This window comes from Streptomyces sp. NPDC048436 (assembly GCF_043200355.1).
In the GTDB taxonomy this organism is placed as follows: Bacteria; Actinomycetota; Actinomycetes; order Streptomycetales; family Streptomycetaceae; genus Streptomyces.
Map to the genome: position 1 here is coordinate 127659 of NZ_JBICXP010000014.1, position 56056 is coordinate 183714.

Consider the following 56056-nt stretch of genomic DNA (forward strand, 5'->3'; position numbering starts at 1 on the left):
CCGCGCGTCGTTCAGCGGACCGTCCGCGGCACGCACCGTGCCGAGCACCTGCGAACCGGCGTTCAGCTCGACCTCGACCCGGGTGACGCCGACCGCGCCGACCTCGACGGGCAGCGCCATCGGGCGGTGTCCCGCGGCGTTCACCGCGATGGTGACCTGTCCGGGGACCAGCTCGGCGAAGGTGAACTCGCCCTGCTCACCGGTGAGCCCGGTGGCCAGGACATCGCCGCGCACATCGGTCACGATGACCATCGCGCCCGCCACCGGCAGCTTGCCGTCGGAGGCCCGCACCACACCGCTGAGGCCGCTCGTGCCGCTCAGCAGGATGTCGTACGTGAGGGCCTCGTCGGAGACGACGATCGTGGAGGCCTGCGGCTGGAAGCCGTCGGCCGAGGCGATCAGTACGTACGAGCCGGCGCCGGGGGCGTCGACCGCGTAGGAGCCGTCGCCCTGCGCGACCGCGCGGCCCAGCTGGCGACCCCCGAGGGAGATCAGCGTGACCGCGGCCCGCGGGACCGGAGTGCTCTCCGCGCCGCGGACGAAGCCGCGGACCGGGGTGCCGCCGGTGGTCTGCAGCGGGGCGTCACCCGTGGCCGACGACGCCACCGCGGCGAGCTTCTGCGTGCCCTCGGGGCCCGTCTCGGTGTGAGCCGCGACGGAGGCGAGAACCGGCTGCTCGTCGGCGGCGGTCGCGGCGGCCGCGGCCGCCGGGGCGTCGGCGTTCGAGGACTCACTGGCCTGGGCCAGCGCACCCGACGTACGCAACGGGACCTCCTTGATGAAGATCGTGATCAGGAAAGCGAGGAAGGCCAGCGGGGCCGCGATCAGGAAGACGTCGGCGATGCCGTGTCCGTAGGCGCTCTCCATGACCGTGCGGAACGGGGCCGGGAGCTTGTCCAGGTCCGGGATGCCGCCGCCGCCCGTGCCGCCGTGACCCGCCTGCGCGGCCTTCGGGCCGAGGTCGGCCAGGCCGTCCTTCACATAGTCGGTGATGCGGGTCGCCATCACGGCGCCGAGCGCCGAGACGCCCATGGCGCCACCGAGGGAACGGAAGAAGGTGACGACCGAGCTCGCGGAGCCGAGGTCCTCGGGAGCGACCTGGTTCTGCGTGGCGAGCACGAGGTTCTGCATCATCATGCCGATGCCCAGACCCATCAGGGCCATGAAGATCGCGATGTGCCAGTACTCGGTGTCGTAGCGCATCGTGCCGAGCAGGCCGAGACCCGCGGTCAGGAGCGCACCGCCGGCGACCAGCCAGACCTTCCACTTGCCGGTCTTGGTGATGATCTGGCCCGACACCGTCGAGGAGATGAACAGGCCACCGATCATCGGGATCGTCATGACACCGGACATCGTCGGCGACTTGTCGCGCGCCAGCTGGAAGTACTGGCTGAAGAACACCGTGCCCGCGAACATGCCGACACCCACGAAGAGCGAGGCGAGGGAGGCGAGGGTGATGGTGCGGTTGCGGAAGAGCCGCAGCGGGATGATCGGCTCGCTCGCCTTGGACTCGACGAGCAGGAAGAGCAGGCCGAGGACGATCGAACCGCCGACCATGGCGCCGGTCTGCCAGGACATCCAGTCGTACTTGTCGCCCGCGAAGGTCACCCAGACCAGGAGCAGGCAGACGGCCGCCGTGATGAAGAAGGCGCCGCCCCAGTCGACCTTGACGTCCCGCTTCACGACGGGGAGCTTCAGGGTCTTCTGCAGGACGATCAGGGCGATGATCGCGAAGGGCACGCCGACGTAGAAGCACCAGCGCCAGCCGAGCCACGACGTGTCGGTGATGACACCGCCGAGCAGCGGGCCGCCGACGGTGGCGACGGCGAAGGTCGCGCCGAGGTAGCCGGAGTAACGGCCGCGCTCGCGCGGCGAGATCATCGCGGCCATCACGATCTGCGCGAGGGCGGAGAGACCGCCCACGCCGATGCCCTGCACGACACGGCAGGCGATCAGCATCTCGGGGCTCTGCGAGAGACCCGCGACGATCGAACCGCCCACGTAGATGATCAGGGCTATCTGGACCAGGGCCTTCTTGCTGAAGAGGTCCGAGAGCTTGCCCCACAGGGGCGTGGTCGCCGTCATCGCCAGAAGCGAGGCGGTGACGACCCAGGTGTAGGCGGACTGGCCGCCGCCCAGGTCGCCGATGATTTCAGGCAGGGCGTTGGAGACGATCGTCGACGAAAGGATCGCGACGAACATGCCGAGCAGCAGGCCGGAAAGGGCCTCCATGATCTGGCGGTGCGTCATCGGCGTCTTGTCGTCGTGCGCCGCCGCTCCGTGCTTGGCGTGGCTGCCCCGCACACCGGATGGTGTGGTTGTTGCCATGGGCTTCCTCTTCGTTACGCGGGTGTACGGGTGGTCTCTTCTGAGGGGAGGGGAAGCCGGGCCGAAGCCGCACGGCAGTCCCCGAAGCTGTCGCGCAGGCGCGCGAGCAGCGTGCTGAGCTGGACGACCTCGTCGTCTGACCAGTCATGCAAGTAGTGGGTGAGCGTCTGGATGGACAGGTCGTTGAGTTCTCCGACCTTGGCCTTGCCCTGGGGCGAGAGGCTCAGGATGCGGGAGCGCTTGTCCGCGGGATCGGGTTCCCTGAGGATCCACTCTTTATCCGCGACATGGGCGACATGGCGGCTGGTCACCGACATGTCGACGGCGAGCAGCTCGGCGAGCCTGCTCATCCGCATCGAACCGTGCCGGTCGAGCAGGACGAGTACGGCGGCCGATCCGCCAGGGCAGTCGTGCGGCAGGCCCCTTCCGAGGCCTCGCTTGACGGCGCCGATGGCGCTGAGCTGACGGGCCAGCTCCTCGTACTGACGCTGCGCGGCCACGGCACCTCCTATGTTGTTGCTTAGGGCAACCATAGAGACAGTTGGTTGCCGCAGGCAAACTAAAACCGGACCAACGCCCTAAAGAGTCGGCAAAGCTCTGGGGCTCTGCTCGTAAAGTCCATGGTCAGCGGGGGTTGGGCCGACCCCCCAGCGTTCGCTAGGGTCCTGCGCTATGGCACACAACCCCCAGGGCCCCCAGAACACCCCCGACCCGGCCGGCAGCACGCAGATGTTCCGCGCCTTCGTCGACGAGTCCCCCCAGTCCCGCACCCAACAACCGGCAGCGGCACCGTCGGGCCCGCGCATCGGCCTGATCATCGGCGTCGTACTGGCGCTCGTGGTGGTGGCGGGGGTGGCGTGGCTGGCCCTGAAGTAGACCTCCCGGGCGGGGCTGCGCCCGAAGGGGCGCGGGGAACTGCGCGACCAGCCACGGCGGACGCGCAGGTGACGGCGGCCCGGTGGCGGACCTCGCGCCGGAGCTACCGGCACCGAAGCTACCCGGCAGTGCTCAGGAGTCCCACTTCACCGAGACGTCCAGCGTCTCGACATGCATGCCCAGCGGCACCCGCCAAGCCTCCACGCACACAGTCCACCTCTTCTCGACCCGCTGCCCCCCGCCGATAGGCACAGGCAGCTTCTCGGTGGACGGAACAGTCGCCCAGTCAACGCCAAGGGCACCGATCACGTGCGTACCGAAGGTGACCGTGCCCGAACGCACCGGCGACCCCCCGGTGTTGCGGAAGGCGACGGTCACTTTCTCGCACCAGCGGTCACCCGCGGGCTCCCGCTCCGGCTCGCCGACGCTCAGCTTCGCGGGCCCGCTCGGCTGCGTACTGGCGCCCCCACCGGGCGCGGACGGAGTCCCGGACGCACCGCCCCCCGGGTCGCCCTCCGAGGGCTCTCCCGAACTCCCGCTCGTACGACCGGGCTTGGCGCTGTGAGTCGAGGAGTCACGGTCGTCCGGACCGGCCGGAGACCCTGAACCTGCCATCCCGCCGGGCGACTTACCCACGGAGTCACCACCGCCACGCTCCGGCGCCCCGGAGCCACCACCCTTACCGCCCGGTGAGGCCCCCTCGGCCCCGCCCCCGTCCAGCGGCACAAGCTCCACATCCCCGGTAGGCGCAACCGCCCGCGCCGGCGCCCGCTCAGAGTCGGCCGCACCGGTGGCCACATAGCCGTCGCCGTCCTCGGAGCCGCAGGCAGCCAGCAGCCCGCCCAGGCACAGGACGGCCGTGGAAGCACCCAATATGTTCCGCATGCCACGTCGCATCGCGCAAGTGTGGCTGACGGTCCGTCAATTAGGAACCCCGTCAGCAACACCGTGCAACACCACGCAACACCCTGCAACACAACGCGCCCTGAACCCAGTTGACCCCGCCAGGCCTCACTCGGCACCCGGCAGGGCCACCCCGCTCAGTCGGCGATAAGCCCTTCCCGCAGCTGCGAAAGCGTCCGCGTGAGAAGCCGTGAGACGTGCATCTGCGAGATGCCGACCTCCTCGCCGATCTGCGACTGCGTCATGTTGGCGAAGAAGCGCAGCATGATGATGCGGCGCTCGCGCGGCGGCAGCTTGGCGAGCAGCGGCTTGAGGGATTCGCGGTACTCGACGCCTTCGAGGGCAGTGTCCTCGTAGCCGAGGCGGTCCGCGAGGGAGCCCTCGCCGCCGTCGTCCTCGGGCGCGGGCGAGTCGAGCGACGAGGCCGTGTACGCGTTCCCGACGGCGAGACCGTCGACCACGTCCTCCTCGGACACCCCGAGCGCCTTGGCGAGTTCGGGCACGGTCGGCGAGCGGTCGAGCCGCTGCGCCAGCTCGTCGCTCGTCTTCGTCAGGGCGAGCCGCAACTCCTGGAGGCGGCGCGGAACACGCACCGACCAACTCGTGTCGCGGAAGAAGCGCTTGATCTCACCGACGACCGTCGGCATCGCGAACGTCGGGAATTCCACGCCGCGTTCGCAGTCGAAGCGGTCGATTGCCTTGATGAGGCCGATCGTGCCGACCTGGACGATGTCCTCCATCGGTTCGTTGCGGCTGCGGAAGCGTGCTGCCGCGTACCGGACGAGCGGGAGGTTGAGCTCGATCAGCGTGTCCCTTACGTAGACACGCTCCGGGCTGTCCTTGTCGAGTGCGGCGAGCCGCAGGAACAGGGAGCGGGACAGGGTGCGGGTGTCGATGGCTCCGGAAGACCCGGAAACTACTGGACTCACAAGCGCGTCGGGCGCTGATTCGCTCTTCGTGAGCGTGAGCACCTTCGAGCTGCCCTGTTCTGCGGACATGCCACCCCCTTGAGGTCGCGGACGGTTCCGGCGGACGCTCCCGTCGGAGGAACGCAGCCTCCACCTGAATACCGGACGCGGGGCTGCGGCAAACGCGGTTCCAGCAGAATGTCACATGTCGGCAACACGCTGTAGTTACATGTCGACAAAGAAGGGTGACATCAGTGCAGGAAAGAGGGGGTCTGGGGCTTTTTGTCGAATGGAACCGTCGGGAACCGCCGTCAGGACAGTCCACTCGATACGGTTACGCCTCGATACGATTTGCGGATCGAAGTCGCGCGAAGCTTCTGGCCAGCAGTCTTGACACATGCATCTGAGAAACGCCCAATTCGGCGCTGATCTGTGATTGCGTCAGATTGCTGTAGTAGCGCAGCAGCAGGATGCGCTGCTCGCGCTCGGGCAGTTGTACGAGGAGATGGCGGACGAGGTCGCGGTGCTCGACGCCGTCGAGTGCCGGGTCCTCATAGCCGAGCCGGTCGAGCAGCCCCGGCAGCCCGTCGCCCTCCTGAGCCGCTTCCAACGACGTCGCGTGGTAGGAGCGCCCGGCCTCGATACAGGCCAGGACCTCGTCCTCGGTGATCCGCAGCCGCTCCGCGATCTCCGAGGTCGTGGGCGAGCGCCCGAAGGCCGTGGTGAGGTCCTCGGTCGCGCCGGTCACCTGCACCCACAGCTCGTGAAGGCGGCGCGGCACGTGGACCGTTCGTACGTTGTCGCGGAAGTACCGCTTGATCTCGCCGACCACGGTGGGCATCGCGAAGGTCGGGAACTGCACACCGCGCTCGGGGTCGAAGCGGTCGATGGCGTTGATCAGGCCGATCGTGCCGACCTGGACGACGTCCTCCATCGGCTCGTTGCGGCTGCGGAAGCGGGCGGCGGCGTACCGCACGAGCGGCAGGTTGGCCTCGATGAGCGCGCCGCGCACGCGGCCGTGCTCGGGGCTGCCCGGCTCCAGGTCCTTGAGCTCGCCGAAGAGCACCTGCGTCAGGGCCCGGGTGTCGGCGCCCCTGCTGCTGGGGGTGCTGGGGGTGCTCGGGGTGTTCGAGGTGTTCGGGGTGCTCGCTCGCGGTGCCACGGGCGGTGCTTCAGGCGCAGTACTGGCCGGCACGGTCAACGCCACCCCTTCTCGGTCAAGCCCAGTCAAGTCCGGTCGAGCTCAGTCGAAGCTCCGTCAAGGTCAGCCGACCCTGGTCAACTCATCCGTCAAAAGCGGTCATAGCATCACAAGACATGTGCACTGTGTGCAAGCACCCAATAACTACGTGTTGGGCAACAAATTGGGGCATAAGACGCAATACAGCCCCTCACCGTTCCGGTGAGGGGCTGTTCCTGGGGTGCCGCTGCGCCAGGCGGCTCAGAACTCGTAGTCCGCGATCACCCACGTGGCGAACTCCCGCCACAGCGCGACGCCCGCCTGGTGGGCCGGGTGCTCGATGTACCGCTTCAGCGCATCGGTGTCCTCGACCGCCGAGTTGATGGCGAAGTCGTACGCGATGGGCCGGTCGGTGATGTTCCAGTCGCACTCCCAGAACGCGAGCTCCGGGATCTGCCCGCCGAGCGCGCGGAAGGCCTCGACGCCCTCGACCACACGCGGCTCGTCGCGCCGCACACCGTCGTTGAGCTTGAAAAGGACCAGATGGCGGATCATGCGCACTCCTGGGAAACCGGGGGAGAGGACGGCGTGGAACCGCTCAGTCCTTGCCTCCGTTGGCGACCCACGTCATGAAGTCACCGATGCTCTGAGCGGCGTCCGAAACCGCCTCGAAGCCTATCTGCACGTAGTCCGCGGCCTTCTCGGGGTCAGTGACGATCACGTAGAAGACGAAGACGACGACCGCGAAGAGTCCGACCTTTTTCCACTGCACCGCCACGCTCCGGCCTCCCCTTGTCTGCTGCGCCCCTGTGACTCCGGTGACGTGACCCCTGTGATCGGCGAGAGTCTAACCCGGCCCGTACTCACGGGGCTTTTAGGGACCAACGGCCCGGCAGCCGAGGCCCTTTGCCCGGCCGCCCCCGGTGGCGCGGCGGGCAGGATTGGAGATGTGCCACAGCGGATCTGGCAGGAATCCGCAGGCACGGGACGAACCCCACTGCGGGGTCGCGCGCCGTCGGCTTCCCCCCCCCCGGATGACGGCGCAGGCTTGCGGGTTCGGTCCTCATCGGGGGGAGCGGCTTGTCCCCCCGATGCCGCTCCCCCCGTCCCATCGGGAGAGCCCCGGCGTCAGCACGGCGCCGGGGCTCTCGCGTACGCGGTCGTGTACGGGGTCGCGTACGCGGTGCCGACCGGCCGGAGGAACGACGAAGGCCCCGTCCGCAGGGACGGGGCCTTCGTATCAAGAGCGGTAGCGGTGGGATTTGAACCCACGGTGAGTCTCCCCACACTCGCTTTCGAGGCGAGCTCCTTCGGCCGCTCGGACACGCTACCGAGAGGAACTCTAGCCCAAAGTGGGCCGTGGTCAGAAATCCGTTTGGCCCCGGCCGCTCAACGCCCCCGGAAGAAGCGTGTGAGCAGCACGGACGCCTCCTCCGCGAGGACGCCTTCGATCACCTCGGGGCGGTGGTTGAGCCTTCTGTCGCGTACGACGTCCCAGACCGAGCCCGCGGCTCCCGCCTTCTCGTCACGCGCTCCGTAGACGACCCGCTCGACGCGGGACTGGACGAGGGCGCCCGCGCACATCGTGCAGGGCTCCAGGGTCACGACGAGCGTGCAGCCACTCAGCCGCCACTCGCCGAGCGCTTGCGCCGCCCGGCGGACGGCGAGCACCTCCGCGTGCGCCGTCGGGTCGCCGGTCGCCTCGCGTTCGTTGTGGCCCGCCGCGAGCACCGTCGTGCCGTCCGGGGACAGCACGACGGCGCCGACGGGCACATCGCCGCCCCGGACGGCCAGTTCGGCCTCGGCCAGGGCGAGCCGCATGGGAGCCCGCCAGCGGTCGCGTACGGGATCGCCGACGGGGTCGGGCGCGGGATCGGGCGCGGGATCGGATTCGGTGAGGTGGTCGTTCCGGTCGGTCACACCGGGAACCTACCGGGGGATCCAGGGGATCTAACGGACGGCCTCGAGCACCTCCGCCGCCCCGAGGATCTCGGCGATGCCGCTGAGCGCGTCACCGGGTTCCAGACCGAGCAGCTCCTTGTCGGGTACGCCGAGGTCGGCGAGGAGCTCCGTGTCTCCGAGAGGCCCCGCGGGAGCCGTGTCGCCCGCGGCGTCCCCCGTGTCGTCGTCGGCTGCGGAATCGGGGGCGGCGTCGGGATCGGCGGGTTCGCCGTCCTCCGTGCCGTCCAGGTCGAGGGCGTCCAGGTCGACGACCGGATCATCGACGCCCGGCTCACGGCCGAGCATCTCGTCGGTGAGCAGGATCTCGCCGTACGAACTCCGAGCGGCCGCGGCCGCGTCCGAGACGTAGATACGAGGGTCCTCCTCACCGTCCACGCGGACGACGCCGAACCAGGCGCCCTCCTGTTCGATGAAGACGAGGACGGTGTCGTCCTCAGCGCTGCCGGCCGTGGCCTCACGGGCCAGGTCGGTCAGATCCGACAGGGTCTCCACATCGTCGAGCTCCGTGTCGCTCGCTTCCCACCCGTCTTCGGTGCGCGCGAGCAGTGCGGCGAAGTACACCGTGACTCTCCCACTGGTCATAGACAGTGCCGGTTGACGGTCTGGGTGTCCCCCCGGCGAGTTCGGGGAGCGGGGGAGTGCTGAACCAGCCCCGCCCACTCGGAATCGTGGCAGAAACGAGGGCCGTAGGAGAGGTCTTCCGCCTGCTGTGTTCCGCGTCGCGTCTCGCGGACGCCTTCCCGATGCCTGCGTGAGAGGTGGCCGCTACCAGCGGAACGTGCGCATACGCATCTGCTGACGCATCCGTGCCGCCCGGGCGCGGCGCGGCTTCACGCGGTCGCGGAGCTCGATGGCCTCGGCCCGTTCGTGGAGGAACTGGGCGCGTCGGCGCCGGCGCTCGGCTTCGGTCTCGCGGTCCGTCTTTCGGCCGCCCGGCTCTCTGTCAGGCATGCGCACCACCACCCCAGGTCGTACGTCCACTTTCCCCCGTACGGCGGGTTTGATGCCATCGCGGAGGAGTCCGGGGTGGAGCCCGGGTGCGTGACGGGAGGGTTCGGAGGTGCCACGGAGGTTCCGGAAGGGGACAGTCCGGACGGCCTCCGGGGGAAGCAGGGCGCTCCTGGGCGCGGTCGGCGGTGCGGGGCGCGGTTACTGTTGGGGACATGCGGATCCACGTCGTCGACCACCCGTTGGTGGCGCACAAACTCACCACGCTGCGCGACAAGCGCACCGACTCCCCGACCTTCCGGCGCCTCGCCGACGAGCTGGTCACCCTGCTCGCGTACGAGGCCACCAGGGACGTGCGCACCGAGCAGGTCGACATCCAGACCCCGGTCACCCCCACGACCGGCGTCAAGCTGTCCCACCCGCGCCCCCTGGTCGTGCCGATCCTGCGCGCCGGGCTCGGCATGCTGGACGGCATGGTGCGGCTGCTGCCGACCGCCGAGGTGGGCTTCCTCGGGATGATCCGCGACGAGGAGACGCTGCAGGCGTCCACGTACGCGACGCGCATGCCGGAGGACCTCTCCGGGCGCCAGGTGTACGTCCTGGACCCGATGCTGGCCACCGGCGGCACGCTCGTCGCGGCCATCCAGGAGCTGATCAAGCGTGGCGCGGACGATGTCACCGCCGTGGTGCTGCTCGCGGCTCCCGAGGGCGTCGAGGTCATGGAGCGCGAGCTCGCGGGCACGCCGGTGACGGTCGTGACGGCCTCGGTCGACGAGCGGCTCAACGAGCACGGCTACATCGTGCCGGGGCTCGGTGACGCGGGGGACCGGATGTACGGGACCGCGGAGTAGTTCCGGGGACCAGTTCCAGTGGCGCTCAGCAGTCTTTGTGACCGCGGGCGTCGGAGGGCGTCGGCTTGGGTTCGGCGAGTACCGCCAGAGCCTTGTCGGCGTCCTCTTTCTTTGCCAGATCCTTGAACTTCGTGCCCAGGATGAGGTCCACTTCGCCGCCCTTGCGGGCGTCCGTGCGACTCTCGGTGCCCGCCAGCTGCGTGCCGAGCACCGGCAGCGCGGTGTCCGTGGCGGTCTTGGAGCCGAGCAGCAGCCCGGTGCCCTTGACCTTTTTGTCGTACGCCTTGGGCGCGTTGTCGACCTTGCCGACGGTGAACCCGCGCTTCTTGAGCTCGGCGGCGACGTTCTTCGCGAGGCCGCCGCGGGGCGTGGCGTTGTAGACGTTGACGGTGACCTGGCCCGGTTCGGGCAGCGCCTTCGCCTTCGACGCCTTGGCCGAGGGGGAGGACTTGGTGGCGCAGTCGCCTCGCCCGCTTGCCGCCGTGGCCTTGTCGCCGCCCGTGAAGACGTCGATGAGCTGCAGGGTTCCCCAGCCGATCAGGCCGGCCGCGACGACGGATGCGACCGCCGCGAGCACGATCCTGCGGCGGCCCCGGTTTCGGCGCATTCGCGGGTATTTGGACCCCGTGATGCGGTACTTGCCGCCCATGCCGGGGGGAGTGAGCATGCTCATGGGCGCAGCGTAGTGCGGCTGAGCCGTGATGCCTACTAAATGATCATTGGCTTAGGTGAAGTGCAACCCGAAAGGGTCAACGGGCAGGGCGTGGCATGGCAGGGCTTGGCGGCCTGCGGGCGTGGCTGCCCGGCCGTGCGGGTGCTCGCTCTTCGCTCTTCGCTCTTCGCCGGGGGTCAGCCCAGTTCGAGTACGCGGGCGTGCAGCACCTGGCGCTGCTGGAGTGCGGCGCGGACCGCGCGGTGCAGTCCGTCTTCCAGGTAGAGGTCGCCCTGCCACTTCACCACGTGCGCGAAAAGGTCGCCGTAGAACGTCGAGTCCTCCGCGAGGAGCGTCTCTAGGTCCAGCTGGCCCTTGGTCGTCACGAGCTGATCGAGGCGGACCGGGCGCGGCGCGACGTCCGCCCACTGCCGGGTGCTTTCCCGGCCGTGGTCGGGGTACGGCCGGCCGTTTCCGATGCGCTTGAAGATCACACGGAAAGCCTACCGGGCAAGGCTCTCCGGGCGCAGCCATGGCGACGGAGTGCGGCGCGGGGAAATGACGCAGGAAAGCGGGGCAAACCGGGGCCGAAGTGAGTGACAGCCGGTCGATGCCGTCCACGACGGGGCGCGTGAATCCCTCGAACGGGTCTTTGGGGGCGCGGAGGTGACGGCTCGGCGCAGACGCTTGGGCGGGGGGCCGACGGAGGCCGACGGAGTGCTGAGGGGGTCGCCTTGAGCGTCTGCGCCGGGTCAGCTGTCAGCTGGTTTCGGGGCGCTGGTTCTCCTGGTGGGTGGGCTTGTTGTCCTCCTCGTCCGTTTGGGTCGGTGTGGGGTCGGAGTGGACCGGGGAGTTGCGTACGGCTTCGGCGCGGAGCATGGCGTGCAGGGCCGCGTAAGGGTCGATGGGCATGGGGGTGTCCGTCCTTGTTCGCTGCTGGTGGGGGCCGGGGCGGGGCCTGTCAGCAGCGAAGGACGACGGAGCGGGGGGTGGGGACGTGGGGGCGCGGGGGATGGGGCTGGGGTGTGGACGGCCGCGGGGCCCGGTGGAGGGTGGTCCGGAGGAGCGGAGCGGGGCGCCTGGTGGGTACGCGGAGTGCGCTGTCGGCGGTGTCCTGCTGGGCTTCGCCGGGGAGCTCGCTGGAGACGGCTGCGGGCGGGGCGGAGGCCGGGGCGGCTTCGGCGGGGGCTGCGAGGGCTGCGGGGACTGCGGGGGCGAGGACTGTGCCGAGGAGAGCGAGAAGGATGAGGGCAGCTCGGAGCCACGCGGGGTGGCGGCGGGGGGCTGCGCGGCTCATGAGGGGTGATGTCCCCCGGCGGGGGCCGTTTGCTGTGTCCTGGCGGCGAGATCCGCTCTCTTGGGCTACGGGCGGGGCGGCGGGGTGACGCGGGGTCCCCCGCCCAGGCGGGGCGGGTCCTCCACCCACCCCCGCCCCCTTCGCGGGGAATGTGCGCCTGCTCCCGTGGGTGCTGCGGGGCAATCGGGCGGGTGGGCGGGCGAGGTTGTTCGGTGCGGGGCGGGCTGCCGGGGGCTACTTCGGGGAGGACTTGGCCGCGGCCTTGAGCTGCTGCTTGTGGGCACGCACCCTCTGCAGGGATTCCGGTCCCGTGATGTCCGCCACCGAGCGGTACGCGTCCGGCTCGCCATAGGCCCCCGCCGCCTCCCGCCAGCCCTCAGGGCGGACGCCCAGCTGCTTGCCCAGCAGGGCCAGGAAGATCTGGGACTTCTGCTTGCCGAAGCCGGGGAGGTCGTTCAGGCGTTGCAGGAGCTCCTTGCCGGAGGCGGCGCCGGACCACAGGGCGGTGGGGTCACCCCCGTAGTGCTCCACCAGGTACGCGCACAGCTGCTGGATCCGCTTCGCCATCGACCCCGGATAGCGATGCACCGCGGGCTTGGCGGAAAGAAGTGCCGCGAACTCCTCGGGGGCGTACGCCGCGATCTCCCCCGCATCGAGATCGTCCGCGTTCAACCGCCGAGCGATCGTATGCGGGCCCGCGAAAGCCCACTCCATCGGAACCTGCTGATCGAGCAGCATCCCGACGAGCGCGGCCAGCGGACTGCGGCCGAGCAGCTCATCGGCTTCCGGCTCCTGGGCCAGGTGCAGGGTGACGTCCATGGATCCGATCATCCATCGGGGGGCAGGGCCTCGCATGGCAGGAGGCCCTGCCCCGCATGAAATCCGCGTGCGGCCCCTCCCCCGCCCCCGATACCCTCCCCCCATGTCGACGCCCCGCATCTCCTAGCCAGGACACCGGTCTCCACGTCACCCGTGTGTCCATTCGCTACTGCGGAGCGTTACCTCATGATCACCGCCCGACGCATCGACGTCCGCGTCGGCGCCCGGCTCCTGCTGGCCGGCGCCACCTTCCACATCGCCCCCGGCGACCGCATCGGCCTCGTGGGCCGCAACGGCGCCGGTAAGACCACCCTCCTCAAGACCCTCGCGGGCCAGGCCGCCCCGGCCGGAGGAACCCTCACCCGCACCGGCTCCCTGGGATACCTCGCCCAGGACCCCGCGGCCGCCGACCCCCACAGCACCGTCACCGCCCGCATCCTCTCCGCCCGCGGCCTAGACCGGGCGGCGCGGGACCTGCGTACCGCCGAGAGCGCGATGGCCACCGCCGAGAGCCTCGCTCAGCAGCAGCGGGCGATGGACGCCTACGCGCGCGCCGACGACGCGTTCCAGGCGCGGGGCGGGTACGCCGCCGAGGCCGAGGCCGCCCGTCTCGCCGCCGGACTCGGCCTCCCCGAGCGCGTCATGGACGGGCCCGTGGGCCACCTCTCCGGCGGTCAGCGGCGCCGTGTCGAGCTGGCCCGGATCCTCTTCTCGCGGCACGACACCCTGCTGCTCGACGAGCCGACCAACCACCTGGACGCCGACTCGGTCGGCTGGCTGCGGGGGTATCTGGGGTCCTATCCGGGTGGGCTCGTCCTCATCAGTCATGACACCGCGCTGCTCGCGGACACCGTCAACCGCGTCTTCGCGCTCGACCCGGGCCGCGCCGCCATCGACGTACACAACACCGGCTGGCACACCTACCTCGCCCAGCGCGCGGCGGACGAGCGCCGCCGTGGCCGTGAGCGCGCGAACGCGGAGCGGAAGGCCGCCTCGCTGCGCGGCCAGGCGGAGAAGATGCGCTCGCACGTGGCCACCGCGACCGCGGCGAAGAACATGACCCGCCGCGCCGACCGGATGCTCGCCGCCACCGAGCCCGCGCGGCGGGGCGAGCGCGTCGCGCGGATCCGGCTGCCCGAGCCCGTGCCGTGCGGGCGGGTGCCGCTCGGTGCGGTCGCCCTGGCCAAGGCGTACGACGGCCATCGCGTACTCGGCGGCGTAGATCTGGCCGTCGACCGCGGCAGCCGCCTCGTCGTCCTCGGACTCAACGGCGCCGGCAAGACCACCCTCCTGCGTCTCCTCGCCGGCGTCGAACTCCCGGACAGCGGGCGGGTGGTGCTCGGTCACGGGGCCCGGCTCGGTTACTTCGCGCAGGAGCACGAGACCCTCGACGGCGGGGCGACGGTGCGGGAGAACCTCGCGGGCGCCGCGCCCCAGCTGACGGACGGTGAGGTCCGGGGCGTCCTCGGGTCCTTCCTGTTCCGGGGCGACGATGCCGACAAGCCCGCCGGTGTGCTCTCCGGCGGCGAGAAGACGCGGCTCGCGCTCGCGGGCCTCGTGCACTCGGGAGCGAACGTGCTGCTGCTGGACGAGCCGACCAACAACCTCGACCCCGCATCGCGCGACGAGGTGCTCGGCGCGGTGGGGACCTATCCGGGTGCGATCGTGATGGTGACGCACGACGAAGGGGCCATCGACGCGCTGCGGCCCGATCGCGTGCTGCTCCTGCCGGACGGGAACGAGGATCTGTGGAGCCCGGACTACCGGGAGTTGGTCGCCCTCGCCTGAGACCGCGGGGGCCGATTGAGACCGCGGGGCCGATCGCCGATCGCCGAACGTCGATCGCTGATCGCTGATCGCTGATCGTCAGGAGTACACGCGTGGCCCGCCGCGGGGAGCACCCCCGCGGCGGGCCACCGCCTCAGCTTCGGCTCCTGAACTTCGGCTACTGGATCTCCACGGGCCCGTCCCCCTTGCGCCCCTCCGACTCCCCGCGCTGCGCCGGCGCCCCACTGCCCAAGTACCGCTTGACGTCCCCCGGTTCACGCTCGCCCCGGGTCTCCCCGGCGGGCGTACCGAGGTTGTTCCGTACCGAGTCCAGGATCGTCAGGCCCTGCCCGACCAGGCCGGCCGCGATCTCGCCGAGGCCGTCCGCCCCGTTCAGGACGTTGACGTTGGCGCCGGCGAGGCCGGTCGCCGCCTCCTTCACGATCAGCGGCAGCTGGTCGATCAGCATCCGGTCGAGCGCGACCCGGTCGTACGACGCCGCCGCCTCCGCCTGGATCTTCATCCGCTCGGCCTCGGCGAGCGCGAGGACCCGGATGCGCTCGGCGTCGGCCTCGGCGGGCTTCACGACCTCGGCGACCAGCTGCTGCTGGCGCAACTGGGCGGCGCGCTCGGCGAGTTCGGTCCGTGCGGCAAGGACCTCCTGCTGGGCATGCGCCTCCGCGAGCGGCCCCGCCTGGGCGGCCTTGGCCTCGGCCCGCTCGACCTCGGCGGAGTACTGGGCCCGCACGATCGCGGTCTGCCGCGCGTACTCGGCCTGGTTCCGCGCCGCCTCCTGCTCGGCCTCGGCGCTGGCCTGGGTGGCCTGCGCCTGGGCGATCTGCGCCTGGCGCTGGATGGCGGCCTTGTGCGGGGCGGACATCGCCTCGATGTACCCGGTGTCGCCGTCGTCGATCGACTGGATCTGCAGCGAGTCCACGTGCAGGCCGATCTTCGCCATCTCCGACTTCGAGGTGTCCAGGACCTCCGTGGCGAGCTTCTGCCGCTCCGTGACGATCTCCTCGACCGTCATCGAACCGATGATGGAACGCAGATGACCGGAGAAGATCCGGCCCGTCAGGAGCGACATCTGGTCCTGGTCGGAGAGGAAGCGCTGGCCCGCGTTGACGATGCTCTCCGTGTCGTTGCCGACCTTGAAGGCGATCACGGCCCGCACGGTCAGGGCGATGCCCTGACGTGTCACGCAGGTCTCGGCGACCTCCGCCTCGCACATGGACAGCGTAAGGAAACGGGTCTTGCGGAAAATGGGCAGCACGAACTTGCCGTGCCCTGTCACCACCCGGAAGGGGGCGCCCCCAAGTCCTCGCCGCCCGCCGGAGATCAGCATCGCCTCATCGGGGGCGGGAACGCGGTAACCGAACATCGATCGACTCCTCAACCGGCGCCGCCGGCACCGTCGCCGGCCAACGCGTCCAACGGGTCGGCCCACTTGATGACATCGACCTGGCGGCATCCCCGCGACTCGATCACGAGTACGGCGGCGCCGTGCGGCAGCGGTTCGTCGGACCAGGCGAGAAACGTCTCGGAACCCCCTCGGATCCGCACCAGGACCTCACCGGGCCCCGCGGATCCACGCGTACCGATGACGAGTTCACCGGTACACCCGATCACAGCCTCATCCGGCGCCATTTGCGGCCGCCTCCCCCATGTCACGCAGGCTCTGTCTGAATCCTGACCTTAGCGCGGGGGGCGCGGGGCGCCCATTCCCGGAAGCGTCTTCTCACCGTCAAGAAAGTTCGGGGCGCGCCGCGTATACCGTCTCTGTGCTTGCATACGCCGATGAGTCCAGCCCCTGCTCCGGTCCCGCCGCGCGTCGGCCTCCGCCCGCGTGGCGAGCGCGACCTCCCCGCCTGCGTCGAGGCGCTCGCGGCGGTGCACGAGGCCGACGGCTATCCCACCAACTGGCCGGAGCGGCCCGCCGACTGGCTGGCCGGGGCTTCGCTCCTCGGGGCCTGGGTGGCCGAGCTCGACGGTCGTGTCGCGGGGCACATCGCGCTGTGCCGCGCGGCGGCGGACGACGTGGCGCCCGCGCTGTGGAGCAGGCGGGAAGGCATGCCGGTGGAGGCGATCGCCGTGGTGAGTCGGCTCTTCGTCGCGCCGGGGGCCCGCGGGCACGGCATCGGGGCGCTGTTGCTCGCGCGGGTCGTGGCGGAGGCCGGGGAGCTGGGGCTGAGCCCGGTCCTGGACGTCGTCGCGTACGACACTTCGGCGACCGCGCTCTACGAACGGACGGGGTGGCGGTTCCTCGGCGTGGGCGAGCAGCGGTGGAGTGCCGAACAGACGGTCACGGTGCGGTGTTACGCGGCACCGGCACCAGCACCGGCACCGGCACCGGCACCAGCACCGGCACCGGCACCAGCACCGGCACCGGCACCAGCACCGGCATCGGCTTTGGGGCCTGCTTCTGAGGACCGTCCCGCGCCGGCCTGAGCCACCGCGTCCCGCAGCGCGTCGAGCAGCCCCCGTACCGCGGGGCGGTCGGGCGCGGGGCCTCGCACCGCTGCGTAGACCGACCGGACCGGCACCGGGCCCTGGACCTCGCGGACCAGCACGCCGGAGTGCGGGACGTCGAGGCCGAGCTGCGGGACGAGGCTGACGCCGAGACCGGCGGCGACGAAGCCCTGTGCCGTGGCGTAATCCCCGCTCTCCACCACGAAGTCCGGGCTGAACCCGGCGGCGCCGCACGCTTCGAGGATGGGGTCGAGGCAGGGTCCCGGCGACTCGCTGGCGACCCACGGCTCGTCGGCGAGGTCGGTCATCTCCAGGACCGGCTTGTCGGCGAGAGAGTGCCCCGCGGGCAGCACCGCGTGGTACCGGTCGTCGAGGAGGTGCTCGAACCGGACGCCGTCCACGCCCAGTTGGCCCCGCGGCCTGACCACCAGGGCGAGATCGGCCTGCCGGTCCCGTACGGCGGGCATCGGGTCGTCGGGGTCGGAGAGCCTCAACTCGACCTGAAGGTCCGGGTGCGCGCGCCGCAGCGAGGCGAGCGCGGGGGCGACGAGGGTGGCCCCCGCCGTAGTGAAGTACCGCATGGTCACCCGCCCCGTCCGCCCGGCCCGCAGCCCGGCGAGGGCGGTCTCGGCCTCGGCGATGTGGTTGCCGATCGTGACCGCGTAGTCGGTGAGGAGCCGCCCGGCGTCGGTCGGCCGCACGCCCCGGCCGGTGCGCTCCAGGAGGGCGATACCGGCCTCCTTCTCCAGGGCCGCCATCTGCTGGCTCACCGCGGAGGGCGTGTAGCCGAGGTTCCGCGCGGCGGCGGTGACGGAACCGCTGGTCACCACTGCCCGGAGGACTTGCATGCGCCGCATATCAAGCATGCAGTACAGCTTAACTCGCCCCGGATACCGTGTCGTAGAACTAACGCTCGGCCGCCCGAGGATGCGCGCGGGGCCGACCGGCGGGATGCTGGATAGGTCAGCTCTGTGGCTCCAGCTCCCTGGCTTCGGCCCGTGGCTCCAGCTCCGCAGCTGATGGGGGCGCTTGGACGTCGGCGCATCACCGCTCACCGACGGCCGGACCGGGGAGATCCAGGGCAGGAAAGCGGTCCGCGTCTCGGCAAGGAGACCGACATGGACGGCGCCACTCTGGAAGACGCCCCTCTGCAAGGCGCGCCTCTGCAAGACGCCACTCTGCAAGGCGCCACTCTCGAAGAGATGAGAAGCGCGCTGCGCGGCCCGATCATCGGCCCGCGGGACCCCGACTATCCCCAGGCTCGCAAGATCTACAACGCGATGATCGACAGGCATCCGGCCGCCATCGTGCGGTGCTCGGACGCGGCGGACGTCATGGCCGCGGTGGACTTCGTCCGCGACCATGGGCTGGAACTCGCCGTCCGGGGCGGCGGCCACAGCGGCGCAGGCCTCTGCGAGGTCGACGGCGGTGTCACCATCGACCTGTCGCCCATGCGCTGGGCTCGCGTGGACCCCGTGGCCAAGACGGCCCGGGTCGGCGGCGGCAGTCAGCTGGGCGACCTCGACCACGCCGCCCACGCCTTCGGTCTGGCCGTCCCGGCCGGGATCATGTCGACGACGGGCGTCGGCGGTCTCACCCTGGGCGGCGGCCACGGCCACCTCACCCGCAAGTACGGCCTGACGATCGACAACCTCATCGCCGCGGACGTGGTGCTCGCCGACGGCAGCTTCGTCACCGCGAGCGAGTCCCAGCACCCGGACCTGTTCTGGGCCCTGCGCGGCGGCGGCGGGAACTTCGGCATCGTCACCTCGTTCCGCTTCCGGCTGCACCCGGTGGGCGACGTGGTGCTCGGGGTCACGCTGTGGCCGGCCGACCAGACCCGAGAGGTGCTGCGCTGGTACCGCGACTTCCTGCCCCAGGCGCCCGAGGACCTGAACGGCTTCTTCGCCGCGCTCACCGTTCCGCCGGGCCCGCCGTTCCCGGAGGAAATACACGGCCACAAGATGTGCGGCGTCATCTGGTGCTGGACGGGCGAACCGGACCGTGCCGAGGAGATGCTGGCCCCCGTGAGCGACGCGGGCCCACCGGCCTTCCACTTCACCGCGCCGATGCCGTACCCGGCGCTGCAGACCATGTTCGACGAACTGATCCCCACAGGCCTCCAGTGGTACTGGCGGGGCGACTTCTTCGACCGGATCACCGACGACGCCCTCGACGTACACGCCAAGTACGCCGAGAACCTCCCCACCGCCCTGTCGACCATGCACCTCTACCCCGTCGACGGCGCCGCCGGCCGCGTCGACCCGGACGACACCGCGTGGGGCTACCGCGACGCGGTCTGGTCCGGGGTCATCGGCGGCATCGACCCGGACCCGGCCAACGCCGGGGCGATCAGGCAGTGGTGCGTCGACTACTGGGAAGAGCTGCACCCGTACTCCATGGGCGGTGCCTACGTGAACTTCATCGGCGAGGGAGAGAGCCAGAACCGCGTCCGGGCCACCTACCGCGACCACTACGCCCGGCTCACCCGCATCAAGAACGCCTACGACCCGGCGAACCTCTTCCACACCAACCAGAACATCGCGCCGGCGCAATGACACCCCGCTTTTCTTCGCCGAAGGAGCAACCACCATGGCGATCTTCATGCACGCAGTCGTCCCCGGCATCACCACCGACCAGTACGACGCCCTCAACGCGAAGCTCCAGGAGACTCCCGAGATCTTCGAGGGCTGCATCACCCACGTCTGCGTCCCGAGCGCGAACGGTGACGGCCTGGACATCTACGACGTCTGGGATTCCGAGCAGCACATGAGCGCCTTCGGCGAGAAGATGATGCCGGTGGCGTCCGAACTCGGCTGGCCGGTCAGCGAAGGACCGCAGCCCGAAACGTTCACGGTGCACAACTACTGGGTCCCCGGGGCCTGACGGTCACGGGACTTGGCGAGACGGACAACGAAGAAGGGCCCGGCAACCGGTGGACAGCGCTGAACTGACGTAGACGTACTCACCCTTCACGGGAACATGCACTCGAGAACGTGGAGGTGTACTACCCCTAATCAGCGGGGGGGGGGGTGCCCCCAATGGGCCCATCCCCATGACGCGGGCCCGGGTGGCCGGGCAGCTGCGGAGCACGAGCCGGTGGCGGCAACGGCGGCCTGGGCACCGGCAGATCGATGAGGTCACCCACCTCCGCCACCTGCTGCAGCGTCCGTGCCAGTGAACGCAGTGCCTGACGGGTGGCGTCCAGCTGGCGCCGCAGCTCGTCGGCCTCGGACCAGGCCCGCTCGTAACTCACTGGATCCGCGCCCTCCGGCCGCAGCGCCTCGTACGCCGTGAGCCGTGGGTGCCACACCGTCAGCAGAGGCCGCAGCACGCGGTTGAGCGTCACCATCGCCAGTACGCCGAAGGTGAGCCGGCCCGGTGGCACCGGCGGGGCGACGGCCGGGCCGTGATCGTGCAGGATGCCGCGGGTGACGTCATAGAGGGAGTACAGCGAGGTGAGTGCCTCGCGCAGCACACCTTCGTCCCGCTCCAGCGGAACTACCGCGACCCGGCTGGCCAGTTGGAAGTACAACTCCCAGGCGGCGGTGCGCTCAGCCTCCGCCGGCTCCCACAGGCCGGTCACCTCACCGACGAAAGGGATCGTCAGTTTCGCCGTGACCTGTGAAGGCCCCGTACGCCCCCGCCGCGGCGCCTCGCCGGACTGCGTCATGATCGCCTCCCCGGTTTCCCACAGTAGGGTATGGCACCGTGTGGGACGTCTTCCTCAGCTACAGCCGCCAAGACGCCGGGCACGTCCGCCGGTTCCACGAGGAGCTCATCGCGGCCGGGCTCAAGGTGTTCACGGACGAGTCCGCGGTCGCCGGGTTCGCCGGTATCAGTGACACCATCCGCCGCGCGCTCGCCGACTCCCGCGTCCTGCTTGCGTACTACTCCACCGGCTACCCCGAACGCCCGGCCTGCCAATGGGAGCTGACCGCCGCATTCCTCGCGGGGCTCGGCGAGGGCGATCCGCGCCGCCGCGTCCTGGTGGTCAACCCCGAACCGGACACCGCGCACATTCACCCTGTGGAGCTGCGCGACACCCGTCACGGCGAACCGGAGACCCTCGTCCCGGACGTTCTCGCCCACCTGCGGCAGGTGTCCGGCCCCATGCGGCTGGGCTCGGCGCCCCCTCATGTGCACGGTGAGCTTCCCCCTGCTGTGGGGGAGTTCACCGGCAGGCTGCCCGAACTCTGGCGCCTGCACAGCGCTCTGCACGTCCAGGAGGCGCCCCTCGTCACGGGCCGCACCTCGGCCCGGCCTGTGCAGTTGCGCGGCATGCCGGGCATCGGTAAGACCCGGCTCGCACGGGAGTACACGCTGCGGTTCGGTGCCGCGTTCCCCGGCGGCGTGCACTGGGCCCGCGCCGACGCACCGCAGCCGCCGCAGACACCCGACGGCCCCTGTCTGTACGTCGTGGACGACGTGCCCCATGGCCTGTCCCCCCGCGGCGTCGCGGAGCTCACCTCCCCGCACCCCCTGGTCCGCACCCTGCTGATCACCCGCAGCCGTGCCTACGGGGGACATGGCGAACACCTCGACCTGGAACCCCTCCCCGACGTGGTCGCCGCCGTCCTGGCAGGCGCCTCGGAGATCGCCGACGCTGCCGCCGGGCACCCCGGGGCGCTAGGACTGCTCGGCCGCGCGGTGGGCGCCGGGCAGAGCCCCGCGGTTCTGGCCAGTCAGCTGTACGAACCGGGCCGTTCGCTGCTCGACGTCCTCGCAGGAGAGGAGCTCACAGCGGATCACGTGCGCGACGCTCTGACGGCACCCGCCGAGGCCCAGGATGTGCTGCGCTGCGCACTGGCCCTGTCCCCGTTGCCGGTCACGGCCGAGACCGCGGCCACCGTCCTCGCAGTGGCCGATCGGCTGCCGCGTGCCGTAGCCCTGCGTCGTGCGAGTGCCGGCTTGGCCGAGCTGACCGCCCGCGGACTGCTCACCCCCTACCCGCACCGCCTGCACCCGGTCACGGCCCATTCCTGGCTCCACCACGAAGGCGCCTCGGCCCGCGCTGAGACACTGCGCCGTGCGGTCCTCTCCAGCCTCGGAGCCACGGCCGCTACGCTGGAAGGTCCCGGACTCCCGGTTCCCGGCGTACGGAAGGAGAGCCTGCCGATGACGGTCAGCGAGGCCGAGCGGATGGCTGCCTTCGACTTGCAGGTCGAACTGGTGAGCCGCATCGGCGTACAGCAGCTCCCGGACGGCAGCGGCAGCCTGCGTGAGGCGCTCACCTCCCTGAACAGCCTGTTCCCGTTCACCCGCGACACGCTGCACCGCTACAGCATCGGCCTGGAACCGAGCGCGGCCCCCTCCGTCCAGTCGGTGGCGGACCATCTCCTGAACGAGATCCTCCGCCCCTTCATGACCCGCTGGCACCCCCTCCTCAAGGCTTGGGAGGGCCGGCGTCCGCCCCACACCAGCCCGCTGGACCACGAGGGCGCCTGGGATCACGCCGAGACGTTCCGCCTGGACCTGAACGCCCTGCAGGAACCACTCCGAGTGGCGACGGCTTCGCTGGCGGGTATCTCAGGGGCGGAGTTCGGAATCTCAGCCGAGGTCTGAGCTGGGCAGTGTCAGAGGACGGGGTACGGGACGCGTGTCGTCGTCCACACCACAGCAGATGCGTGGAGACTCCGCCGGGCAACTGCAACCACCCACGAAGAAGGGCCCCACCATGAGCGGTGGGGCCCTTCGACATCGTGCTCGGTGAGGCACTGGCGGAGGATACGAGATTCGAACTCGTGAGGGGTTGCCCAAACACGCTTTCCAAATCTTCGTTCGGGGGTTGAGGGGTGTGTAAGGGCGTTCTCGCCTGCGGCGCAGGTGGGGCAGTTCGGCCTTCTGAACGGTGCTGTACATCGGCGAATGAGACCAGGACTGAGGCCACGGGAGCTGTAGCACGGCTGGAATCACTGGATCGGTAGGGCTGTTGTGAGACTGGTGCCGGCGCATCGTCTGACCCGCGCGCCCCACTAGTGCTGTCGTACCCCCCACTTGCAACGTCCGCCAAACGGGTTGAGGTCATCGGCACGGTGCAATGCTGAGGACCTCCACGGCACTGCGGCGGTGGCCCCGTCACTACCTGGCGACCAACACTACTTGCAGCCTTCTTCCTGATCCTTGCTGTGTTGGTGGCCCTGGCATGCCCTGGTCAATAGCAGGGGCGTAGACAGCACGGAAGGTTCAGGCATATGCGGTTGCGGCAGTGGCAGGACGACGGATTGCGTCGGTTCTTGGGGACGCACCGCGACTTTCTGGTTGTAGCGACGCCAGGTGCAGGCAAAACGGCCTTTGCTCTGCTTGCGGCCCAGGCCATGATGGATCGGGGCGAGATCGGCTGGATCGTCGTTGTTGTTCCAACCGACCATCTAAAAGGTCAGTGGGCGAAAGCCGCAGCCCACCAGGGAATCAAGCTCAATCCTGCATTCGTCAATGCGAAAAAGAGAACAGCACCGGATTACGACGGCGTGGTGACGACCTACCAGTCTGTGGCAACTGATCCAGGCGTGTGGGAGCGAATGGCCACCGAGCTAAGTCGTCCGTGCTTGGTCATTCTCGACGAGGTGCACCATGCCGGAGACTCCGAACACCTGACCTGGGGCCCGGCGCTTTTCGCGGCGTTCAGTGGAGTGCATCGGCGCCTCATGCTGTCCGGTACTCCTTTTCGAACTGATGCAAAACCCATCCCGTTTCTGCGTTATGACGAGGAGCGGCGTGTAATTTCCGATATTAACTATGACTACGGCATGGCCCTGCAAGATCAGGAAGTCGTTCGGCCGGTGGTATTTCCGGCCTTGGACGGCGAAGCCAGGTGGCGTCTTGCGTCCGAACATGCAGTGGCGAAGAAACTGTCCGAGACTGACCCCAAGACCATCTCTCATGCCCTGACGGCAGCTCTTGACCCCAGCAAGGATTGGATTCCGTCGGTTCTACGTCGGGCTAACGACGAGCTGTCACTGATTCGGCGAGACACCCCGGACATTGGTGGTCTGGTTCTGGCGACCAACCAGAAGCATGCCCGCGCCTATGCCGCGATTCTCCAGGAAATTACGGGGGAATCCGCCACGGTCGCTATCTCGGATGCCCCAAGTGCGTCCAAGAGAATTTTCGAGTTCGCGTCCGACTCCTCGCGCTGGATCGTTGCAGTGCAGATGGTTGCCGAGGGTGTCGATATCCCCCGGTTGGGCGTGATCGTCTACGCGACCCGTACCCGAACGGAGTTGTTCTTCCGCCAGGTTGTCGGCCGATGCATCCGTCGACGTGGTGATGACGATGACCTATGCGCGCGTGTATTCATTCCCACAATCCAGCCACTCCTTGACCCGGCTGCGCGGATTGAAATGACTGTGCAGCATGTGCTATGCGATGAGGAGGAGAGGGTTCGGTCTCGTCACGCCGTAGGGGAATCTGTGTACGACAGTAAAAGTCGGTCTCCTGTACTGCCCCGCCGGGTGGAGGTGATCGGCTCATCGCAGTCCGTGCACCCTTACACCATCAATAGCGGAGAGGCATTTGGCGAAAGAATCCTACTGAACGCGCGACGTCTAGGTTGGGAAGCCGGGCTTCCCGCTAGCGCTGAACCTTCCGCGATCGTCCGCCTCATGCGCTTGGCGGGGAACCAGATCGGAGATGGAAAGCCCTGGCCCGTCGTGAAGGAACAACCGCTCGTCGAGCGGAAGAAAGAGCTGAGAGCCGTGGTGAACCGTAAAGTTGGACACCTGGCTGCTCTTACGCGCCAGCCTCACAGAAATATTCACCGTCGCCTACATGTCGCTTTCGGTGAGGATAACATTGAGCAGGCGACAGTGGATACGCTTAACAAGCGTCTGATTCTTCTTGACGGCTGGATCGACGAAGCAAAGTCGACAGGCGGAGAGCAAGGAGAAATTTGGTCTTCAATTTAAGTGTCTTCCGGAGGAAAGGTGACGGTCTGGAAACAGCATCAGACGGGGGTGCCTGAGATCAGGCAGAGTCAGGTTGCTCTTCGTCGATGGCGGCCTCGAACTAGTCTGCAGGGTTAGCGGCTAAAGCGGCGGGCCCACAGCAACTGCGCGTCTCCGCCGGCTTCACTGGCCTGTCTTGGCCACGTGCAAGACCGCCCGTTGTCAGTGCCGGGCGTCACAATCAACTCATGCGGAACAGACGCGGGTTCAGAATGCCGCAAGGCGCGGAAATCGTGAGCAATCAGGGTGATGAGTTCAGGGTTGACGTGAGCGTGCCCCTTGACGAGGACGGGTACCTCGGCCGCCAGTGCCCCGAGTGCTCGATGAGCTTCCGGATGAACGGGGAGGACTACAAAGCCCTGTCCGACGACCTCGAACTCTGGTGTGTCTACTGCGGCCACCATCAGGAGCATTCGGAGTTCATGACCGCCCAACAACGGGATCGCGTCATGCGGGCTGTGGGTGACCTCGGCATGCAGATCGTGAGCCAGGCCCTGAGCGACGCCTTCCGAGGTCTGTCGAGGGGCAGTTCACGCCGGTCCGGCCTCTCCATCTCGTACAAGGAGAAGCCCTTCTACCCGCGCCCCCTTCCGGGCATCGACGAAGAGCGACTGGCCCGAGTCCGCACGTGCACCGACTGCCAGGTTCGCTATGCCGTCTTCGACGAGCACCGATTCTGCCCCGTGTGTGGTCGGCTTCCCGCCGAATCGGTCGCTTTCGACGCCCTCCAAGCCGAGACGGCGCGCCTCGACGCCCTGAATGCCGTGGCCGACGAGACGAAGGCGGTCCTGCGCGAACAAGGGGTCTTCACCCGCAGTTGGGTCGACACGATTGAGAACGTCGTGGGGATTGTCGAGGCCCTGACCTCCGCTGTGTTCGAGGCTGCGGTGACAGATGCCGCCGACCGGCTCCGGGGCAGGGGGAACGTTTTTCAGCGTCTCGACGACACGGCCGATCTGTTAGTGGCCGCTGGGTACGCCGACCCACGCGGGATTCTGGGACCGGAGACCTGGCAGCGCCTCATCGAGACTTGGGCCGCCCGCCACGTCTTCACCCACAACGACGGCATCGTCGACGAGAAATACCTGCGAAAGATCCCCACGTCGTCCGCACGGGTCGGCCAGCGTCTCGTCATCTCCGAAGCTATCTGCCGCCGAGCAGTCGAGGACACCACAAGCCTGTGCACGGCACTGGCCGAGCTGACCGTCTAGGGGCCACACCCTCTGTTGCGCAAGACGCGAAAGGTCAAGCGGCAACGATCAGAGGTCGCCTGCGGACACGACGAGCGGGCCAAGACCGCCGCGCCGCCCTCCCCGCCGCCTCCGGCCTGATCGTCGCCGTCTGCATGTACGAAACCCACCCGCGACCTGCTCCGCCGGGCAACTGCAAACCAAAACTGCAACCACCCACGAAGAAGGGCCCCACCGCGAACGGTGGGGCCCTTCGACATCGTGCCCGGTGAGGCACTGGCGGAGGATACGAGATTCGAACTCGTGAGGGGTTGCCCCCAACACGCTTTCCAAGCGTGCGCCCTAGGCCACTAGGCGAATCCTCCGCCGCAAACAATACAAGACGTTGAGGAGTGCTCGCGAACGTGTTCCGCCCTCAACCTCAAGATCGCTCCCGAGATCGTCCCGGCACCGTCCCGAGTCGGACCCCGGGGTCCGACCGGCGTGGCTTCCGGCCCTGGGAATCGGCTAGGGTGGGGGCCAGCCCCTCACGTGGCGCTATCTGACTGAACTCCCCCAGGGCCGGAAGGCAGCAAGGGTAGGTTGGCTCTGGCGGGTGCGTGGGGGGCGCTTTGCGTTCCGGGGGGAACAGGTTGTCAGTGGGCGCCTATAACCTCGTATGTGTGTCGTCTCTCGCGTTGTACCGCCGCTATCGCCCGGAGTCGTTCGCCGAGGTCATCGGGCAGGAGCATGTAACCGACCCGTTGCAGCAGGCGCTGCGCAACAACCGGGTCAATCACGCCTACCTGTTCAGTGGTCCGCGCGGCTGCGGCAAGACGACGAGCGCGCGCATCCTGGCCCGTTGTCTCAACTGTGAGCAAGGTCCCACTCCCACGCCCTGCGGCGAGTGCCAGTCCTGCCGCGACCTGGCGAGGAACGGTCCGGGCTCGATCGACGTCATCGAGATCGACGCCGCTTCGCACGGCGGTGTGGACGACGCCCGTGACCTGCGCGAGAAGGCCTTCTTCGGCCCGGCGAGCAGTCGCTACAAGATCTACATCATCGACGAGGCCCACATGGTCACCCCGGCGGGCTTCAACGCCCTGCTGAAGGTGGTCGAGGAGCCGCCGGAGCACCTCAAGTTCATCTTCGCGACCACCGAGCCCGAGAAGGTCATCGGGACGATCCGGTCGCGTACGCACCATTACCCGTTCCGCCTCGTGCCGCCCGGCACGCTCCGTGAGTACTTGGCGGATGTGTGCGGGCAGGAGCGGATGGCCGTCGAGGACGGTGTGTTCCCGCTGGTCGTGCGCGCCGGCGCCGGCTCCGTGCGTGACTCGATGTCCGTCATGGACCAGCTCCTCGCCAGTGCCGCGTCGGACGGTGTGACGTATGCCATGGCGACGTCCCTCCTCGGGTACACGGACGGCTCGTTGCTCGACTCCGTGGTCGAGGCCTTCGCCTCCGGGGACGGGGCTGCCGCCTTCGAAGTCATCGACAGCGTCATCGAGGGCGGCAACGACCCGCGGCGCTTCGTCGCCGACCTTCTGGAGCGGCTGCGGGACCTGGTGATCCTCGCCGCGGTGCCGGACGCCGCGGACAAGGGGCTCATCGACGCCCCGGTCGACGTCGTGGAGCGGATGCAGGCCCAGGCCGCCGTCTTCGGGGGCGCCGAGCTCAGCCGCGCCGCCGACCTGATGAACGAGGGCCTCACGGAGATGCGCGGGGCGACCTCGCCCCGGTTGCAGCTGGAGCTGATCTGCGCGCGCGTGCTGCTTCCGGCCGCGTACGACGACGAGCGCTCGCTCATGGCCCGCCTCGACCGGCTGGAGCGTGGCGGCAACTTCGTGGCGGGTGGTCAGGGCGGGGGTGTCCAGGGCGGCCACGGCGGTGGTCCTGGTCCCGCTATGGCGTACGTTCCCGGGCCCGACGCCCATGCGGGGGCGCAGCAGCCTGGCGTGCCGCAGCCGGGGGGCGGGGCTGCGGTCGGGGCTGCGGCTGCGCGGGCGGCCGTGCGGGGCGGCGGAGGGGGGCAAGGGGCTCCGGGTTCCGCTGAACCTGCGGCCCCGGCCCCAGCCGCAGCCTCTCCTGCTTCTGCGCAGGCTCCTGCGCCTTCGGCCCCGGCTCCCGCTCCCGCCCCGGAAGCGCCCGCGCCGTCCGGTGAGCGGCGCCCCGGAGGGTGGCCCACGGCTTCGGCGCCGGGGAGTGGTCCGGCGGCGCCCACTTCCGCCCCGCCCGCTGCCCCTGCCACTCCCGCCGCGCCCGAGGCCCCCGCCGCTCCCCGTCCGGGCGGCTGGCCCACCGCCGCGTCCGCGGGCGGAGGCGCCCCCGCCCCGCAGCAGCCCCCGCAGAGCTCGCAGCCCCCGCAGGCGGCCCCCGCCTCGGCTCCCGCGGCTGCCCCGGCGGCGCCAGCAGGCGGGCCCGACCCCCGCACCCTGTGGCCGAACATCCTCGACGCGGTGAAGGGCCGCCGCCGCTTCACCTGGATCCTGCTGAGCCAGAACGCCCAGGTGGCGGGGTTCGACGGGACGACCCTGCAGATCGGCTTCGTCAACGCGGGGGCGCGGGACAACTTCGCGAGCAGCGGCAGTGAGGACGTACTGCGGCAGGCGCTGTCCGAGCAGTTCGGGCTGCCGTGGAAGGTCGAGGCGATCGTCGACCCGTCCGGCGGTTCGGCGCCGCCGCCCGCCGCGGGCAACTTCGGGGGCAGCGCCCCGGCGCCCTCGCGCCCGACCCCGCAGCAACAGCACCACCAGCAACAGCAGCAGCACCAGTCGGCGCCCCCGCCGCCCGCAGCGACGCCCACCCCGGCCCCCGCGCCGACCCCGGCTCCGGCACCCGCCCGGGCGCCGGAACGCAGGGCCGCCCCGGACCACGTATCGCCGGAGGACGACACCTGGGCTGACGACGACCCGGACCTGGTCGACTCGGCGCTCTCGGGCCACGACCTGATCGTCCGCGAACTGGGCGCCACGATCGTCGAGGAATTCACGAACGAACCCTGATCAGCCCTGATCACCACAGGGCCCCTGCGAGCGCACCTCCCACCCCCGGGTTCTGGAGGAACGTACAGCCCCCAGAAGCCCCCCACCTCGGCCACCCGTACAAAGGCACAGCCCGCGCCGGGCTAGGCTGGCGCCCGTGAAGGTCCTCGTCATCGGCAGTGGTGCCCGCGAACACGCCCTGTGCCGCTCTCTGTCCCTCGACCCCGACGTCTCCGCCCTGTACTGCGCCCCCGGCAACGCCGGCATCGCGGACGTGGCCGAGCTGCACCCGGTCGACGCCCTCGACGGCAGCGCGGTGGCCGCCCTCGCCACCCGGCTCGGTGCCGAGCTTGTGATCGTGGGCCCGGAGGCGCCCCTGGTCGCCGGAGTCGCCGACGCCGTACGCGGCGCCGGGATCCCCTGCTTCGGTCCCTCCGAGGAGGCCGCCCAGCTCGAGGGCTCCAAGGCCTTCGCCAAGGACGTGATGGCAGGCGCCCAGGTGCCCACCGCCCGCTCCTACGTCTGCACGACCGCCGAGGAGATCGACGAGGCGCTCGACGCCTTCGGTGCTCCGTACGTCGTCAAGGACGACGGTCTCGCCGCCGGCAAGGGCGTCGTCGTCACCGACGACGTCCAGGCTGCCCGCGCCCACGCGCTGGCCTGCGACCGCGTCGTCATCGAGGAGTTCCTCGACGGCCCCGAGGTCTCGCTCTTCGCCATCACGGACGGCATCACCGTCGTACCGCTCCAGCCCGCGCAGGACTTCAAGCGCGCCCTGGACGGCGACGAGGGCCCGAACACCGGGGGCATGGGCGCCTACTCGCCGCTTCCCTGGGCCGACCCGAAGCTGGTCGACGAGGTCATGCAGAGCGTGCTCCAGCCGACCGTCGACGAGCTGCGCCGCCGGGGCACGCCGTTCTCCGGGCTGCTGTACGCGGGCCTCGCCATCACCAGCCGCGGCGTACGCGTCATCGAGTTCAACGCCCGCTTCGGCGACCCCGAGACGCAGGTCGTCCTGGCCCGTCTGCGGACCCCGCTCGCCGGAGTCCTGCTGGCCGCCGCGAACGGCACCCTCGTCGACCTGCCCCCGCTGCGCTGGAGCGACGACGCAGCGGTCACCGTGGTCATCGCCTCGCACAACTATCCGCAGACGCCGCGTACCGGCGACCCCATCGAAGGGCTCGGCGACGTCGCGGCACAGGATGCCCCGGACGCGTACGTCCTGCACGCGGGGACGAAGCACGACGGCGACACCGTGGTCAGCGCGGGCGGCCGTGTGCTCTCCGTGACGGCGACCGGCACGGACCTGACCGAGGCCCGCGAGCGCGCGTACACGGCGCTGTCCCGCATCCACCTCGATGGCTCCCAGCACCGTACGGACATCGCTGCGAAGGCGGCGAAGGCGGCCTCGGAGGCGTAGCCGCAGACGCTCGCGAACGGCTCACAGGCCCCGGATCTGACACTGGATCCGGGGCCTGATCGTCATCCACCTCTGCCCAAAGCCATTCCATCGAGTGACCGCTGGCCCATCCGGCTGACGATGCCCCGCACCCCAACTAGGGTGCGGCGCAAGCGGTTCAGGCACCCATAGCCAAACAGACCACCGGCATTGCGATGTCAGTGGCGGGTGCCACAGTGGGGGAGTGAGCAAATCCATCGGCGGCTGCCGTCCGCCCACCGCCCCGGCCCCCGGCCGGGCAGCAGGCGGAGCAGGCAGCAGGGGGTGACATCGGTCGTGTCAGGTACGGGTGTGGAGGTGGGCGCGCAGTCCGCGCGTTCCCAGGCGCTCGCCGTGCTGCGCATCCGCAGCAGGGCGTTGGCCGTCGCACTGCTGCCCGCGGCCGTCGCCGTCGTGCTGCTCGCGGGCGGCGCCACGGGCCATGTCACCGGCGGGAGTTGGGACGTCGCGCGCGTCGTCGTGTCGGCCGTCGCCGTTCTCGTGCTCCTTGCCGCCGCGGGCATCGCGCTCGTCGTCGCGCGCTCAAGCCCCGCCGTCAGCCCCACCGTCCCGATCGCCGAGGGCTCGGCCCCCGATCTGTACCGCCTGGTGCGGGACCTCGCCGACCGTCTCGACGTGCCGGCGCCGTCGGCGATAGCGCTCACCCCGGACTGCGACAGCTGGCTCGAGGACCGTGCGCATCTCGCGCACGGCCCGCCCGCGGACGCCGCGTCGGCCGAGAACAAGGCCAAGAAGGAGGACGAGAGCAAGGACAAGGGCGAGGGCGTACGGGACGGGGGTCCCGCCTCGCGCCGCGCCGCGCCCGTCGCTCCGGTGCTCGTCATCGGCTCCCCGTTCCTGTGGTGGATGCGGGTCGGTGAGCTGCGCGCGGTGCTCGCCCCGGTCGTGGCCGGTACGGGACCTTCGGCGCACCCCGACATAGCCGCGGCCCGGCGTTTCGTGCGGGGCCTGGACGCGGCGGTGGCGGTCACGTCCGCCCCCGGGCGCAATCCGCTCACCCGCGTGGTGCTCGGCGGCGCCGGCTGGGTCGTGCGGTTGCTCCTGCGCAGCTGCCGAGGGCATGCCGGGGAGATGGAGCGCGGGGTCGCGGCAGCAGCCGCCGAGCGCGCACAGGCCGTGGACTACGGAGTGCGGATCGTCGCCCAGGAGCAGGTGGGCCTGGCGTATGCCGGGTGGGACCGGCTCCTGACCAAGGTGGCGCTGCCCGCGTGGCGCATGGGCCGCTGGCCCTCGCGGCTGGACGCGGGAGTCGTCTCCGCCCTCACCGAGCTCTCCCGCAGGGACCGCCTGGCCGAGGGCTTCGCGTCCCGCCTGGGCGAGCGCCCCGCCTGCGATCTTCTGGAGGAGCCGGGTTCGGTGGACGAGGCGGCTTCGCTGCTCGCCGCCCGCCTCTTCCACGGCGGCCCCGCCGAGCAGAGCCCTGACTGGGCGCCGGTGGCGTGGCAGGAGTATCCGGACGAGGTCGTCGACCGGAAGTGGCGCATGGACGCCGCCCGCCTCCACCGCGTCCTGGACACCCTGGGCGTCGGTCAATCGGCGGGAGCGGACACGTCCGAGTCCGAGGGCCCCACCCTGGGGCGTGTACTGGACCACCTGACGGCGGAGGGCCCCGGCCTCACGGAACTCGAGTTCACGGAACCGGTCACGGCGGTCGAGCTGGCCGAAGCGGAAGCCGCAGCGGCCGAAGCCGAAGCAGCAGCCGCCGCAGCGGAAGCCGAAGCCGAAGCCCTGACCGCCCCCGAGCGCGCCCCCGGCTCCGTCCTGGGCGCCGATCCCGCCCTGGGCGGCGAGGACCCCGAGGACGGCGACGAGCCCGCGGACGGCCCCGGTGGAACCCTCGCCGCAGGTCTCACCGCGGAACTCGCCCGCGAGGAAGCCGCCGCCCCGCCTCGCCCGGCTCCCACGGGGCAGGGCCCGGACGACGCGCTCTGGGACGACGGCATGCTGCCGCTGTTCCCGCTCCAACCGCCGCGTACGGGCAGGGAGTTGCTGGCCGACCACGTCACGGCGCTGGTCTGCTGCGCGGCCGTGGACACGGCGGGCGCCGCCCCCGGCCTCGACTGGCTGGACGGCCCGTCCCTCCTGATCGACGGAGAGCGCGCGGCGGACCTCGCACCGCACGTCCTGAGCCTCGTGGAGGACGGCAACCCCATCCCGCTGCGGGGCTGGCTGGCCCGCCTCGGTGTCCGTCCGGAGAAGCCGGTAAGGCTGGTCTGACCGTCACGGGGAGCACCGGGGAGCACAGCCCCCGCGACCTCCCCCGAAAACCTCCCCCGAAGTGGCGCGGAGATCGCCCCACGCCCCCCATGCGCAACCCCACACCCGGAAGCATCCGTTCCGTTCCCGTCGATTAGCGACGAACGGTGACGGAGTGCGTGCGTAATGTGATGTGCTGGGATCGACCGCCGGACGGAGCCTGTCAGCACCGCCGGCACCGCACCAACGCAAGGCACCGCAAGGCGACGCAAGGCAACGCAAAGCGGCACGGCAACTCGTACGGCACAGCGCAGCGCGATCTCGGGGGAGTAGCGAGGGAGGGGTACACACATGGGGTCGCAGCAGATCCGCAGGTGGGAATCGGGCGCGCTGGCGCACGCCGTGACCGACCCCTTCGGGCAGGGCCCGCTGCCCTGGCTCCGAGGCGCCGAGTACTACTTCGACGACACCGGCCAAGTCGTGCCCTGGTACATCGACCACGCCCCGGCCCCCGGCGCGCAGGACATCCCCGCGCCCCGCTCCTCCCGTACGCGTACGAACGGCCCCCGCACCGCCGACGACGTACACGGCCAGATCAAGGGCTTCGCCTCCACCGGCGCCGCGGCCCCCGGCGAGGCGATCGACTTCCACGTGACGGTGGACCCGCCCCAGCAGTTCAGCATGGACATCTACCGCATCGGGCACTACGGCGGCGACGGCGCCAGCAAGATCAGTACGAGCCCCCGCCTCTCCGGCATCGTCCAGCCGCCCCCGCTCACCGCCGACCGCACGGTCTCCTGCCATCACTGGTGGCTCTCCTGGCGGCTGCAGATCCCGAGTTACTGGAGCGTCGGGGCGTACGTGGCGGTCCTCACGACGGTCGACGGCTACCGCTCGCACGTCCCGTTCACCGTCCGCGACGACCACCGGGCCGACCTGCTCCTCCTCCTGCCGGACATCACCTGGCAGGCCTACAACCTCTATCCGGAGGACGGTCGTACAGGCGCCAGCCTCTACCACGCGTGGGACGAGAAAGGCCGTCTGCTCGGCGAGAGCGAGGCCGCCCACACGGTCTCCTTCGACCGCCCCTACGCGGGCGCGGGCCTGCCCCTGCACGTGGGCCACGCCTACGACTTCATCCGCTGGGCCGAGCGGTACGGCTACGACCTCGCGTACGCCGACACCCGCGACCTGCACGCAGGACGCATCGATCCGACCCGCTACCGGGGCCTGGTCTTCCCGGGCCACGACGAGTACTGGTCGTCGAACATGCGCCGCACCGCGGAGAAGGCCCGCGACCACGGCACCTCCCTCGTCTTCCTCTCCGCCAACACCATGTACTGGCAGGTGGAGTTGGGCCCTTCGCCGTCCGGCGTCGAGGACCGCCTCCTCACCTGCCGCAAGCGCAACGGCCCCGGCAGACCGGCCCTCTGGCGGGAGCAGGACAAGGCGGAGCAGCAGCTCCTCGGCATTCAGTACGCGGGCCGGGTCCCCGAGCCCGCCCCGCTCGTCGTGCGCAACGCCGACCACTGGCTGTGGGAAGCGACGGGCGCGCACGAAGGGGACGAGATCGAGGGCCTGGTCGCGGGCGAGGCCGACCGCTATTTCCCGCGCACCCCGCTCCCGGAGCACGAGGGCCGCATCCTCCTCGCGCACTCTCCGTACGAGGACAGCGACGGCGTCACCCGCCACCAGGAGTCGTCCCTCTACCGCGCCCCCTCCGGCGCCCTGGTCTTCGCCTCCGGCACCTTCGCCTGGTCACCGGCGCTCGACCGCCCCGGCCATGTGGACCACCGCGTCCAGCGGGCCACGGCCAACCTCCTCGACCGCATCTGCAAAAGAGACTGAGGCCCGCCCCCACCCGGCCAGGAGAACCCCTGGCCAAAAGCTGCCTCCCCATGCGGGAGAATCAGCAGCACTCAGTCAGAACCACGGGGAGGAACCGTGTCCGGATTCGTAGAAAAGCCCGAGCCGCTGCAGGTCCCGGGCCTGGTGCATGTGCACACCGGCAAGGTGCGCGACCTGTACCAGAACGAGGCGGGCGATCTCGTGATGGTCGCGAGCGACCGCATGTCCGCCTACGACTGGGTGCTGCCCACGGAGATCCCTGACAAGGGCAAGGTCCTCACGCAGCTCTCCCTGTGGTGGTTCGACCAGCTCGCCGATCTCGTCCCCAACCACGTCATCTCCACGGACGTACCGCCCGGCGCTCCCGCCGAGTGGGAGGGCCGCACCACGGTCTGCAAGTCCCTGTCGATGGTCCCGGTCGAGTGCGTCGCCCGCGGCTATCTGACGGGCTCGGGCCTGGTCGAGTACAACGACTCGCGCACCGTCTGCGGCCTCGCGCTGCCCGACGGCCTGAGCGACGGCTCGGAGCTGCCCGCGCCGATCTTCACGCCCGCCACGAAGGCCGAGGTCGGCGAGCACGACGAGAACGTGAGTTACGAGGAAGTGGCCCGCCAAGTGGGAGCCGAGACGGCGGCCCAGCTCCGCCAAGCGACCCTCGCGGTCTACGGCCGGGCCCGTGACATCGCCCGCGACAGGGGCGTCATCCTCGCCGACACGAAGTTCGAGTTCGGCTTCGACGGCGAGCAGCTCGTGATCGCCGACGAGGTCCTGACCCCGGACTCCTCCCGCTTCTGGCCCGCGGACACATGGGAGCCGGGCCGCGCCCAGCCGTCGTTCGACAAGCAGTTCGTCCGCGACTGGCTGACCTCGCCGGCCTCCGGCTGGGACCGCAAGAGCGAGCAGCCGCCGCCCCCGCTCCCGCAGGACGTCGTGGACGCCACGCGCGCCAAGTACATCGAGGCGTACGAGCGCCTGACGGGCATGGCCTGGTAGCAAGCAAGCAAGCGAGCGAACGAACCGACACGAAAGAACCCCCGGCGCCGAGAGGCACCGGGGGTTCTTTCTGTGGAGCGGACGACCAGGTTCGAACTGGCGACCTCAACCTTGGCAAGGTTGCGCTCTACCAACTGAGCTACGTCCGCGCTGCGCCGAAGCGCGATGCCAACTATACCCAACCCCGCTCGCGTGCGAGACGCACCGCGGCGTGACGGTTCTCCGCCCCGGTCTTCGTGACGGCCGACGAGAGATAGTTGCGGACGGTCCCCTGGGACAGCGCGGCCCGCTCGGCGATCTCCGCGACGGGCGCCCCGTCGGCGGCCAGTTCGAGCACCTCGGCCTCACGGGCGGTCAGCGGCGAGTCCCCCGCGGAGATCGCGTCGGCCGCCAATTCCGGGTCCACATAGCGGTTACCTGCGTGAACGGAACGGATGATCTCGGCGAGGCGCTGGGCGCTCACGGTCTTCGGCATGAAGCCCCGCACCCCCACCGCGAGCGCCCGCTTGAGATGCCCCGGTCTGCCATGACTCGTCACGATCATGGTCCGGCAGTGCGGCAGTTCATCCCGCAGGGATGTGGCCACACTCACACCGTCGGCGCCCGGCATCTCCAGATCGAGCACGGCCACATCGGGCCGATGGGCCCGCGCCATGGCGAGCGCCTCGGGCCCCGACGCGGCCTCGGCGACCACGACAAGATCGTCCTCAAGCCCGAGCAGCGCGGCGAGCGCGCCCCGGATGAGGTGCTCGTCATCGGCGAGCAGCACACGAACGCTCACAGAGCCACCTCTTCCTGATCCCGCCCACGCTCTCCTTGATCCCGCCCACGCTCCCCTTCCGGTGGGCAGGCGTCGCGTACGACCGGTCGCAGCGGTACCTCCGCGCTCAGGCGGAACTCCCCGTCGCCGGAGGTGAATTCCAGCGTTCCGCCCACCTTGGAGAGCCGCTCCCGAAGCCCGGCGAGACCGGATCCGGCGCTCTTGGGTGCGCTGTCGGGCGCCCCGTCGTTCTCCACGGTCAGCGTCGTACGGTCGTCGGCCACCGCCAAGGTGATGCCGCAGCGCTTGGCGTCGCCGTGCCGCAGCACGTTCGTCGCCGCCTCCCGTACGACCCAGCCGAGCGCCGACTGCACACGAGCCGGCAGCCCTGCCGATGAGCCGCTCACCCGGCAGACGATCCCCGCCGCCTCCAGGACGCCCTGCGCGCCGGCGAGCTCGACCCCCAGGTCGATCTCGCGGTAGCCGCGTACGACCTCCCGGACCTCCCGCTGCGATTCCTGCGCGATCCGCTGCACCTCGACCATCTGGTCGACCGCCTCGGGCCGCCCGCGTCGGGCGAGCTGCACCGCGAGTTCGCTCTTCAGCGCGATGACCGCGAGATTGCGGCCCATCACGTCATGCAGGTCCCGGCCGAACCGCAGCCGTTCCTCGGCGACCGCGAGCCGGGCTTCGACCTCGCGGGCGCGGTCGGCCTCCCACATCACGGAGAGCGTCCAGGCGCCGCAGCGCGAGGAGAGCAGCGCGATCAGGCCGCCGAAGACGATCACCGTGGCGGTGGTGGGGAGCTGCCCGCCACGGACGCCGACCGCGGCGAGCGCGGCCACCGTCACCGCGTCGATCACGGCGAACCGGATGGCGAAGGTCCGTATCGGTACGGCGAAGGCCAGTGCCTGCCCGTAGGGGATCAGAGCGAACAGCGTGACCAGGGTGAGCATTCCGTCCTTGGCGCCGTCCACGGCTTGGAGGGCGATGGCCAGGCCGAGCGTGACGACCATGCCCGCACCCGCCACGGCCAGGTCGCGGCGCGGCAGGTCCGCGCGCCCCAGGTAGTGGTCGAGGGAGCGCCGCAGCGACAGGTTGGCGTGCACGCACTGCAGGGTGGCCACCGCGATCAGGGTCCAGCCGAGGATCACCGCGGGCGGGTCGGGCCGCAGGCTCAGGGCCAGCGGTACCGAACCCCAGGTGAAGTAGAAGAGCCACGGCATGGCGTGCCACATGGCCATGCTCTGGAACTCGACCTTGGCGATCTTGCTCCGCCCGTGCCAGCCGCGCTGCACCTCCCGGATCCGGCCGATCACCCCTGCCTCCTTCTCAGCGCCTGGGTTCCCAGCGGAACCATCGTCGTACAGCAAACACCGAGACCGCGGTCCAGGCCACCGCCGTGACGACTGCCCCGAGGGCGTCGGCCGCCGAAAGGTTCCCGGTCCAGCCGCCGCGCACCAGCTCGATCACCGGAGAGAGCGGCAGCAGCTCGCAGACCGCGGCGAGCTTGTCGGGCATGATCTCGAAGGGGATGAAGAGCCCGGACCCGAACATCGAGCCGAACGCCAACGGCATCGCCATGACCTGGGCGGACTCCACGGACTTGCTGAAGCTGGCGGTCACCGCGGCCAGGGCGGCGAACATCACCAGGCCGAGCAGCACCCCGATGACGGCGTAATGGGGTGCGCTCGGCGCCCCCGCGTCGAGCAGCGCGACGCAGCCGATCGCGAGGACGACACTCTGGATCACGCCGATGGCGAGCGAGGGCAGCGCGGCCCCGGCAAGGATCTCCGGGTCCCGCAGCTCCCCGGTGCGCAGCCGCTTGAGGACCAGCTCCTCGCGGCGGGCGGCGTAGACCGTGGTCAGCGCCGAGTACACGGCGAAGAGCAGGGAGAACCCGATGGCGCCGGGCACCACCATGGACCCGACCGAGAGACCCGTGCCCTTGAGGTCCATGTCGCCCGCGACCTGACGCAGGCTGAACGGCATCACCACCGGTACGAACAGGGCCGCGAACAAGGTGCCCTTGCTGCGCCCGAGCAGCGTCAGCTCGGCCCGGGCGAGCGCGGCCATCCGCTGGGCGGGAGTCGTCACCGCTTGCCTGGTCGCCGCTTCCGTTGTCGCCGTCAGCGCGCTCATGCCACCGTCTCCTTCTCCGCGGCGTCGGCCGCACTCTCGGCGTCCCGCGCGATCCGCAGGAACGCCTCCTCCAGCGAGGCCGCCCGCACATCGAGCCCGCCGAGTTCGACCTGCGCGTCGCGCGCCCAGAGCAGCAGCCCCGTGGCCGTCCGCTGCAACTCGTGCGTACGCAGCCGGATCCGTCCGTCGACCGTCTCGTGCCCGCTCACCCCGAGCTCGCCGAGCGGCGGCAGGTCCCCGACGAAGTACCCGTCGGGCAGGGTGAAGGAGACCTGGGAGGGCTGCGCGGCCACCACGTCGGCGACGCGTCCCTCGGCCGCGATCCGCCCTTGGTGGAGGATCGCGAGCCGGTCGGCGAGGTTCTCGGCCTCTTCGAGGTAGTGCGTGGTGAGCAGCACGGTCGTGCCGTTGTCGCGCAGCGCCCGCACCAACTCCCATGTCTCGCAGCGCCCTTCGGCGTCGAGTCCGGTCGTGGGTTCGTCCAGGAAGAGCACCTCGGGCCGCCCGATGAGAGCGGTCGCCAGATCGAGCCGCCGCTTCTCACCGCCGGAGAGCATCTTCACGCGTACGTCGGTGCGCTTGGAGAGCCCGACGATCGCCAGGGCTTCCGCGGCGGGGCGGGCACCGCTGGTGCAGGCGGCCCACATCCGAATGGTCTCCGCGACCGTCAGTTCGGAGGGGAAGCCGCCCTCCTGGAGCATCACGCCGATCCGGTGCCGCACGGCGCCGCGCTCGGTGTACGGATCGTGCCCGAGCACCCGCACCCGGCCCCCGGCGGGAGCGGCGAGCCCTTCGAGGAGTTCGACGGTGGAGGTCTTGCCGGCGCCATTGGTCCCGAGCAGTGCGAAGAGCTGGCCTCGTCCGACGGAGAACGAGACTCCCCGGACAGCCTCGAAACCGCCCCCGTACACGCGCCGAAGATCGGTCACGTCGATCACTTGGTCAGTCATAGGGAGAGCGTCCCCCGGCCGCGGAGGCCGGAGCAGTGCGCGCTGTCACCGGCTCGCATGACAAATGTCAGAAGGGGGGCGGATGTGGGACGGGGGCGCGGGCCCGGGGGACACGAAGAAGGCCCCGGTCGCGATGACCGGGGCCTTCTTGTCTGGAGCGAACGACGAGGTTCGAACTCGCGACCTCAACCTTGGCAAGGTTGCGCTCTACCAACTGAGCTACGTTCGCATTGCCTCCGACCAGCTCTCACTGATCGGCGCGAGCACCAGCCTACCGCACCCCCTGGAGGGGGCCGTAAGCGATGCAGAGCGGGTGACAGGAATTGCACACTGCGCCTTCCCCCTGGAAGGGGGATGTTCTACTACTGAACTACACCCGCAAGACTCCGTGGGGTTCGGGCCTTTCGGCCTTGCCCCTCGGCGTGCTCCAGACTTTAGCCGACCGTCGGGGGTGCAGGTCAAGTTGGTGGCCGAGGGGCCCGGAAGGCCGAGCGCCGGCCCAGGTCAGTTGGCCGCGTCGAAGGCCTCGTAGACCTTCTTCGGGATGCGGCCGCGGGGCGGCACGTCCATCCGGTGCGAGCGGGCCCAGGCGCGGACGGCCGCGGGGTCCGCGGCTACCGCGGTGTGGCGGTAGGCCTTGCCGGACTTCGACTGCTTGCGGGCGGCGTCGAGGTACGGGGCGAGTGCCTTGCGCAGTTTCTTGGCATTGGTTTGGCTGAGGTCGATCTCGTACGACTTGCCGTCAAGACCAAAGGCGATCGTCTCCGCCGCTTCCCCGCCGTCGATGTCGTCAAAGAGAGTGACCACGACACGCTGCGCCACGAATATCGGTCCCTTCGTGCGGCTCGACCGCACGTGACGTGCGGCGATGCCGACTGTCCGGCTGTTAGGGGCACTGTTTTGTGCAAAGCATCGGCTAATGCCATTTCCTTTGTACAGTGCTCGGCATTGCATTGTGAAGCCCGACTAAATCCGCCCGCGTGTCCACGCGCAATGGTGATGCGTGATCTTTTCCTGGATTTTTCGCGAAGGTGCCCCGTTCGATACGCGAGTATGAGCCGGAACGTGACCGTCCTCACGTAGGTTTCTACGAATCTACGCGAGTAGAATTTTTGTGCGGGTAGTCTGAAGGGACCGCTCAGCCAGCACCACACACCGGGAGTGCCAGTGGCACGCGTCGTAGTCGACGTCATGCTCAAGCCGGAGATCCTCGACCCCCAGGGCCAGGCGGTGCAGCGTGCACTGCCGCGCCTCGGATTCAAGGGGATCGCCGACGTACGTCAGGGAAAGCGCTTCGAACTCGAGGTGGACGGGCCCGTCGATGACGCGGCCCTCGCCCGTATCCACGAGATGGCGGAAACCTTCCTCGCCAACACCGTGATCGAGGACTTCTTCGTAAAGGTGGAGGAAGAGAAGTGACTGCTCGAATCGGAGTCGTCACTTTCCCCGGAACGCTCGACGACCGCGACACCCAGCGCGCCGTCCGTCTCGCGGGCGCCGAAGCCGTGCCGCTCTGGCACCGGGACAAGGACCTGAAGCAGGTCGACGCCGTGGTGCTTCCCGGCGGATTCTCGTACGGCGACTATCTGCGGGCCGGCGCCATTTCGCGGTTTTCGCCCGTCATGGAGCCGCTCATCGAGCAGGCGAAGGCAGGGCTTCCGGTTCTCGGTATCTGCAACGGCTTCCAGGTGCTCACCGAGTCCCACCTGCTCCCCGGCGCGATGCTGAAGAACAACCACCTGCACTTCATCTGCCGCGACCAGAAGCTGCGCGTGGAGGCGGACAACACCGCCTGGACCGCGGACTACGAAGTCGGGCAGGAGATCTCCGTACCGCTGAAGAACATCGACGGCCGGTACGTCGCCGATGAGCGGACCCTCGACATGCTCGAGGCGGAGGGGCGGGTCGTCTTCCGCTACCTGGACGGCAATCCCAACGGCTCGCTGCGCGACATCGCCGGTGTCTCGAACGCCGCGGGCAACGTCGTCGGCCTCATGCCGCACCCCGAGCACGCCGTCGAGCCGCTGGTCGGGACCGGTCGCACCGACGGCCTGGGATTCTTCACCTCGATCCTGAAGAAGCTGGTCAACGTCTGATGACTCTGGACACCGTCAAGCACGCAGCCGAGACCCCCGAGGTCAAGCTGCCCTGGGCCGAACTGGGCCTGAAGGAAGACGAGTACGCACGCGTACGCGAGATCCTGGGCCGCCGCCCGACCGGCGCCGAGCTCGCCATGTACTCCGTCATGTGGTCCGAGCACTGCTCGTACAAGAGCAGCAAGGTCCACCTGCGCCAGTTCGGCGAGAAGGCTCCCGAAAACGACGCGATGCTCGTCGGCATCGGCGAGAACGCCGGTGTGGTCGACGTCGGCCACGGCTACGCGGTCACCTTCAAGGTCGAGTCGCACAACCACCCGTCGTACGTCGAGCCCTACCAGGGCGCGGCGACCGGTGTCGGCGGCATCGTCCGCGACATCATCGCGATGGGCGCACGCCCGGTCGCGGTCGTCGACCCGCTGCGGATGGGCGCCGCCGACCACCCCGACACCAAGCGTGTCCTGCCGGGTGTCGTCGCGGGCATCGGCGGCTACGGCAACTGCCTTGGCCTGCCGAACATCGGCGGCGAGCTCGTCTTCGACGCCTGCTACCAGGGCAACCCGCTGGTGAACGCCGGTGCCATCGGCGTCATGCGCCACGAGGACATCCACCTGGCGAAGGCCAGCGGTCCCGGCAACAAGGTCATCCTCTACGGGGCCCGTACCGGCGGTGACGGCATCGGCGGCGCGTCGATCCTGGCCTCCGAGACCTTCGACGACACGAAGCCGTCGAAGCGTCCGGCCGTGCAGGTCGGTGACCCCTTCCAGGAGAAGCTCCTCATCGAGTGCACCCTGGAGGCCTTCGCCGAGAAGCTCGTCGTCGGCATCCAGGACCTCGGTGCCGCGGGCCTCTCCTGCGCGACCTCCGAGCTGGCGTCCAACGGTTCCGGCGGAATGCGCGTCGAGCTGGACGACGTACCCCTTCGCGACTCCACGCTCACTCCCGAGGAAATCCTCATGAGTGAGTCGCAGGAACGCATGTGCGCGGTCGTCGAGCCCGAGAAGGTCGAGCGTTTCCTCGCGATCTGCGAGAAGTGGGACGTCATCGCCACCGTCGTCGGTGAAGTGACCGACGGCGACCGCCTGGAGATCTTCTGGCACGGCGAGAAGATCGTCGACCTCGACCCGCGCACCGTCGCCCACGACGGCCCGGTCTACGAGCGCCCCTACGCCCGGCCGAAGTGGCAGGACGCCCTCCAGGCCGACGACGCGGGCAAGCTGGCACGCCCGTCCAGTTCGCAGGAGCTGCGCGACCAGGTGCTCGCGGTCGTCGCGTCGCCGAACCAGGCCTCCAAGGCGTGGGTGACGGATCAGTACGACCGTTTCGTGCAGGGCAACACGGTGCTCGCGCAGCCCGAGGACTCCGGCATGGTCCGCATCGACGAGGAGTCCGGCCTCGGTGTCGCCCTCGCCAACGACGGCAACGGCCGCTACTCGAAGCTCGACCCGTACGCCGGCGCGCAGCTGGCCCTGTCGGAGGCGTACCGCAACGTCGCGGCGACCGGCGCCCGGCCGCTCGCCGTCTCGGACTGCCTGAACTTCGGCTCGCCCGAGGACCCGGACGTCATGTGGCAGTTCGCCGAGACCACCCGTGGCCTCGCCGACGCCTGCCAGATCCTGGGCACCCCGGTGACCGGCGGCAACGTATCGCTCTACAACCAGACGGGCGAGGCGGCCATCCACCCGACCCCGGTCGTCTCGGTGCTCGGCGTGATCGACGACGTCGCGCGGCGTACGCCGATGGCCTTCGCCGAAGAGGGCCAGCTGCTCTACCTCCTCGGTGACACCTCCGAGGAGTTCGGCGGTTCGGCATGGTCGCAGGTCGTCCACGACCACCTCGGCGGGCTCCCCCCGAAGGTCGACCTGGAGCGCGAGCGGCTGCTCGCCGAGATCCTCATCTCGGGCTCGCGCGACGGCATGATCGACGCCGCGCACGACCTCTCCGACGGCGGTCTCGCGCAGGCCGTCGCCGAGTCCTGCCTCCGTGGCGGGAAGGGCGCGCGCCTGGTCGTCCCGGACGGTCTCGACGCGTTCACCCTGCTGTTCAGTGAGTCGGCAGGGCGGGCGGTCGTGTCCGTCCCCCGCTCCGAGGAGCTGCGCTTCACCGACATGTGCGGGGCGCGGGGCCTTCCCGCCACACGCATCGGCGTGGTCGACGGTGACGCCGTGGAGCTGCAGGGCGAGTTCACCCTGACGCTTGGCGAGATCCGTGAGGCGTACGAGGGGACGCTGCCGGGGCTCTTCGCCTGAGGCGCTGAGGTGAGTTGACGGACACGCGGCAAGGGCGAGGGGCGGGACGGCGGAGATGCCGTCCCGCCCCTCACCGCTCTCCGCCCGGGGATGCTCACGACCTGCCCTTGTACCGTGACCTGCATGACTGACGAGCTGGGGCTGCGCGCGCGCAAGAAGAGGCAGACCGCGTCGCGGATCTGGCAGGCCGCGGTGGACCTCTGCTCCGAGCGCGGCTTCGACCATGTCTCCGTCGCGGAGATCGCCGAGGCCGCCGAGGTGTCGAAGATGACCGTCTTCAACTACTTCGGGACCAAGGAAGGCGTGATCGTCGGCCCGATGGAGGAGCACGCCGCGGACCCCGCCGACGCGGTCCGCGAGCGGCAGCCGGGGGAGTCCGCGGTCGCCGCGATGCGCCGGCAGTTCCTGGAGCAGATCACCGGGCGCGATCCGTCGATCGGCCTCAGCGGTGACCCGCGCGCCCTCAAGGTGCGCCAGCTCGTCAGCGAGACGCCGACGTTGGCGCACCGCATGGTGATCTTCCACATGCGCAGCGTCCAGCTCCTGGCGGACGTCCTCGCCGAGGAGACGGGTGACATGCTCCTGGCGCGTGTCGCCGCCTCGCAGCTGATCGGCGCCCGCAACGCGCTCATCGTGGAGAACCAGGAGCGCATGATCGACGGCGACCCGCTCGACGCCATCGCGGAGGACTGCGCCCAGGCCGCCGAGCGGGCGTTCGGCCAGGTCGAAAAGGGACTCCAGGGGTACCCCGGGAAGAATTAGGCTCGGTCCCATGCCACCGGCCAAGAAGCGCACGCGTTCGTACGATGCCGCCAAGATCCGCACCGCCGTACGCAGCCAGTTCGTCAACGTACGGGACGTGGTCCTCGCCCTGGAGCCCGAGCGGCTTGAGCTGCCGACCCGGCTCGGGGGCTGGACCGTGCGCGAGCTGGCCGCTCACGTCACCATGGGCCTCGGCGCCGTCACCCGCTTCCTCGCCATGCCTGAGCCCCCGGCCCGCGAAGTCGCCCTCCTGGACTGGCCGTTCGCGACCGCCTCGGCCGCGGCGCAGGTCGACGAGGCGGTGCGGGCCTACGCGGCACAGGAGTTGGACGAGCTGTACGCGCGCACGCTCGCCGGCTTCGACGAGGCGCTGCCCGAGGTCACGGCGGGGCGCCTGACGCCCACCCGGTTCGGTGCGATGACCCTCGACGACTTCCTGGTCACCCGTACGGTAGAACTCATCGTCCACACCGACGACTTGAACGACGCGCTGCCGGACGCGGACATCCCGTACGACCGCCAGGCCCTGGCCGCCTGCACCCGGCTGCTCGCCGACGCCCTCGCGGTGAAGGCACCCGGCGGCGCCGTCGAGGTCAGGGTGCCGCCGTTCGCCGTGGTCCAGTGCGTCCAGGGGCCCCGGCACACCCGCGGCACTCCGCCGAACGTCGTCGAGACCGACCCGCTCACCTGGATCCGCCTCGCGACGGGGCGTACGGACTGGGAGACGGTCCTCGACGCCGCGCGGGTCAGCGCGAGCGGGGAGCGGGCGGATCTGGCGGAGCTGCTGCCGGTCATGAGCTGACCCGGCCGACCACGGCGGGGAGGGTGGGGGAACCGGAACCCCCACTTGTCCCGTCCCATCGCCATGCACACGCAACGACTGACTCCGACCGTCATGGCCCTGGCCGCCGCGGGCATGCTCACCGCGTGCGGCACCGAGACCGGCTCAGGCAGCGGGTCCGTCGGGTCCGAACCGTCCCTCACCGGCGTCCACTGGAACGTCGAGAGCGTGACGGTGGACGGCAAGAAGAAGCAGGCCCCGAGCGGCGCCTACGTCAAGATCGGCGACAAGGGCAGGGCTGAGGGCAACTACGGCTGCAACGGCTTCTCCGCGGACGTGTCGCTGGACGGGGACACCGTCGATCTCGGCTCGGCCATCTCCACCAAGAGGAGCTGCGACAAGCAGGACTTCGAGGACGCCTTCAAGAGCGCCCTCGACAACGGCGAGCTGAAGGCCGCGGTCGACGGCGACAAGCTGACGCTCACCACCGACAAGGGAGACCACGTGGCCCTCACATCGGATCCGGACGCCCCGCTCACGGGCACCAAGTGGACCGTGAACGCCATCGGCGACGGCAAGACCGCCGCGTCCCTGCCGAAGGAAGTGCACGGCAAGGCCCATCTGACCTTCGGCAAGGACGGCACGGTCCACGGCAACCTCGGCTGCAACAACGTCTCGGCCAAGGCCGACGTGCGGGACGGGACGATCACCCTGGGCGCTCCCCGGAGCACCCGCATGGCGTGCGAGGGCCCTGCCGGGGAGACCGAGAAGAAGCTCCTCAAGCTCTTCGACGGCAAGGTCAGCTACCGCCTCGGCCACAGCGGCCTCTCGCTCACCGCCGCCGACGGCACGGTCGTCAGCGCGAACGCCGCCGACCCGAAGGGCGGCCCGAAGGCCGACCCGAAGGCCGACCCGAAGGGAAAGTAGCGGCTCACGCAGCCGGGTAAGGCAACAGCCCCTTGTCCGTCTTCTCCCACGCCGCCTTCAGCTCCGCCAGCAGCTTCGGCTCGTCCGGCGCCCGGTCTGCCTGCTCCCGCTGATCCGCGGCCAGGTTGAAGAGCTGGTCCTTGCCGCCCTTGCCCCGGTAGTACTTCCACGCCCCGCGCCGCAGCGCCCGCTCCCCGCGCACCCGCCAGAACAGCTCACGCTCCGCGAGCTCCTCGCCCTTCAGCAGGTAGGGCGCGAGGCTGGTCCCGTCCAGCTTGTACGCGGGGTTCGGCCTGGCCCCGCCGATCTCAAGGAGCGTCGCCGTCCAGTCCGGGGTGAACACCGGCTCGTGGCTGACCTGCCCGCCGTCGAGGCGCGCGGGCCACCGGACGATGGTCGGCACGCGGATGCCGCCCTCCTGGAGCGAGGACTTGTTGCCCGACAGGGGCCAGTTGTACGAGAAGCGCTCACCGCCGTTGTCCGAGGCGAAGAAGACGAGGGTGTCCCGCTCCTGCCCGGACTTCTTCAGGGCCTTGAGGACCTCACCGACCGACCGGTCCAGGTCCTGCACCATCTGCGTGTACTTCTCGACGGAGCCGCCGTCCTGATGCCACAGCGCACCCTGCTCGCCCGCCTTGATCCTCCGTACGATCTCGGCGCTCTCCTCCTTGTCGCCGTCGGCTATCCAGGGCCAGTGCGGGGTGGTGAAGTTCAGGTTGAGCAGCCACGGCGTCCCGCCGTGGTCCCGCTGGACGTACTCGCTCGCCCGCTCGGTCAGGATCCGCGTGTAGTACCGCAGGTCCTTGTACTCGGCGTCGCCTTCGTAGAGGTCGTACTCACCGCCGAGCCCCAGCTTCGAGTAGTACTCAAGGGCCCCGCCGAAGTTCCCGAAGAACTCGTCCCAGCCCGAACGGGTGGGCGAGTAGTCCGGCAGATACCCGCAGTGCCACTTGCCGATGAGCGCGGTGGCGTACCCGGCGTCCTTCAGCAGCGAGGCCAGCGTGGGATGCGTCGGTTCGAGGCCCACGGACTTGTCCGCGATCGGCTCCGCGAGCCCGCCCTTCGTACGCCCGGGAAAGCGCCCGGTGTAGAGGCTGAAACGGGTCGGCGAGCAGGTCGCCGAGCCGGAGTAGGCGTCGGTGAAGCGCACGCCCTGGCGCGCGAGCCGGTCCAGGTTCGGGGTCTTGATGTGCGGCGACCCGTAGGAGGAGAGGTCCGCCCAGCCCAGGTCGTCGCCGAGGATGAAGAGGATGTTGGGCCGCTTGGCGCCGGGGCGCGCGGCGGCCCGGAAGGGACGCTCCTGGGCCTCGGCGGTGGCGGGCAGCCCCACCGCGGCGGCGGCGCCGGCTCCCACCGCGCCTCCGAAGGCGCGTCGGGACAGGGCGGATCGGTCGTACGAAGGCGTCGCGGGCATGGCTGCGCTCCTGAACGGGACACGGCGAGACGCACGTGCCCGGAGTCGGGACGAGAGGGAGAACGAGGGAAAAAGGTGACGTTCAGGCAGCGCGGTGACAGAGAGCGCTGGCGACACGGACCAGGTCGACGTGGCGGCGCTCCACAAGGGTGACCGACGGGTCACCGAGGGGCTGCTGGGGCATGGACCAGGAGCTTCACGGGACCTGCCCGCCCCTGTCAACGCTCCCGCTCACCTGTTCACAGAGGCTTCGTACTCCACGTACGCACCACGTACGCGTCAGGGCCGCGATCACGCTCCGTGCGGGGCCCGTATCCCCAATTCGGACCAGTGGTCGATCTCGCCTACACTCGATGATGTGCCACGTGGTGACGGTCGACTCAATCATGATCTGCTCCCCGGCGAGAAAGGCCCCCAGGACGCTTGCGGCGTCTTCGGTGTCTGGGCTCCGGGTGAAGAGGTCGCCAAGCTCACTTACTTCGGGCTGTACGCCCTACAGCATCGAGGCCAGGAGTCCGCGGGAATCGCGGTCAGCAACGGCTCCCAGATCCTTGTCTTCAAGGACATGGGGCTCGTCTCCCAGGTCTTCGACGAAACCTCCCTCAGCTCGCTCCAGGGTCATATCGCGGTCGGTCACGCCCGCTACTCGACCACTGGCGCCTCCGTCTGGGAGAACGCCCAGCCGACGTTCCGTGCCACCGCGCACGGCTCCATCGCGCTCGGGCACAACGGCAACCTCGTCAACACGGCCCAGCTCGCCGAGCTGGTAGCCGAGCTGCCCAAGGAGAACGGCCGCGCGACCCAGGTCGCGGCGACCAACGACACCGATCTGGTGACGGCTCTCCTCGCGGGCCAGGTGGACGACGACGGCAAGCCGCTGACCATCGAAGACGCCGCGATGAAGATCCTCCCGGACGTCCAGGGCGCCTTCTCCCTCGTCTTCATGGACGAGCACACGCTGTACGCGGCCCGCGACCCGCAGGGCATCCGCCCGCTGGTCCTCGGCCGGCTTGAGCGCGGCTGGGTCGTGGCATCGGAGTCCGCGGCGCTCGACATCTGCGGCGCCAGCTTCGTCCGCGAGGTCGAGCCCGGCGAGTTCATCGCGGTCGACGAGAACGGACTGCGAACGTCCCGATTCGCGGAAGCGAAGCCCAAGGGCTGTGTCTTCGAGTACGTCTATCTGGCGCGCCCCGACACGGACATCGCGGGCCGGAACGTCTATCTCTCGCGCGTCGAGATGGGCCGGAAACTCGCCGAGGAAGCTCCCGCCGATGCCGACCTCGTCATAGCGACCCCGGAGTCCGGAACGCCCGCCGCGGTCGGTTACGCGGAAGCCTCCGGCATCCCCTTCGGCGTCGGCCTGGTGAAGAACGCCTACGTAGGCCGGACCTTCATCCAGCCCTCGCAGACGATCCGCCAGCTCGGCATCCGTCTCAAGCTGAACCCCCTCAAGGAAGTCATCAAGGGCAAGCGTCTTGTCGTCGTCGACGACTCGATCGTCCGCGGCAACACCCAGCGCGCCCTGGTCAAGATGCTCCGCGAGGCCGGAGCCGCCGAGATCCACATCCGGATCTCGTCCCCGCCCGTGAAGTGGCCCTGCTTCTTCGGCATCGACTTCGCGACCCGCGCCGAGCTCATCGCCAACGGCATGACGATCGACGAGATCGCCAAGTCCATGGGCGCCGACTCGCTCTCGTACATCTCCATCGACGGCATGATCGAGGCCACGACCATCGACAAGCCGAACCTGTGCCGCGCCTGCTTCGACGGCGTGTACCCGATGGACCTCCCCGACCCCGAGCTGCTCGGCAAGCAGCTCCTGGAGACGGAGCTGGCCGCCGGTCCGGCGTCCACGGCAGCGGCCGACGCGATCCGTCGCCCGTAAGCCACCCGTAGTAACGACACGAAAGCTCTCACTCACCATGCCCGAGACCACTGGTGCCAGCTACGCAGCCGCAGGCGTAGACATCGAAGCGGGCGACCGCGCCGTCGAGCTGATGAAGGAGTGGGTGAAGAAGACGAAGCGGCCCGAGGTCCTGGGCGGCATCGGCGGCTTCGCCGGACTCTTCGACGTCTCCGCCCTCAAGCGTTTCGAGCGCCCCTTGCTCGCCTCGGCCACGGACGGCGTCGGCACGAAGGTCGACCTCGCCCGTCAGCTGGGCGTGTACGACACCATCGGGCACGACCTGGTCGCGATGGTCATGGACGACATCGTGGTGTGCGGCGCCGAGCCGCTCTTCATGACCGACTACATCTGCGTCGGCAAGGTGCACCCCGAGCGTGTCGCGGCCATCGTGAAGGGCATCGCCGAGGGCTGTGTGCTCGCGGGCTGCGCCCTCATCGGCGGCGAGACGGCCGAGCACCCGGGCCTTCTCGGCCCGGACGACTTCGACGTCGCGGGCGCCGGCACCGGCGCGGTCGAGGCCGACCGCGTTCTCGGCCCCGATCGCATCCGTAAGGGTGACGCGGTCATCGCCATGGCCTCCTCCGGGCTTCACTCAAACGGGTACTCGCTTGTCCGGCACGTGGTCTTCGACCGCGCGGGCTGGTCCCTGGACCGCCAGGTCGAGGAGTTCGGCCGCACGCTCGGCGAGGAGCTCCTGGAGCCCACCAAGATCTACTCCCTTGACTGCCTGGCGCTCACCCGCACCACGGACGTCCACGCCTTCAGCCACATCACGGGCGGCGGCCTCGCGGCGAACCTGGGCCGGGTCATCCCGGACGGTCTGCACGCGGTCGTCGACCGGGAGACCTGGACCCCGGGCGCGGTCTTCGACCTCGTCGGCAAGGCAGGACAGGTTGAGCGCCTTGAGCTGGAGAAGACGCTGAACATGGGCGTCGGCATGATGGCGATCGTCCCCGAGGAGTCCGCCGACGCGGCCCTCACGACCCTCGCCGACCGTGGCGTGGACGCCTGGATCGCGGGTGAGATCACCGAGCGCGGCGCGCACACCACGGGCGCCGAGCTCATCGGTGACTACGCGAAGTAGGCCCGTGCGGCAGTCCTCAAGGCAGCACAAAACCCGGTCCGGTGGTGGTGACCACCCTGGACCGGGTGAGGTGCAGTTGCTACGAGAACTGCGAATACTGCAGGTGCTGCGAATGCAACGAGGTCAAGCGCCGCGGCGCTGCGACGAAGGACCGGACTCGTCGGAGGAGTCCTCGCCGTCGTCGTCGTTATACCGATCCGCGTACTGGGCGTACGGGTCGTCTTCTTCCTCGTCGTCGTCTTCGAACGGCTCGCTGTTAGGCGGCTGTTGCGAAGTCGAAGCGCCCAGCTCATTGGCCAGGCGCGAGAGGTCAGTCCCGCCGCTGCTGTACTTCAGCTGGCGGGCGACCTTCGTCTGCTTGGCCTTTGCCCGGCCGCGCCCCATGGCTCGACCCCCTCGGATATGGGGCTTGGTGACCCCAGAGTCTTGACACGCGTTCATGATCAGGAACGGGCTCTCCGTGGAGAGGCCGGTCCGTAGGGCTTCCACGGTACCTGCTCCTGCGGCCATACGGTACGTCGCCCGCAGGACGCGCCTCGGCGCAGAACCGGCGAGGAGCCCTGTCCTCGCTGGTCAACTGCGATTTTAACCTCTTCTTGCCGGGCGACCCGCCGACGGGGGTGAGTCATGTCTCTCGCGCACGTCGGCGGGGCCCTTCCCGGGCGTCTTTCGGATCAGGGGCGGCGGGCCTCCGCCATCCGCTGTTCGGCGATCCTGTCGGCCGCCGCGGCCGGCGGAATGCCGTCTTCCTTCGCACGAGCGAATATGGCAAGAGTGGTGTCGAAGATCTTCGATGCCTTCGCCTTGCACCGGTCGAAGTCAAAGCCGTGCAGCTCGTCGGCGACCTGGATCACGCCGCCCGCGTTCACCACGTAGTCCGGCGCGTAGAGGATCCCGCGGTCGGCGAGGTCCTTCTCGACGCCGGGGTGTTCGAGCTGGTTGTTGGCGGCTCCGCAGACCACCTTCGCGGTGAGCACCCGCACGGAGTCGTCGTTCAGGGCGCCGCCCAGCGCGCAGGGGGCGTAGACGTCGAGGCCCTCCACCCGGATCAGTGCCTCGGTGTCGGCGACGGAGGTCACGGAGGGGTGCTTGTCGGTGATGCGGCGCACGGAGTCGTCCCGTACGTCGGTGATCACGACCTGGGCGCCGTCCGCGAGGAGGTGCTCCACGAGGTGGTGGCCGACCTTGCCGACACCCGCGATGCCGACCTTGCGGTCCCGCAGCGACGGGTCGCCCCACAGGTGCTGGGCGCTCGCCCGCATGCCCTGGAAGACGCCGAACGCGGTGAGGACGGAGGAGTCGCCTGCGCCGCCGTTCTCGGGGGAGCGGCCGGTCGTCCAGCGGCACTCACGTGCGACGACGTCCATGTCCGCGACATACGTGCCGACGTCGCACGCCGTCACGTAGCGACCGCCGAGCGAGGCCACGAAGCGGCCGTAGGCGAGGAGGAGCTCGTCGCTCTTGATCTGCTCGGGGTCGCCGATGATCACGGCCTTGCCGCCGCCGTGGTCGAGACCGGCCATGGCGTTCTTGTACGACATCCCGCGGGCGAGGTTCAGCGCGTCGGCGACGGCGGCTTCCTCGGACGCGTACGGATAGAAGCGGGTGCCGCCGAGGGCGGGGCCCAGGGCGGTGGAGTGGATGGCGATGACGGCCTTGAGGCCGCTGGCTCGGTCCTGGCAGAGCACTACTTGCTCATGGCCGCCCTGGTCCGAGTGGAACAGGGTGTGCAGGACGCCGTTGTCTGCTTCGGTCACTGTGGTGACTCCCGGTCAAGTAGCGGCGGTTGGGCGGACGCCCGTGCGGGTGGCGGGGCCCGATGGGCAATGAGACTAGAGCCTCGGAGAACCCGGTGGCCGCGCAGTGCCGAGGATCACCCTCTCCCGGCGCAGCGAACGGTACGTCGGACTTCGGCCATGGCACGATTTGCAGTGTTTTCCAGCCGGTACGCGGGGGAGGGAGCAGCCGTGCCCAAGGTCTCTTCGTTGGTTGTTCCATACGCGTCCTATTTGCGGGTGTATGAGCCGCTCGCAGCCTTCCCCGAACCCGAGCGCGGCCACTGGGCCCGCTACGCGCGTCGCCCCGACCGCCCCTCGTACCAGGACGAACTCCGCCGTTCTCTGGCCGACTTGCTGCCCACGCCGCCCGTCCCGGTGCCGGTGCACGAGAGCAGCGACGCGTTCGTGGTGGAGGCCGAGGGGGTGCTGTGCGTCTGCCCCTGGCGCACCAGGCTCCGCGGCTGGCAGGCGCTGGGCGAGCTGCCGGGACAGCTGCCGACGCCGGTCCTCGACGCGGTCCTGCCCGCGGTGGTGCGCCGCCAGACGGCCGCGGACTACGAACGCTGGCTGGCCCGCAACCCGGACGCGCGCCCGTGGATCCGTACGTCGACGTGGCAGGTGCCGCTGAACTGGTTCGTGCTGGTCTCGGACGAGGAGCGGCAGTACGAGAAGGGGTACGCGCAGGAGGCCGCCGCCGGGCAGGAGGGTGAGGCCGCGGGCTGCGCGCCCGTCCTGCGGTACCGGACGCCGATGGTGCAGGCGCGGCGGAGGGTGGCCCGCGGGCTGAGGACGCTGCGGGACACGATCGACGACGGGCCGCTCGTCGACGGGCTCATGGATGTGGGGCGGTGGCTGGAGGAGTTCCACCCGCGCTCGCTGGTCGAGCTCGACTACGGAGGGCTCGTGCACGCCCTCTCCGACGACCAGCTCGACGAGGACCACTCGGCGGCGGATGTGGCGGAGGGGATCGAGGCGCTGCGCAACGGCGACGGCGAGGGGGCCGGCGAGGCGTATGCGAGGCTCGTGCAGCGGTGGAGGGCGGTCCGGGACCGTCAGTTCTCGAACTGACGCGGCACCACACTGACGTGACACCTACACGGGACGTAGGTCCCGATCCGGGCTTTTGTCTCAAGCGTGACGGACCGCACTTACGGGGCCCTTGCGCCCAACGCCCCCCCTCATGCCAAAATAGGACAAGGAGTCCGGGGAGGGCTCCTTCCGTCCATGTTCGGGCGGAATGCTCAGCATTGCACGCTATGGGGGGTCTGTTGACTCCTGATCGCTCTGTGACTGATCGTCACGGTGGCGTGACTGTCCGCTATGGCATGGTCCATCGGCTTCCGTCGCTGATAGACACCTGGGAGGGCAATTCCATCGGTTTGGCCGACGTGGCTGGACGGATGGTGTAGTTGTAGTGCCGAGGACAAGCCGTTCGTCCTATAACCGACTCGACTCGCGTCCGCCATTTCGGGCAACGCGGGTCAAGGTGCAGAATTTAGAGGAATGAACCGAGAAGGTTCGGTTCTCCGAGGAGGCCGCTCATGACCGCTCGCACCCCTGATGCCGAGCCGCTGCTGACCCCGGCTGAGGTTGCCACGATGTTCCGCGTCGACCCCAAGACGGTGACGCGTTGGGCCAAGGCTGGCAAGCTCACGTCGATTCGCACGCTCGGCGGGCATCGCCGTTACCGCGAGGCTGAGGTCCGCGCACTGCTCGCGGGTATCCCGCAGCAGCGCAGCGAGGCCTGATTTACCGCATAACCGCAGTACTCGGGCGAAGAGTACGTCCGCTGCCGGGTCCCCCAATCCGGCCGCAACGTCCGACTTATAGCTACACGCGACGCGGGTCCCGCCCCAACGGGCCCCACGCCTGAGCCTCATGGGTGAGTCGTTTTCGATCGCGCTGGACTCCGCCGGGTCCAGCGCGATCTTTTTTGTGCGCCCTGGACGCGTCGCCGGGCACCGCTGTGAGCGGGCTTGTTGATCTCTGGGGAGTGCTGGGGGCGCGCTGTGGCGGGGCTGTGGGGCTGCCCCCTCGTCGCCTCTTCGCCGCCCTTGCGGCACCCGGGCGGCACCTGGGCGGCACCCGGACGGACCCTGCGCGAACGCCGTGCGGGGTGGTGCAATTGCACATATTAAATTGACCTGTTGTAAGACGGGTGTAAGTTCCGGGGTTTCCAAAACCAGTTCGGTGACACCCGTCACACGACGTGAGCCTTGTTGCCGACGCTGCCTCTGGGCTAGAGGGGACTCCGGAGTAGCCGGAGTCCCACTCCCACGCGCCCACAGGGGAGTTGACTCCGTGGTCCCACGCCCCTGCCCCCTCAGCCTCCCACCACCGGGGTGCCCCGCGGGTCGGCTTTGGTCATGCGTTCGGGGGACTTTCGTCCTCGCCTGCCTCAGGGGCGCTCTCGGGGGCGCTCTCCGGGGCGCCCTCACGGCCGCTCTGGGCGCCCGAAGCGGTCTCCAGGGCGAGCCGTTCGAGGCGGTGGCAGATCGGGCAGTGCCGGGTCAGGTGGCGGTAGCTGGTCGCCGCCGAGAGATGGGCGCGTAGCAGGGCGCGTGTCTCATGCCGTGCGGACGCCGCCGAAGCAGTCATACGCCACCTCCCGCTGGGGAGCGGTCCCGCCCCGTTCCCTGCTTGTCTAGGTACCGGCGGAATGTGACGCAGTCAAGACGCACGTACGACAACGGGCCGTATCCCTAAGGGATACGGCCCGTTGCATGCGCTGCGGTCCTGACGGGATTTGAACCCGCGGCCTCCACCTTGACAGGGTGGCGAGCACTCCAAACTGCTCCACAGGACCTTGCTTCGCGGCACTGATTGTTGCGTTGTGCTGCGAGACGAAACTGTACCGCAGGCCTGCCCACCGGTCGAACTCGCTCTGCGTGAGGGGGTCGTTACGGCGCCGCCGCGTCGATCGCCTTCACGATGCGTTTGTCCGAGACGGCGTACGCCGTGCCGAGCGCGTGCGCGAAGTAGCTGACGCGCAGCTCCTCCAGCATCCACCGGATGTCCAGGACCTCCCGCGGGACGGGACGGCCCCGCGGCAGCTGCTCCAGGAGCCAGGCGTACTCGTCCTGCATCTCGTGGACCTTCTCCATGCGCGAGGTGTCCCGCTGCACGTTCGTCGGCATCTGCTGGAGGCGTCGGTCGGCGGCCACCATGTAGCGCATCAGGTCCGCGAGCCGGCGGATCCCCGTTGCCGTGACGAAGCCGGGGCCGATGAGGGCGTCCAACTGGGCCCGTACGTCCGTGAGGTTGGGCAGCAGCGTCGGGCTCTTCGTCGACTTCAGGCGGCGCTCACAGGCCTGCCAGGCGGCGAGGACCTGCTGGACCTGGCTCACCGTCCGCACCGTCGCGTCGACGATCTCGGCCCGCACCTTCTCGTACAGCTTGCGGTACGACTCCTCGTCCCACGCGGGACCCCCGAAGTCACCGATCAGCTTGTCCGCCGCCGCCATCGCGCAGTCGGCGAAGAGCGCCTGGATGGAGCCGTGCGGGTTCGCGGACAGGGCGATCTTCTGCGCGTTGGTCAGCTTGTCCGAGGCGAACTTGGCCGGATTCACCGGGATGTTGCGCAGGATCAGACGGCGCGTGCCCTTCCACATCGCCTGCTGCTGCTCCGCCTCGGTGTCGAAGAGGCGTACGG

52 protein-coding genes, 6 tRNA genes, 1 other RNA gene and 1 pseudogene (2 of these 60 only partly in view) are annotated in these 56056 nt (G+C 69.7%); 25 read left to right on the forward strand and 35 right to left on the reverse strand.

Going from position 1 to position 56056, the window contains the following annotated elements; translation table 11 throughout:
* A protein-coding gene (locus ACGFX9_RS34160) for an MFS transporter (RefSeq protein ID WP_393482283.1) crosses the window boundary here: on the reverse strand, positions 1-2328 show its 5' portion. The gene continues 198 nt to the left of window position 1, outside the view; 2328 of the gene's 2526 nt are visible here — the first part of the coding sequence; the start codon lies at positions 2326-2328; the stop codon falls past the left edge of the window.
* Positions 2329-2342: 14 nt separating this feature from the next.
* A complete protein-coding gene (locus ACGFX9_RS34165; protein ID WP_393482286.1) occupies positions 2343-2828 on the reverse strand; it encodes a MarR family winged helix-turn-helix transcriptional regulator in 486 nt (161 codons plus the stop codon).
* 172 nt (positions 2829-3000) lie between these two features.
* Here ACGFX9_RS34165 and ACGFX9_RS34170 point away from each other — a divergent pair, with 172 nt between their 5' ends.
* Complete coding sequence (locus tag ACGFX9_RS34170; protein WP_393482289.1) at positions 3001-3204, forward strand: hypothetical protein; 204 nt, start codon at positions 3001-3003, stop codon at positions 3202-3204.
* A 132-nt stretch (positions 3205-3336) separates the two neighbouring features.
* Here the strand turns inward: ACGFX9_RS34170 and ACGFX9_RS34175 are convergent, their stop codons facing one another.
* The 9 genes from ACGFX9_RS34175 to ACGFX9_RS34215 form a co-directional block, all read right to left on the reverse strand.
* A complete protein-coding gene (locus ACGFX9_RS34175) occupies positions 3337-4089 on the reverse strand; it encodes a hypothetical protein (protein WP_393482292.1) in 753 nt (250 codons plus the stop codon).
* 155 nt (positions 4090-4244) lie between these two features.
* The gene (locus ACGFX9_RS34180) at positions 4245-5105 is read right to left on the reverse strand and encodes an RNA polymerase sigma factor SigF (RefSeq protein ID WP_393482294.1); all 861 of its coding nucleotides are present in this window, start codon (positions 5103-5105) and stop codon (positions 4245-4247) included.
* A 244-nt stretch (positions 5106-5349) separates the two neighbouring features.
* Positions 5350-6210, reverse strand: coding sequence for an RNA polymerase sigma factor SigF (locus ACGFX9_RS34185; protein ID WP_393482297.1), 861 nt, complete (start codon positions 6208-6210; stop codon positions 5350-5352).
* Positions 6211-6456: 246 nt separating this feature from the next.
* The gene (locus ACGFX9_RS34190; protein WP_393482300.1) at positions 6457-6750 is read right to left on the reverse strand and encodes a Dabb family protein; all 294 of its coding nucleotides are present in this window, start codon (positions 6748-6750) and stop codon (positions 6457-6459) included.
* Positions 6751-6793: 43 nt separating this feature from the next.
* Positions 6794-6973: a hypothetical protein gene (locus tag ACGFX9_RS34195; RefSeq protein ID WP_393482303.1), complete on the reverse strand. Its 180-nt coding sequence runs from the start codon at positions 6971-6973 to the stop codon at positions 6794-6796.
* 469 nt (positions 6974-7442) lie between these two features.
* A tRNA-Ser gene (locus ACGFX9_RS34200) sits at positions 7443-7527 on the reverse strand.
* A 57-nt stretch (positions 7528-7584) separates the two neighbouring features.
* Entirely contained in the window at positions 7585-8016 is a 432-nt protein-coding gene (gene tadA / locus ACGFX9_RS34205; protein WP_393482518.1) for a tRNA adenosine(34) deaminase TadA, read from the reverse strand.
* A gap of 129 nt (positions 8017-8145) precedes the next feature.
* Positions 8146-8718: a hypothetical protein gene (locus ACGFX9_RS34210; RefSeq protein WP_393482521.1), complete on the reverse strand. Its 573-nt coding sequence runs from the start codon at positions 8716-8718 to the stop codon at positions 8146-8148.
* A 204-nt stretch (positions 8719-8922) separates the two neighbouring features.
* Positions 8923-9108: a hypothetical protein gene (locus ACGFX9_RS34215; RefSeq protein ID WP_393482306.1), complete on the reverse strand. Its 186-nt coding sequence runs from the start codon at positions 9106-9108 to the stop codon at positions 8923-8925.
* A gap of 212 nt (positions 9109-9320) precedes the next feature.
* Between ACGFX9_RS34215 and upp the strand changes: the two genes are divergently transcribed.
* Positions 9321-9956 (forward strand): uracil phosphoribosyltransferase, encoded by a 636-nt coding sequence (gene upp, locus ACGFX9_RS34220; protein ID WP_393482309.1) that lies wholly within the window; start codon positions 9321-9323, stop codon positions 9954-9956.
* A 25-nt stretch (positions 9957-9981) separates the two neighbouring features.
* Here the strand turns inward: upp and ACGFX9_RS34225 are convergent, their stop codons facing one another.
* The 4 genes from ACGFX9_RS34225 to ACGFX9_RS34240 form a co-directional block, all read right to left on the reverse strand.
* Positions 9982-10629 (reverse strand): LytR C-terminal domain-containing protein, encoded by a 648-nt coding sequence (locus ACGFX9_RS34225; RefSeq protein WP_393482311.1) that lies wholly within the window; start codon positions 10627-10629, stop codon positions 9982-9984.
* A 176-nt stretch (positions 10630-10805) separates the two neighbouring features.
* Positions 10806-11102: a type II toxin-antitoxin system VapB family antitoxin gene (locus ACGFX9_RS34230; RefSeq protein WP_003955420.1), complete on the reverse strand. Its 297-nt coding sequence runs from the start codon at positions 11100-11102 to the stop codon at positions 10806-10808.
* A gap of 265 nt (positions 11103-11367) precedes the next feature.
* Positions 11368-11520: a hypothetical protein gene (locus ACGFX9_RS34235; protein ID WP_393482314.1), complete on the reverse strand. Its 153-nt coding sequence runs from the start codon at positions 11518-11520 to the stop codon at positions 11368-11370.
* A gap of 619 nt (positions 11521-12139) precedes the next feature.
* Positions 12140-12724: an HhH-GPD-type base excision DNA repair protein gene (locus ACGFX9_RS34240; protein ID WP_393482317.1), complete on the reverse strand. Its 585-nt coding sequence runs from the start codon at positions 12722-12724 to the stop codon at positions 12140-12142.
* A gap of 186 nt (positions 12725-12910) precedes the next feature.
* On the opposite strand from ACGFX9_RS34240, the gene ACGFX9_RS34245 reads away from it, so the two are divergent.
* Complete coding sequence (locus ACGFX9_RS34245; protein WP_393482320.1) at positions 12911-14512, forward strand: ABC-F family ATP-binding cassette domain-containing protein; 1602 nt, start codon at positions 12911-12913, stop codon at positions 14510-14512.
* Positions 14513-14669: 157 nt separating this feature from the next.
* On the opposite strand, the gene ACGFX9_RS34250 is transcribed toward ACGFX9_RS34245, so the two are convergent.
* The gene (locus ACGFX9_RS34250; protein WP_393482323.1) at positions 14670-15872 is read right to left on the reverse strand and encodes a flotillin family protein; all 1203 of its coding nucleotides are present in this window, start codon (positions 15870-15872) and stop codon (positions 14670-14672) included.
* A gap of 11 nt (positions 15873-15883) precedes the next feature.
* A complete protein-coding gene (locus ACGFX9_RS34255; protein WP_393482326.1) occupies positions 15884-16138 on the reverse strand; it encodes a hypothetical protein in 255 nt (84 codons plus the stop codon).
* Positions 16139-16288: 150 nt separating this feature from the next.
* Here ACGFX9_RS34255 and ACGFX9_RS34260 point away from each other — a divergent pair.
* Positions 16289-16747, forward strand: a pseudogene (locus tag ACGFX9_RS34260) (GNAT family N-acetyltransferase); the annotation flags it as partial.
* A gap of 59 nt (positions 16748-16806) precedes the next feature.
* On the opposite strand, the gene ACGFX9_RS34265 reads toward ACGFX9_RS34260, so the two are convergent.
* On the reverse strand, positions 16807-17826 hold the full coding sequence (locus ACGFX9_RS34265; protein WP_393482329.1) for a LysR family transcriptional regulator: 1020 nt from the start codon (positions 17824-17826) through the stop codon (positions 16807-16809).
* Positions 17827-18078: 252 nt separating this feature from the next.
* Here ACGFX9_RS34265 and ACGFX9_RS34270 point away from each other — a divergent pair, with 252 nt between their 5' ends.
* Together ACGFX9_RS34270 and ACGFX9_RS34275 are read left to right on the forward strand one after the other, a co-directional pair.
* Positions 18079-19518, forward strand: a complete 1440-nt coding sequence (locus ACGFX9_RS34270) for an FAD-binding oxidoreductase (RefSeq protein ID WP_393482332.1) — start codon at positions 18079-18081, stop codon at positions 19516-19518.
* A gap of 34 nt (positions 19519-19552) precedes the next feature.
* Positions 19553-19846: a hypothetical protein gene (locus ACGFX9_RS34275; protein ID WP_393482335.1), complete on the forward strand. Its 294-nt coding sequence runs from the start codon at positions 19553-19555 to the stop codon at positions 19844-19846.
* 127 nt (positions 19847-19973) lie between these two features.
* Here ACGFX9_RS34275 and ACGFX9_RS34280 read toward each other — a convergent pair whose 3' ends face one another.
* Positions 19974-20633, reverse strand: coding sequence for a hypothetical protein (locus ACGFX9_RS34280; protein ID WP_393482338.1), 660 nt, complete (start codon positions 20631-20633; stop codon positions 19974-19976).
* Between the two features lie 38 nt (positions 20634-20671).
* Here ACGFX9_RS34280 and ACGFX9_RS34285 point away from each other — a divergent pair, with 38 nt between their 5' ends.
* The 3 genes from ACGFX9_RS34285 to ACGFX9_RS34295 all read left to right on the forward strand — a co-directional run bounded on the left by ACGFX9_RS34285 (position 20672) and on the right by ACGFX9_RS34295 (position 26117).
* Complete coding sequence (locus ACGFX9_RS34285) at positions 20672-22525, forward strand: TIR domain-containing protein (protein ID WP_393482341.1); 1854 nt, start codon at positions 20672-20674, stop codon at positions 22523-22525.
* A gap of 629 nt (positions 22526-23154) precedes the next feature.
* Entirely contained in the window at positions 23155-24867 is a 1713-nt protein-coding gene (locus tag ACGFX9_RS34290) for a DEAD/DEAH box helicase (protein ID WP_393482344.1), read from the forward strand.
* A 227-nt stretch (positions 24868-25094) separates the two neighbouring features.
* Positions 25095-26117: a hypothetical protein gene (locus ACGFX9_RS34295; protein ID WP_393482347.1), complete on the forward strand. Its 1023-nt coding sequence runs from the start codon at positions 25095-25097 to the stop codon at positions 26115-26117.
* Positions 26118-26373: 256 nt separating this feature from the next.
* On the opposite strand, the gene ACGFX9_RS34300 is transcribed toward ACGFX9_RS34295, so the two are convergent.
* Positions 26374-26461 (reverse strand) — tRNA-Ser (locus tag ACGFX9_RS34300).
* A 153-nt stretch (positions 26462-26614) separates the two neighbouring features.
* Between ACGFX9_RS34300 and ffs the strand changes: the two genes are divergently transcribed.
* The 6 genes from ffs to ACGFX9_RS34330 all read left to right on the forward strand — a co-directional run bounded on the left by ffs (position 26615) and on the right by ACGFX9_RS34330 (position 35555).
* An RNA gene (gene ffs, locus ACGFX9_RS34305) (signal recognition particle sRNA small type) lies at positions 26615-26713 on the forward strand.
* A 45-nt stretch (positions 26714-26758) separates the two neighbouring features.
* Positions 26759-29080, forward strand: a complete 2322-nt coding sequence (locus tag ACGFX9_RS34310) for a DNA polymerase III subunit gamma and tau (RefSeq protein WP_393482350.1) — start codon at positions 26759-26761, stop codon at positions 29078-29080.
* A gap of 136 nt (positions 29081-29216) precedes the next feature.
* Positions 29217-30479: a phosphoribosylamine--glycine ligase gene (gene purD / locus ACGFX9_RS34315; RefSeq protein ID WP_393482353.1), complete on the forward strand. Its 1263-nt coding sequence runs from the start codon at positions 29217-29219 to the stop codon at positions 30477-30479.
* A gap of 315 nt (positions 30480-30794) precedes the next feature.
* The gene (locus ACGFX9_RS34320) at positions 30795-32735 is read left to right on the forward strand and encodes a hypothetical protein (RefSeq protein ID WP_393482356.1); all 1941 of its coding nucleotides are present in this window, start codon (positions 30795-30797) and stop codon (positions 32733-32735) included.
* 330 nt (positions 32736-33065) lie between these two features.
* The gene (locus ACGFX9_RS34325; protein ID WP_393482359.1) at positions 33066-34562 is read left to right on the forward strand and encodes a N,N-dimethylformamidase beta subunit family domain-containing protein; all 1497 of its coding nucleotides are present in this window, start codon (positions 33066-33068) and stop codon (positions 34560-34562) included.
* A 96-nt stretch (positions 34563-34658) separates the two neighbouring features.
* Positions 34659-35555: a phosphoribosylaminoimidazolesuccinocarboxamide synthase gene (locus tag ACGFX9_RS34330; protein ID WP_393482362.1), complete on the forward strand. Its 897-nt coding sequence runs from the start codon at positions 34659-34661 to the stop codon at positions 35553-35555.
* A 73-nt stretch (positions 35556-35628) separates the two neighbouring features.
* Here ACGFX9_RS34330 and ACGFX9_RS34335 read toward each other — a convergent pair.
* The 8 genes from ACGFX9_RS34335 to ACGFX9_RS34370 form a co-directional block, all read right to left on the reverse strand.
* Positions 35629-35704: transfer RNA gene (locus tag ACGFX9_RS34335), tRNA-Gly, on the reverse strand.
* A gap of 23 nt (positions 35705-35727) precedes the next feature.
* Positions 35728-36336: a response regulator gene (locus ACGFX9_RS34340; protein ID WP_393482365.1), complete on the reverse strand. Its 609-nt coding sequence runs from the start codon at positions 36334-36336 to the stop codon at positions 35728-35730.
* A complete protein-coding gene (locus ACGFX9_RS34345; RefSeq protein WP_393482368.1) occupies positions 36333-37634 on the reverse strand; it encodes a sensor histidine kinase in 1302 nt (433 codons plus the stop codon). Before ACGFX9_RS34345 ends, ACGFX9_RS34340 begins: the two co-directional genes overlap by 4 nt.
* Before the next feature lie 13 nt (positions 37635-37647).
* The gene (locus ACGFX9_RS34350; RefSeq protein ID WP_393482371.1) at positions 37648-38457 is read right to left on the reverse strand and encodes an ABC transporter permease; all 810 of its coding nucleotides are present in this window, start codon (positions 38455-38457) and stop codon (positions 37648-37650) included.
* Positions 38454-39407 carry an ABC transporter ATP-binding protein gene (locus ACGFX9_RS34355; RefSeq protein WP_393482374.1) on the reverse strand — a complete coding sequence of 318 codons (954 nt, stop codon included), beginning with the start codon at positions 39405-39407 and terminating at the stop codon, positions 38454-38456. Before ACGFX9_RS34355 ends, ACGFX9_RS34350 begins: the two co-directional genes overlap by 4 nt.
* Positions 39408-39560: 153 nt before the next feature.
* Positions 39561-39636: transfer RNA gene (locus ACGFX9_RS34360), tRNA-Gly, on the reverse strand.
* A gap of 79 nt (positions 39637-39715) precedes the next feature.
* Positions 39716-39787, reverse strand: a tRNA-Gly gene (locus tag ACGFX9_RS34365).
* 124 nt (positions 39788-39911) lie between these two features.
* The gene (locus ACGFX9_RS34370; RefSeq protein WP_393482377.1) at positions 39912-40229 is read right to left on the reverse strand and encodes an Lsr2 family protein; all 318 of its coding nucleotides are present in this window, start codon (positions 40227-40229) and stop codon (positions 39912-39914) included.
* 345 nt (positions 40230-40574) lie between these two features.
* Here ACGFX9_RS34370 and purS point away from each other — a divergent pair, with 345 nt between their 5' ends.
* The 6 genes from purS (at position 40575) to ACGFX9_RS34400 (ending at position 46222) form a co-directional block, all read left to right on the forward strand.
* Positions 40575-40826: a phosphoribosylformylglycinamidine synthase subunit PurS gene (gene purS / locus ACGFX9_RS34375; RefSeq protein ID WP_135332092.1), complete on the forward strand. Its 252-nt coding sequence runs from the start codon at positions 40575-40577 to the stop codon at positions 40824-40826.
* Entirely contained in the window at positions 40823-41503 is a 681-nt protein-coding gene (gene purQ / locus ACGFX9_RS34380) for a phosphoribosylformylglycinamidine synthase subunit PurQ (protein ID WP_393482380.1), read from the forward strand. The genes purS and purQ overlap by 4 nt, the downstream gene beginning before the upstream one ends.
* Positions 41503-43752, forward strand: coding sequence for a phosphoribosylformylglycinamidine synthase subunit PurL (gene purL / locus ACGFX9_RS34385; RefSeq protein ID WP_393482383.1), 2250 nt, complete (start codon positions 41503-41505; stop codon positions 43750-43752). Before purQ ends, purL begins: the two co-directional genes overlap by 1 nt.
* Positions 43753-43875: 123 nt before the next feature.
* A complete protein-coding gene (locus ACGFX9_RS34390) occupies positions 43876-44514 on the forward strand; it encodes a TetR/AcrR family transcriptional regulator (RefSeq protein ID WP_393482386.1) in 639 nt (212 codons plus the stop codon).
* A 10-nt stretch (positions 44515-44524) separates the two neighbouring features.
* Positions 44525-45316, forward strand: coding sequence for a sterol carrier family protein (locus ACGFX9_RS34395; RefSeq protein WP_393482389.1), 792 nt, complete (start codon positions 44525-44527; stop codon positions 45314-45316).
* A 63-nt stretch (positions 45317-45379) separates the two neighbouring features.
* A complete protein-coding gene (locus ACGFX9_RS34400) occupies positions 45380-46222 on the forward strand; it encodes an META domain-containing protein (protein WP_393482392.1) in 843 nt (280 codons plus the stop codon).
* 4 nt (positions 46223-46226) lie between these two features.
* Here ACGFX9_RS34400 and ACGFX9_RS34405 read toward each other — a convergent pair whose 3' ends face one another.
* The gene (locus ACGFX9_RS34405; protein WP_393482395.1) at positions 46227-47636 is read right to left on the reverse strand and encodes a sulfatase; all 1410 of its coding nucleotides are present in this window, start codon (positions 47634-47636) and stop codon (positions 46227-46229) included.
* An 82-nt stretch (positions 47637-47718) separates the two neighbouring features.
* Entirely contained in the window at positions 47719-47820 is a 102-nt protein-coding gene (locus ACGFX9_RS34410; protein WP_393482398.1) for a putative leader peptide, read from the reverse strand.
* A 174-nt stretch (positions 47821-47994) separates the two neighbouring features.
* On the opposite strand from ACGFX9_RS34410, the gene purF reads away from it, so the two are divergent.
* Together purF and purM are read left to right on the forward strand one after the other, a co-directional pair.
* On the forward strand, positions 47995-49521 hold the full coding sequence (gene purF / locus ACGFX9_RS34415; RefSeq protein ID WP_393482401.1) for an amidophosphoribosyltransferase: 1527 nt from the start codon (positions 47995-47997) through the stop codon (positions 49519-49521).
* A gap of 37 nt (positions 49522-49558) precedes the next feature.
* Positions 49559-50626 (forward strand): phosphoribosylformylglycinamidine cyclo-ligase, encoded by a 1068-nt coding sequence (gene purM / locus ACGFX9_RS34420; RefSeq protein WP_393482405.1) that lies wholly within the window; start codon positions 49559-49561, stop codon positions 50624-50626.
* A gap of 123 nt (positions 50627-50749) precedes the next feature.
* Here purM and ACGFX9_RS34425 read toward each other — a convergent pair whose 3' ends face one another.
* Together ACGFX9_RS34425 and ACGFX9_RS34430 are read right to left on the reverse strand one after the other, a co-directional pair.
* Positions 50750-51010: a DUF3073 domain-containing protein gene (locus ACGFX9_RS34425; protein WP_393482408.1), complete on the reverse strand. Its 261-nt coding sequence runs from the start codon at positions 51008-51010 to the stop codon at positions 50750-50752.
* Positions 51011-51300: 290 nt separating this feature from the next.
* Complete coding sequence (locus ACGFX9_RS34430; protein WP_393482411.1) at positions 51301-52383, reverse strand: Leu/Phe/Val dehydrogenase; 1083 nt, start codon at positions 52381-52383, stop codon at positions 51301-51303.
* A 210-nt stretch (positions 52384-52593) separates the two neighbouring features.
* On the opposite strand from ACGFX9_RS34430, the gene ACGFX9_RS34435 reads away from it, so the two are divergent.
* Positions 52594-53472 (forward strand): hypothetical protein, encoded by an 879-nt coding sequence (locus tag ACGFX9_RS34435; RefSeq protein WP_393482414.1) that lies wholly within the window; start codon positions 52594-52596, stop codon positions 53470-53472.
* A 473-nt stretch (positions 53473-53945) separates the two neighbouring features.
* The gene (gene bldC / locus ACGFX9_RS34440) at positions 53946-54152 is read left to right on the forward strand and encodes a developmental transcriptional regulator BldC (protein WP_003949541.1); all 207 of its coding nucleotides are present in this window, start codon (positions 53946-53948) and stop codon (positions 54150-54152) included.
* Positions 54153-54768: 616 nt separating this feature from the next.
* Here the strand turns inward: bldC and ACGFX9_RS34445 are convergent.
* The 3 genes from ACGFX9_RS34445 to hrpA form a co-directional block, all read right to left on the reverse strand.
* A complete protein-coding gene (locus tag ACGFX9_RS34445) occupies positions 54769-55002 on the reverse strand; it encodes a DUF6274 family protein (RefSeq protein ID WP_393482417.1) in 234 nt (77 codons plus the stop codon).
* 133 nt (positions 55003-55135) lie between these two features.
* A tRNA-Asp gene (locus ACGFX9_RS34450) sits at positions 55136-55210 on the reverse strand.
* 94 nt (positions 55211-55304) lie between these two features.
* On the reverse strand, positions 55305-56056 hold the end of the coding sequence (gene hrpA, locus ACGFX9_RS34455; RefSeq protein WP_393482420.1) for an ATP-dependent RNA helicase HrpA. It continues 3208 nt past the right edge of the window; only the last 752 of its 3960 coding nucleotides appear in the window; its start codon lies off the right edge, out of view; its stop codon occupies positions 55305-55307.

Bases quoted from the DNA above. Each gene is read 5' to 3' on its own strand.
- ACGFX9_RS34170 (WP_393482289.1), top strand. From the start codon at position 3,001: ATGGCACACAACCCCCAGGGCCCCCAGAACACCCCCGACCCGGCCGGC.
- ACGFX9_RS34175 (WP_393482292.1), bottom strand. From the start codon at position 4,089: ATGCGGAACATATTGGGTGCTTCCACGGCCGTCCTGTGCCTGGGCGGG.
- ACGFX9_RS34180 (WP_393482294.1), bottom strand. From the start codon at position 5,105: ATGTCCGCAGAACAGGGCAGCTCGAAGGTGCTCACGCTCACGAAGAGC.
- ACGFX9_RS34190 (WP_393482300.1), bottom strand. From the start codon at position 6,750: ATGATCCGCCATCTGGTCCTTTTCAAGCTCAACGACGGTGTGCGGCGC.
- tadA (WP_393482518.1), bottom strand. From the start codon at position 8,016: ATGCGGCTCGCCCTGGCCGAGGCCGAACTGGCCGTCCGGGGCGGCGAT.
- ACGFX9_RS34215 (WP_393482306.1), bottom strand. From the start codon at position 9,108: ATGCCTGACAGAGAGCCGGGCGGCCGAAAGACGGACCGCGAGACCGAA.
- upp (WP_393482309.1), top strand. From the start codon at position 9,321: ATGCGGATCCACGTCGTCGACCACCCGTTGGTGGCGCACAAACTCACC.
- ACGFX9_RS34225 (WP_393482311.1), bottom strand. From the start codon at position 10,629: ATGAGCATGCTCACTCCCCCCGGCATGGGCGGCAAGTACCGCATCACG.
- ACGFX9_RS34235 (WP_393482314.1), bottom strand. From the start codon at position 11,520: ATGCCCATCGACCCTTACGCGGCCCTGCACGCCATGCTCCGCGCCGAA.
- ACGFX9_RS34240 (WP_393482317.1), bottom strand. From the start codon at position 12,724: ATGGACGTCACCCTGCACCTGGCCCAGGAGCCGGAAGCCGATGAGCTG.
- ACGFX9_RS34245 (WP_393482320.1), top strand. From the start codon at position 12,911: ATGATCACCGCCCGACGCATCGACGTCCGCGTCGGCGCCCGGCTCCTG.
- ACGFX9_RS34250 (WP_393482323.1), bottom strand. From the start codon at position 15,872: ATGTTCGGTTACCGCGTTCCCGCCCCCGATGAGGCGATGCTGATCTCC.
- ACGFX9_RS34255 (WP_393482326.1), bottom strand. From the start codon at position 16,138: ATGGCGCCGGATGAGGCTGTGATCGGGTGTACCGGTGAACTCGTCATC.
- ACGFX9_RS34265 (WP_393482329.1), bottom strand. From the start codon at position 17,826: ATGCTTGATATGCGGCGCATGCAAGTCCTCCGGGCAGTGGTGACCAGC.
- ACGFX9_RS34270 (WP_393482332.1), top strand. From the start codon at position 18,079: ATGGACGGCGCCACTCTGGAAGACGCCCCTCTGCAAGGCGCGCCTCTG.
- ACGFX9_RS34275 (WP_393482335.1), top strand. From the start codon at position 19,553: ATGGCGATCTTCATGCACGCAGTCGTCCCCGGCATCACCACCGACCAG.
- ACGFX9_RS34280 (WP_393482338.1), bottom strand. From the start codon at position 20,633: ATGACGCAGTCCGGCGAGGCGCCGCGGCGGGGGCGTACGGGGCCTTCA.
- ACGFX9_RS34290 (WP_393482344.1), top strand. From the start codon at position 23,155: ATGCGGTTGCGGCAGTGGCAGGACGACGGATTGCGTCGGTTCTTGGGG.
- ACGFX9_RS34295 (WP_393482347.1), top strand. From the start codon at position 25,095: ATGCGGAACAGACGCGGGTTCAGAATGCCGCAAGGCGCGGAAATCGTG.
- ACGFX9_RS34325 (WP_393482359.1), top strand. From the start codon at position 33,066: ATGGGGTCGCAGCAGATCCGCAGGTGGGAATCGGGCGCGCTGGCGCAC.
- ACGFX9_RS34350 (WP_393482371.1), bottom strand. From the start codon at position 38,457: ATGAGCGCGCTGACGGCGACAACGGAAGCGGCGACCAGGCAAGCGGTG.
- ACGFX9_RS34355 (WP_393482374.1), bottom strand. From the start codon at position 39,407: ATGACTGACCAAGTGATCGACGTGACCGATCTTCGGCGCGTGTACGGG.
- purL (WP_393482383.1), top strand. From the start codon at position 41,503: ATGACTCTGGACACCGTCAAGCACGCAGCCGAGACCCCCGAGGTCAAG.
- ACGFX9_RS34390 (WP_393482386.1), top strand. From the start codon at position 43,876: ATGACTGACGAGCTGGGGCTGCGCGCGCGCAAGAAGAGGCAGACCGCG.
- ACGFX9_RS34395 (WP_393482389.1), top strand. From the start codon at position 44,525: ATGCCACCGGCCAAGAAGCGCACGCGTTCGTACGATGCCGCCAAGATC.
- ACGFX9_RS34400 (WP_393482392.1), top strand. From the start codon at position 45,380: ATGCACACGCAACGACTGACTCCGACCGTCATGGCCCTGGCCGCCGCG.
- ACGFX9_RS34405 (WP_393482395.1), bottom strand. From the start codon at position 47,636: ATGCCCGCGACGCCTTCGTACGACCGATCCGCCCTGTCCCGACGCGCC.
- ACGFX9_RS34410 (WP_393482398.1), bottom strand. From the start codon at position 47,820: ATGCCCCAGCAGCCCCTCGGTGACCCGTCGGTCACCCTTGTGGAGCGC.
- purM (WP_393482405.1), top strand. From the start codon at position 49,559: ATGCCCGAGACCACTGGTGCCAGCTACGCAGCCGCAGGCGTAGACATC.
- ACGFX9_RS34425 (WP_393482408.1), bottom strand. From the start codon at position 51,010: ATGGGGCGCGGCCGGGCAAAGGCCAAGCAGACGAAGGTCGCCCGCCAG.
- bldC (WP_003949541.1), top strand. From the start codon at position 53,946: ATGACCGCTCGCACCCCTGATGCCGAGCCGCTGCTGACCCCGGCTGAG.
- ACGFX9_RS34445 (WP_393482417.1), bottom strand. From the start codon at position 55,002: ATGACTGCTTCGGCGGCGTCCGCACGGCATGAGACACGCGCCCTGCTA.